Source organism: Streptomyces sp. UF-297 (assembly GCF_058245575.1).
Window position 1 is genome coordinate 1 of the sequence record NZ_JBSIBZ010000048.1, and the last position, 57,671, is coordinate 57,671.

Annotated in this window: 41 protein-coding genes (1 of these 41 running past the window's edge); 18 read left to right on the forward strand and 23 right to left on the reverse strand. The window is 73.4% G+C overall.

Features of this window, described 5'->3' with window-relative positions; genetic code table 11:
* Positions 1-51: 51 nt before the first annotated feature.
* Positions 52-408, reverse strand: coding sequence for an iron-sulfur cluster insertion protein ErpA (gene erpA / locus AC4IJH_RS24975; RefSeq protein ID WP_490854082.1), 357 nt, complete (start codon positions 406-408; stop codon positions 52-54).
* Positions 409-722: 314 nt separating this feature from the next.
* On the opposite strand from erpA, the gene nadA reads away from it, so the two are divergent.
* A complete protein-coding gene (gene nadA / locus AC4IJH_RS24980) occupies positions 723-1,910 on the forward strand; it encodes a quinolinate synthase NadA (RefSeq protein ID WP_490854083.1) in 1,188 nt (395 codons plus the stop codon).
* Positions 1,911-1,976: 66 nt separating this feature from the next.
* Here the strand turns inward: nadA and AC4IJH_RS24985 are convergent, their stop codons facing one another.
* Positions 1,977-2,456: a MarR family winged helix-turn-helix transcriptional regulator gene (locus AC4IJH_RS24985; RefSeq protein ID WP_490854084.1), complete on the reverse strand. Its 480-nt coding sequence runs from the start codon at positions 2,454-2,456 to the stop codon at positions 1,977-1,979.
* Positions 2,457-2,523: 67 nt separating this feature from the next.
* On the opposite strand from AC4IJH_RS24985, the gene AC4IJH_RS24990 reads away from it, so the two are divergent.
* Positions 2,524-3,771, forward strand: coding sequence for a multidrug effflux MFS transporter (locus AC4IJH_RS24990; RefSeq protein ID WP_490854085.1), 1,248 nt, complete (start codon positions 2,524-2,526; stop codon positions 3,769-3,771).
* Positions 3,772-3,855: 84 nt separating this feature from the next.
* Here the strand turns inward: AC4IJH_RS24990 and AC4IJH_RS24995 are convergent, their stop codons facing one another.
* The 5 genes from AC4IJH_RS24995 to AC4IJH_RS25015 form a co-directional block, all read right to left on the reverse strand.
* On the reverse strand, positions 3,856-7,050 hold the full coding sequence (locus tag AC4IJH_RS24995; RefSeq protein ID WP_490854086.1) for an efflux RND transporter permease subunit: 3,195 nt from the start codon (positions 7,048-7,050) through the stop codon (positions 3,856-3,858).
* A 156-nt stretch (positions 7,051-7,206) separates the two neighbouring features.
* Positions 7,207-7,941, reverse strand: a complete 735-nt coding sequence (locus AC4IJH_RS25000) for a response regulator (protein ID WP_490854128.1) — start codon at positions 7,939-7,941, stop codon at positions 7,207-7,209.
* Between the two features lie 20 nt (positions 7,942-7,961).
* On the reverse strand, positions 7,962-9,212 hold the full coding sequence (locus AC4IJH_RS25005; protein WP_490854087.1) for a sensor histidine kinase: 1,251 nt from the start codon (positions 9,210-9,212) through the stop codon (positions 7,962-7,964).
* Between the two features lie 146 nt (positions 9,213-9,358).
* Positions 9,359-9,637, reverse strand: coding sequence for a PspA-associated protein PspAA (pspAA, locus tag AC4IJH_RS25010; protein ID WP_490854088.1), 279 nt, complete (start codon positions 9,635-9,637; stop codon positions 9,359-9,361).
* A gap of 73 nt (positions 9,638-9,710) precedes the next feature.
* Positions 9,711-10,514 (reverse strand): PspA/IM30 family protein, encoded by an 804-nt coding sequence (locus tag AC4IJH_RS25015; protein WP_490854089.1) that lies wholly within the window; start codon positions 10,512-10,514, stop codon positions 9,711-9,713.
* A gap of 295 nt (positions 10,515-10,809) precedes the next feature.
* Between AC4IJH_RS25015 and AC4IJH_RS25020 the strand changes: the two genes are divergently transcribed.
* The 4 genes from AC4IJH_RS25020 to AC4IJH_RS25035 all read left to right on the forward strand — a co-directional run bounded on the left by AC4IJH_RS25020 (position 10,810) and on the right by AC4IJH_RS25035 (position 15,264).
* Positions 10,810-11,406 carry a DUF3043 domain-containing protein gene (locus tag AC4IJH_RS25020; RefSeq protein ID WP_490854090.1) on the forward strand — a complete coding sequence of 199 codons (597 nt, stop codon included), beginning with the start codon at positions 10,810-10,812 and terminating at the stop codon, positions 11,404-11,406.
* A gap of 41 nt (positions 11,407-11,447) precedes the next feature.
* Positions 11,448-12,200, forward strand: coding sequence for a methyltransferase domain-containing protein (locus AC4IJH_RS25025; RefSeq protein WP_490854129.1), 753 nt, complete (start codon positions 11,448-11,450; stop codon positions 12,198-12,200).
* Positions 12,201-12,336: 136 nt separating this feature from the next.
* On the forward strand, positions 12,337-14,136 hold the full coding sequence (locus AC4IJH_RS25030) for an ABC transporter ATP-binding protein (protein ID WP_490854091.1): 1,800 nt from the start codon (positions 12,337-12,339) through the stop codon (positions 14,134-14,136).
* 27 nt (positions 14,137-14,163) lie between these two features.
* Positions 14,164-15,264: a S1C family serine protease gene (locus AC4IJH_RS25035; protein WP_490854092.1), complete on the forward strand. Its 1,101-nt coding sequence runs from the start codon at positions 14,164-14,166 to the stop codon at positions 15,262-15,264.
* Between the two features lie 26 nt (positions 15,265-15,290).
* Here AC4IJH_RS25035 and AC4IJH_RS25040 read toward each other — a convergent pair whose 3' ends face one another.
* A complete protein-coding gene (locus AC4IJH_RS25040) occupies positions 15,291-15,497 on the reverse strand; it encodes a hypothetical protein (RefSeq protein WP_490854093.1) in 207 nt (68 codons plus the stop codon).
* Positions 15,498-15,625: 128 nt separating this feature from the next.
* Here AC4IJH_RS25040 and AC4IJH_RS25045 point away from each other — a divergent pair, with 128 nt between their 5' ends.
* A complete protein-coding gene (locus AC4IJH_RS25045; RefSeq protein ID WP_490854094.1) occupies positions 15,626-16,858 on the forward strand; it encodes a bifunctional adenosylcobinamide kinase/adenosylcobinamide-phosphate guanylyltransferase in 1,233 nt (410 codons plus the stop codon).
* Between the two features lie 63 nt (positions 16,859-16,921).
* The gene (locus AC4IJH_RS25050; RefSeq protein ID WP_490854095.1) at positions 16,922-17,764 is read left to right on the forward strand and encodes a class I SAM-dependent methyltransferase; all 843 of its coding nucleotides are present in this window, start codon (positions 16,922-16,924) and stop codon (positions 17,762-17,764) included.
* 72 nt (positions 17,765-17,836) lie between these two features.
* Here the strand turns inward: AC4IJH_RS25050 and AC4IJH_RS25055 are convergent, their stop codons facing one another.
* The 7 genes from AC4IJH_RS25055 to AC4IJH_RS25085 all read right to left on the reverse strand — a co-directional run bounded on the left by AC4IJH_RS25055 (position 17,837) and on the right by AC4IJH_RS25085 (position 34,845).
* Complete coding sequence (locus tag AC4IJH_RS25055) at positions 17,837-18,919, reverse strand: class I SAM-dependent methyltransferase (RefSeq protein ID WP_490854096.1); 1,083 nt, start codon at positions 18,917-18,919, stop codon at positions 17,837-17,839.
* A 5-nt stretch (positions 18,920-18,924) separates the two neighbouring features.
* Positions 18,925-19,980: a class I SAM-dependent methyltransferase gene (locus AC4IJH_RS25060; protein WP_490854097.1), complete on the reverse strand. Its 1,056-nt coding sequence runs from the start codon at positions 19,978-19,980 to the stop codon at positions 18,925-18,927.
* A gap of 39 nt (positions 19,981-20,019) precedes the next feature.
* On the reverse strand, positions 20,020-21,189 hold the full coding sequence (locus AC4IJH_RS25065; RefSeq protein WP_490854098.1) for a glycosyltransferase: 1,170 nt from the start codon (positions 21,187-21,189) through the stop codon (positions 20,020-20,022).
* Positions 21,186-22,040, reverse strand: a complete 855-nt coding sequence (locus AC4IJH_RS25070) for an alpha/beta fold hydrolase (RefSeq protein ID WP_490854099.1) — start codon at positions 22,038-22,040, stop codon at positions 21,186-21,188. The genes AC4IJH_RS25065 and AC4IJH_RS25070 overlap by 4 nt, the downstream gene beginning before the upstream one ends.
* A gap of 3 nt (positions 22,041-22,043) precedes the next feature.
* Positions 22,044-22,334: an acyl carrier protein gene (locus AC4IJH_RS25075; RefSeq protein ID WP_490854130.1), complete on the reverse strand. Its 291-nt coding sequence runs from the start codon at positions 22,332-22,334 to the stop codon at positions 22,044-22,046.
* Between the two features lie 72 nt (positions 22,335-22,406).
* Positions 22,407-27,512, reverse strand: coding sequence for a type I polyketide synthase (locus tag AC4IJH_RS25080; protein WP_490854100.1), 5,106 nt, complete (start codon positions 27,510-27,512; stop codon positions 22,407-22,409).
* Between the two features lies 1 nt (position 27,513).
* The gene (locus tag AC4IJH_RS25085) at positions 27,514-34,845 is read right to left on the reverse strand and encodes an SDR family oxidoreductase (RefSeq protein ID WP_490854101.1); all 7,332 of its coding nucleotides are present in this window, start codon (positions 34,843-34,845) and stop codon (positions 27,514-27,516) included.
* A 296-nt stretch (positions 34,846-35,141) separates the two neighbouring features.
* On the opposite strand from AC4IJH_RS25085, the gene cobT reads away from it, so the two are divergent.
* The 3 genes from cobT (at position 35,142) to AC4IJH_RS25100 (ending at position 38,775) form a co-directional block, all read left to right on the forward strand.
* The gene (gene cobT / locus AC4IJH_RS25090; protein WP_490854102.1) at positions 35,142-36,188 is read left to right on the forward strand and encodes a nicotinate-nucleotide--dimethylbenzimidazole phosphoribosyltransferase; all 1,047 of its coding nucleotides are present in this window, start codon (positions 35,142-35,144) and stop codon (positions 36,186-36,188) included.
* Positions 36,189-36,292: 104 nt separating this feature from the next.
* Positions 36,293-38,074 carry a phosphatidylglycerol lysyltransferase domain-containing protein gene (locus AC4IJH_RS25095; protein WP_490854103.1) on the forward strand — a complete coding sequence of 594 codons (1,782 nt, stop codon included), beginning with the start codon at positions 36,293-36,295 and terminating at the stop codon, positions 38,072-38,074.
* Entirely contained in the window at positions 38,071-38,775 is a 705-nt protein-coding gene (locus AC4IJH_RS25100; protein WP_490854104.1) for a hypothetical protein, read from the forward strand. The genes AC4IJH_RS25095 and AC4IJH_RS25100 overlap by 4 nt, the downstream gene beginning before the upstream one ends.
* A gap of 9 nt (positions 38,776-38,784) precedes the next feature.
* Here the strand turns inward: AC4IJH_RS25100 and AC4IJH_RS25105 are convergent, their stop codons facing one another.
* Positions 38,785-39,522: a hypothetical protein gene (locus AC4IJH_RS25105; RefSeq protein ID WP_490854105.1), complete on the reverse strand. Its 738-nt coding sequence runs from the start codon at positions 39,520-39,522 to the stop codon at positions 38,785-38,787.
* Positions 39,523-39,609: 87 nt separating this feature from the next.
* Between AC4IJH_RS25105 and AC4IJH_RS25110 the strand changes: the two genes are divergently transcribed.
* The gene (locus AC4IJH_RS25110) at positions 39,610-40,434 is read left to right on the forward strand and encodes an adenosylcobinamide-GDP ribazoletransferase (protein WP_490854106.1); all 825 of its coding nucleotides are present in this window, start codon (positions 39,610-39,612) and stop codon (positions 40,432-40,434) included.
* 83 nt (positions 40,435-40,517) lie between these two features.
* Here the strand turns inward: AC4IJH_RS25110 and AC4IJH_RS25115 are convergent, their stop codons facing one another.
* The 6 genes from AC4IJH_RS25115 to AC4IJH_RS25140 all read right to left on the reverse strand — a co-directional run bounded on the left by AC4IJH_RS25115 (position 40,518) and on the right by AC4IJH_RS25140 (position 47,006).
* Positions 40,518-41,279 (reverse strand): GNAT family N-acetyltransferase, encoded by a 762-nt coding sequence (locus AC4IJH_RS25115; RefSeq protein ID WP_490854107.1) that lies wholly within the window; start codon positions 41,277-41,279, stop codon positions 40,518-40,520.
* 185 nt (positions 41,280-41,464) lie between these two features.
* Positions 41,465-42,376 (reverse strand): endo alpha-1,4 polygalactosaminidase, encoded by a 912-nt coding sequence (locus AC4IJH_RS25120; RefSeq protein WP_490854131.1) that lies wholly within the window; start codon positions 42,374-42,376, stop codon positions 41,465-41,467.
* 164 nt (positions 42,377-42,540) lie between these two features.
* The gene (locus AC4IJH_RS25125) at positions 42,541-43,203 is read right to left on the reverse strand and encodes a spherulation-specific family 4 protein (RefSeq protein WP_490854108.1); all 663 of its coding nucleotides are present in this window, start codon (positions 43,201-43,203) and stop codon (positions 42,541-42,543) included.
* A gap of 62 nt (positions 43,204-43,265) precedes the next feature.
* Positions 43,266-44,726 (reverse strand): hypothetical protein, encoded by a 1,461-nt coding sequence (locus AC4IJH_RS25130; protein ID WP_490854109.1) that lies wholly within the window; start codon positions 44,724-44,726, stop codon positions 43,266-43,268.
* On the reverse strand, positions 44,723-46,327 hold the full coding sequence (gene pelF, locus AC4IJH_RS25135; protein ID WP_490854110.1) for a GT4 family glycosyltransferase PelF: 1,605 nt from the start codon (positions 46,325-46,327) through the stop codon (positions 44,723-44,725). Before pelF ends, AC4IJH_RS25130 begins: the two co-directional genes overlap by 4 nt.
* Before the next feature lie 268 nt (positions 46,328-46,595).
* Complete coding sequence (locus tag AC4IJH_RS25140; protein WP_490854111.1) at positions 46,596-47,006, reverse strand: hypothetical protein; 411 nt, start codon at positions 47,004-47,006, stop codon at positions 46,596-46,598.
* Positions 47,007-47,497: 491 nt separating this feature from the next.
* Here AC4IJH_RS25140 and AC4IJH_RS25145 point away from each other — a divergent pair, with 491 nt between their 5' ends.
* The 3 genes from AC4IJH_RS25145 to sucB all read left to right on the forward strand — a co-directional run bounded on the left by AC4IJH_RS25145 (position 47,498) and on the right by sucB (position 52,623).
* Positions 47,498-49,063, forward strand: a complete 1,566-nt coding sequence (locus AC4IJH_RS25145; RefSeq protein WP_490854112.1) for a leucyl aminopeptidase — start codon at positions 47,498-47,500, stop codon at positions 49,061-49,063.
* 369 nt (positions 49,064-49,432) lie between these two features.
* Entirely contained in the window at positions 49,433-50,821 is a 1,389-nt protein-coding gene (gene lpdA, locus AC4IJH_RS25150) for a dihydrolipoyl dehydrogenase (protein ID WP_490854113.1), read from the forward strand.
* Positions 50,822-50,874: 53 nt separating this feature from the next.
* Positions 50,875-52,623, forward strand: a complete 1,749-nt coding sequence (sucB, locus tag AC4IJH_RS25155; RefSeq protein WP_490854114.1) for a 2-oxoglutarate dehydrogenase, E2 component, dihydrolipoamide succinyltransferase — start codon at positions 50,875-50,877, stop codon at positions 52,621-52,623.
* Positions 52,624-52,701: 78 nt separating this feature from the next.
* Here the strand turns inward: sucB and AC4IJH_RS25160 are convergent, their stop codons facing one another.
* Positions 52,702-53,460 carry a hypothetical protein gene (locus AC4IJH_RS25160; RefSeq protein ID WP_490854115.1) on the reverse strand — a complete coding sequence of 253 codons (759 nt, stop codon included), beginning with the start codon at positions 53,458-53,460 and terminating at the stop codon, positions 52,702-52,704.
* Positions 53,461-53,663: 203 nt separating this feature from the next.
* Here AC4IJH_RS25160 and AC4IJH_RS25165 point away from each other — a divergent pair, with 203 nt between their 5' ends.
* The 3 genes from AC4IJH_RS25165 to AC4IJH_RS25175 all read left to right on the forward strand — a co-directional run.
* On the forward strand, positions 53,664-54,287 hold the full coding sequence (locus AC4IJH_RS25165) for a GntR family transcriptional regulator (protein ID WP_490854116.1): 624 nt from the start codon (positions 53,664-53,666) through the stop codon (positions 54,285-54,287).
* A 240-nt stretch (positions 54,288-54,527) separates the two neighbouring features.
* Positions 54,528-57,188, forward strand: coding sequence for a pyruvate dehydrogenase (acetyl-transferring), homodimeric type (aceE, locus tag AC4IJH_RS25170; RefSeq protein WP_490854117.1), 2,661 nt, complete (start codon positions 54,528-54,530; stop codon positions 57,186-57,188).
* A gap of 317 nt (positions 57,189-57,505) precedes the next feature.
* Positions 57,506-57,671: the start of a helix-turn-helix transcriptional regulator gene (locus AC4IJH_RS25175; RefSeq protein WP_490854118.1), read on the forward strand. Its footprint extends 806 nt past the window's final position; only the first 166 of its 972 coding nucleotides appear in the window; it begins with the start codon at positions 57,506-57,508; its stop codon lies off the right edge, out of view.

Sequence of the window (57,671 nt, forward strand, 5' to 3'; positions counted from 1 at the left end):
GCGCCACCCCGAGGCCGGGGTGGCGCCGCCTCCGTATGCGCTGGTTCCTTCTCAGCTGAAGGAGTCGCCGCAGGCGCAGGAGCCGGTGGCGTTGGGGTTGTCGATCGTGAAGCCCTGCTTCTCGATGGTGTCGACGAAGTCGATGGAGGCGCCGCCCAGGTAGGGGGCGCTCATCCGGTCGGTGACGACCTTGACGCCGTCGAAGTCCTTGACGACGTCGCCGTCCAGCGAGCGCTCGTCGAAGAAGAGCTGGTAGCGCAGTCCGGAGCAGCCGCCGGGCTGGACGGCCACCCGCAGTGCGAGGTCGTCACGGCCCTCCTGCTCCAGCAGGCTCTTGACCTTCGACGCGGCCGCGTCGGACAGGATGATGCCGTCGCTGACGGTGGTCTGCTCGTCCTGAACGCTCATCTACATCTCTCCCGGGTTGTACGGACCGCTTGCCCTCGGCTGCAACCGACGGGGCCCCGGATTCATTCCGGGTGGGCTCAAGTTAGTGGGGAAGTCGTGTGAATCCTTCCGAGTTCATGCTCGCACACCCGCGAGGGGGCGGGCGCGGGCCTCCCGGGCGCTCGCTCCGGGAATGTGTCACATCGACGCTATCGCCATCGTCAAAGTGACGTGAAGCAGTTATGATAGATAACGTCAAATCGACGAAAAGGCTCCCGGTGCTGAGCACCGGCCCCACGGGTGCGGCTGTGCCGCGCTCATGACGAATAGAGAGGGTGCGTGACGTGACCACCGCCCAGCCCCTGGACGTCCAGCCGACGCCGCTGGCTCTGCTCCTGCTCGGCCGCGAGGCCGACCCCAAGAGCGAGCGCGGCGTGGAGTGTCCCGGCGACCTGCCGGCTCCGTCCGACCCCGACCTCGTCGAGCGCGCCCGCGCGGCCAAGGCGAAGCTCGGCGAGAAGGTCTTCGTCCTGGGGCACCACTACCAGCGCGACGAGGTCATCGAGTTCGCGGATGTGACCGGTGACTCCTTCAAGCTCGCGCGGGACGCGGCGGCCCGGCCCGACGCGCAGTACATCGTCTTCTGCGGTGTGCACTTCATGGCCGAGTCCGCGGACATCCTGACCACCGACGACCAGCAGGTGATCCTGCCGGACCTGGCCGCGGGCTGCTCGATGGCCGACATGGCCACCGCCGAGCAGGTCGCGGAGTGCTGGGACGTACTGACCGAGGCCGGGGTGGCCGAGGCGACGGTGCCGGTGTCGTACATGAACTCCTCCGCCGACATCAAGGCCTTCACCGGCAAGCACGGCGGCACGATCTGCACCTCCTCCAACGCCAAGAAGGCACTGGACTGGGCCTTCGAGCAAGGCGAGAAGGTGCTGTTCCTGCCCGACCAGCACCTGGGGCGCAACACCGCGGTGCGGGACATGGGGATGTCGCTGAAGGACTGCGTCGTCTACAACCCGCACAAGCCGGGCGGCGGGCTGAGCGCGCAGCAGCTGCGCGACGCGAAGATGATCCTGTGGCGCGGGCACTGCTCGGTGCACGGTCGGTTCTCGCTCGAGTCCGTCGAGGACGTACGCGCCCGGATACCGGGGGTGAACGTGCTGGTGCACCCGGAGTGCAAGCACGAGGTGGTGGCCGCGGCCGACTACGTCGGGTCGACGGAGTTCATCATCAAGGCGCTGGAGGCCGCGCCCGCCGGGTCGAAGTGGGCCATCGGCACCGAGCTGAACCTCGTACGGCGGCTGGCGAACCGGTTCGCCGACCAGGACAAGGAGATCGTCTTCCTCGACAAGACGGTCTGCTTCTGCTCGACGATGAACCGCATCGACCTGCCGCACCTGGTGTGGACGCTGGAGTCGCTGGCCGAGGGCAAGGTCGTCAACCGCATCGAGGTCGACAAGGAGACCGAGAGCTTCGCCAAGCTCGCGCTGGAGCGGATGCTGGCGCTGCCGTAGCGCCCGCGCCGCATCCGGCGCCCCCTCCCTGTGTGTTTTCCGGCGCCCGTCCCTTGCGGCGGGTGGCTATCCCTTGCGGCGGGCCCGCAGTGCCGCTCCCAGGGACTCCAGCCCCGGTACGGCCGCGGCCAGCGCCGAGCGCTCCTCGGGGGTGAGCGTGGCCAGGGCCTCGGCGAAGATGTCGGCCCAGGCGTTCTCGAGCAGGGCCATGCCGTGCTGGGCCTTGGCGGTGGGGTGCAGGCGGGTCACCCGGCGGTCGTTGGGGTCCGGCTCGCGCTGGAGCAGCCCGAGGTCGACCAGTCTGCGGACCGTGGTGCTCACATTGCTGGCGTGCAGGCCCAGTTCGCGGGCGAGGATGCCGACCGTGACGCCCGGCTCGAACTGGACGTAGCGCATCAGCTCCAGCTCCGAGGGCGGCAGCCGCCACAGGCCCGCTTCGTCCATGCCCTCGAAGCGCAGCACCCGGGACAGCACATAGAGCGCCGGGGTCAACTCCCTTGCCTGGGTCCGCAGTTCGTCACTGGTCAGCTCTGTCATGTGTTTCATCGACTCCGCCACCCTCCCATGCTACCTTTACCTATAGATATATAAGCATCTACGAGGGGGACCCGCCATGCCTGTACTGACCGCCGTACTGGCGCTGCTGTCGTTCGTGGTGCCACTGGCGACGGACATGTACCTGCCGGCCCTGCCGCGTATGGCTCAGGAGCTGCACACCGACGCCTCCGGAATCCAGCTCACGCTCACCGCCTTCCTGATCGGCATGGCGCTGGGGCAGCTGGTGTTCGGGCCGCTCTCGGACCGGCTCGGGCGGCGCGGGCCGATCCTGATAGGCGCCGCGGCGTGCACCGTCGCCACCGCGCTGTGCGCCCTGTCCCCCTCGCTGGGCTGGCTGGTCGCCTTCCGCTTCGTCCAGGGCTTCAGCGGCGCGGCGGGCGTGGTGATCGGCCGGGCCGTGATCACCGATGTGGCCCAAGGGGCAAGGGCGGCGCGGCTGTTCGGCATCCTGATGACGCTGGGCGGCATCGCGCCGATCCTCGCCCCGCTGGTGGGCGGCGTGATCGTGGAGGCGAGCAGCTGGCGGATGGTGTTCTGGGTGCTGACCGCCGCGTCGGTGGTGATGTTCCTGGGCGCGCTGTTCGGGATCAAGGAGAGCCTGCCCAAGGAGAAGCGGCGGGCCGGCGGGCTGCCCACGACGCTGCGCGCGGCGCGCTCGGTGCTGTCGGACCGTACGTTCCTCGGCTACACCCTGGCCTTCACCTTCGCCTTCGGGATGCTCTTCGCCTGGATCGCGGGCTCGCCCTTCGTCCTGCAGAACGCGCTCGGCCTGAGCGTCGGAATCTCCTCGGCCGTCTTCTCCGCCTGTGCGCTGGTCGCCACCATCTCCAGCGCCGTCGGAGCACGCCTGGTGGGGCGGTACGGCGCGGCGGCGCTGCTGCGGGTGGGCCTGGTGACCACCCTGGCGGGCAACGTGGTGCTGGCCGTGGGCGCGGTGGCCGGGCTGCTGACGGCCGTGCTGACCGTGGCCGTCCTGATCGTGGTCTGCGCCGGCCTCGGCCTGATCATCGCCAACGCCGCGGCGCTGGCGCTGGAGCGGGTGCCCGGCGCCTCCGGCACCGGCTCGGCGGTCATGGGCACGCTGCAGAGCGCCCTGGGCGCGGCGGTGGCCCCGCTGGTGGGCCTCGGCGGGGAGCACACCGCCGTACCGACGTTCGTGGCCATGGCGTTGCTGACGGCGCTGGCCCTGTTCTCCCTGGCGCTCACCCGCGGCGGGCGGCCGGTGGCCGGGGAGGCGGCCGGGCAGGAGACGCCGGTGGCGGTACGCGCCGAGGCGGCGGAGCTGACCTGCAAGACCCCGTGAGGTGCGGGCCCCGCCAAGGGCCCGCGGCATGACGAAGGCGCCCCGGACCTGGTCAGGTCCGGGGCGCCTGGTGCGTCAGCGGTGTCAGACGCCCGCCGGCTCCGGGGTGCGGTCGCCGCCGTCACCGGCCGGGGTGTCCCCGTCCCGCGGCTCCGGGCCCGCCTTCTTGTCCCGCTTGGCGGCCTTCTTCGCGGCCCGGCGCTCCTTGCGCAGCTCGATCATCGCGTACAGCGTCGGTACGAGCAGGAGCGTGAGCAGGGTGGAGGTGACCAGGCCGCCGATGACGACCACCGCCAGCGGCTGGGAGATGAAGCCGCCGTCGCCGGTGATGGACAGCGCCATCGGCAGCAGCGCCATGATCGTGGCCAGCGCCGTCATCAGGATGGGCCGCAGCCGGTGCCGGCCGCCCTCGATGACCGCCTCGACGACGCCGTAACCCTGCGCGCGGTACTGGTTGATGAGGTCGATCAGCACGATGGCGTTGGTGACCACGATGCCGATGAGCATCAGCATGCCGATCATCGCCGGGACGCCCATCGGGGTGCCGGTGGCCAGCAGCAGGCCGATCGCACCGGTCGCCGCGAAGGGGATGGAGACCAGCAGGATCAGCGGCTGGATCAGCGAGCGGAAGGTCGCCACCAGCAGCATGAACACGATCGCGATGGCCGCCAGCATGGCCAGGCCCAGCGAGGAGAACGCGTCGTCCTGGTCCTGGGAGAGGCCGCCGATCTCCGCACTCGCGCCGCCGGGGAGCTTCAGCTCCTTGATCTTCGCCTGGAGGTCGGCGTTGACCGCGCCGGTGTTGTCCTCGGTCGGCTTGGCCGTGATGGTGGCGGCCCGCGCGCCGTCGATCCGGGTCATCTGCACCGGGCCCGGCACGGTCTCGACCGTGGCGATCTCGCCGAGCTCGACCGTGCCGCCGGGGGTGGCGACGGGCAGGGTCTTCAACTCGGCCTCGGTGGTGGCCGGGTGGGCGGAGCGTACGACGATGTCGCGCTCGGTGTCGTCCAGTACGGCCGTGCCGCTGGTGGTACCGCGCACCGCCTGGGCGACCGCCTGGCCGAGCGTGGCCTGGGTGTAACCGGCGGCCGCCGCCTTGGAGTTGGCGCGCACCGAGATCCGCGGCACGCTCTGGGCCAGGTCGCTCTGCACGTCGGTGACGTGGTCCAGGCCCGCGACAGCGCTGCGCACCTGCTCGGAGGCCTTCTTGAGCACCTCGGCGTCGGCGGCCTTGACCACCACGCTCAGGTCCTGGCTGCCGAAGCCGCCGCCCGCGGTCACGGTGGTCTCGCCGATGCCCTTGCCCAGCTTGTCCAGCCCGGACCGGATCTCCTCGGAGACCTTCTCGGAGTCGGCCTTGTCGGCCAGCTTGACCTGGTAGGAGGCCTGGTTGGTGCCGGTGCCGCCGCCGAAGGCCGCCATGAAGCCGGAGGAGCCGACGGTGACCTGGTAGTCCTTGACCTCGTCCAGGCCGGACAGCAGCTTCTCGACCTTCTTGGCCTGCGCGTCGGTCGCGGCCAGGCTCGTACCGGGCTTGAGCTTCTGCTTGATGCTCAGGGTGTCCTGGCTGCCCTGGTCGATGAAGTTGGTCTTCAGCAGCGGCGCCATGCCGAAGGTGGCGAGCAGCACGACCACCGCGATGACCAGGCTGGTGACCCGGCGGCGGGTGGCGAAGCGCAGCACGGGGACGTACAGGCGCTGCAGCGGGCTCGCGGCCTCCTTCTCCTCGGCCTCGCGGCGCAGCTGCTCCGGGTCGGCGCCCGCCGGGATCTTGGGGGCGCGCAGGAACCAGTACGAGAGCACCGGTACGACCGTCAAGGACACCAGCAGGGAGGCGAGCAGGGCGACGGTGACGGTGATCGAGAAGTCGCCGAACAGGGCGCCCACCATGCCGCCGACCACGCCGATGGGCAGGAAGACCGCGACGGTGGTCAGGGTGGAGGAGGTGATCGCGCCGGAGACCTCGCGAACGGCCGTGATGATGGCCTTCTGCCGCTCCTCGCCGTAGCCCAGATGCCGTTTGATGTTCTCCAGGACGACGATGGAGTCGTCCACCACGCGGCCGATGGCGATGGTCAGCGCGCCGAGCGTGAGCATGTTCAGCGACAGGTCGCCGGTCCACAGCACGATCAGGGTGATGACGACCGAGAGCGGGATGGAGACCGCGGTCACCAGGGTGGAGCGCAGGCTCAGCAGGAAGACCAGGATCACGATCACGGCCATGACCAGGCCGAGCAGGCCCTCGGTGGTCAGGGAGTCGATCGACTTGGAGACCGCGGGGCCCTGGTCGGAGGCGACGGTGACCTCGGTGCCGGCGCCGAGGTCCTTGCGGATCTGGGGCAGCTTGTCCTTGACGTCCCGGGAGATGGCCACCGCGCTGCCGTCGCGGTCCATGGTCACCATGACGGCCAGGCTCGGCGCGCCGTTGGTGCGGGTCAGCGAGGTCGGTGCGGCCTGCTCCTCCTTGACGGTGGCGATGTCGCCGACGCGTACGGGCCCCGCGCCCTTCGCGCCGCCCGCGCCGCCGGGCGCGGGGGTGGGGGCGACGGTGAGGTCCTTGATCTGCTGGACGGAGGTGAAGCCGGAGCCGACCTGGACGGTCCTGCTCTGCCCGCCCTCGGCGAACGCGCCGGCCGGTACGGACGCGCCGCCCGCCTGGAGCGCCTGGCCCAGGGCCGCGGGGGTCAGCCCGGCGGCGGCCAGCTTCTTGTCGTCGGGGGTGACGGCGACGATCCGGTCCCGTACGCCCTCCACGCTGACCCGGCCGACGCCGTCGATGTTCTTCAGGCCCGGCACGACGCTGCGGTCGAGCTGGTCGGCGAGGGTCTGCTCGTCCTTGCCGGAGGAGGAGACGGCCAGGACGACGGTGGGCATGTCGTCGGTAGAGCCGGCCACGACCTGCGGGTCGACGTCCTTGGGCAGCTTGGCGCGGGCGCGGTTGACGGCCTGCTGGACATCGGCGACCAGGCGCTTGGAGTCGTTGCCGTAGTCGAACTGGGCCATGATCACGGCCGAGCCCTCATTGGCCGTGGAGGTGACGCCCTTGATGCCGTCGACCGCCTGGATGCCGTTCTCCAGCGGCTCGACGACCTGCTTCTCGACGGCGTCGGGCGAGGCACCGGGATACGGCGCCATCACGGACACCATGGGCAGGTCGATGGAGGGCAGGAGCTGCTGTTTGAGCTGCGGGATCGCGATGGCGCCGAAAGCGATCGCCACGATCGATATCAGCGCTACCAGGCCCCGTTGTACGAGGCTGAGTCGGGACAGCCAGGACATGGGTGGGGTCTCTCTTCTGGAATCTGAGAACTGCTCGGCACACGGGCGTACTGGCCCACCTACACGATCGGCCACCCCATGGCCGGTTTCCCTCGCTCGCAGGTCGGTTTCGGTCTTGTGGGACATACCGCGTTCGTAGTACGTCCCTCTCCACCCCTACTGCACCCGTGGGCGTACGAGTCCCGACTCGTACGCGATGACCACCAGCTGTGCCCGGTCGCGGGCGCCCAGCTTGGCCATCGCACGGTTGACGTGCGTCTTCACGGTGAGCGGGCTGACCTCCAGCCGCTCGGCGATCTCGTCGTTGGACAGTCCGGCGGCGACCAGGACGAGCACCTCGCGCTCGCGGCCGGTCAAGGAGCGCAGCCGCTCCGCCGCGTGCGTACCGCCCTCCCCTGCTCCCTCCTGCCCCGAACTGCCGCCCTGGGCGAGGAACTTGGCGATCAGCCCCTTGGTGGCCACCGGTGAGAGCAGCGCCTCGCCGGCCGCCGCCACCCGGATGGCGTTCAGCAGTTCGTCGGGCTCGGCGCCCTTGCCGAGGAAGCCGCTGGCGCCGGCGCGCAGCGCCTGGACGACGTACTCGTCGACCTCGAACGTGGTCAGGATGACCACGCGGACCCCGGCCAGCTCCGGGTCCTGGCTGATCATGCGGGTGGCGGCCAGGCCGTCCACCCCCGGCATCCGGATGTCCATCAGCACGACATCGGCGCCCGCCGCGCGGGTGAGCTCATAGGCCTGCGCGCCGTCGGAGGCCTCCCCCACCACCTCCATGTCCGGCTCGGAGTCGACCAGGATGCGAAACGCGCTGCGCAGCAGGGCCTGGTCGTCGGCGAGCAGGACCTTGATCGTGGTCGTGGTGCCGGAAGGTATCGCGGCGGTGGCGGTGGTCATGTCGGGGGTCCTGTCCGTCGTCATGCCGTCTCTCCCGTACGGACCGGCTGGAGCGGGAGGTGGACGTGCACCTCGAAGCCGCCGTCGGGGCGCGGTCCGGTACGCGCGGTGCCGCGCAGGGCGGCGACGCGCTCGCGCATCCCGATCAGGCCGTGGCCGCCGCCCGCTCCCCCGTCGCCCTCGCCGCCCGCGCCGTCGTCCAGCACGGTCACCGTCAGCGAGCCGTCGGCGCGCAGGATGCGGACCGTGGCGCGCGCGTCGGGGCCCGCGTGCTTGTGCACATTGGTCAGTGCCTCCTGGACCACCCGGTAGGCGGTGAGGTCGACGGAGGCCGGCAGGTCCGCGCAGTGCTCGGGGATCTCCAGGTCGACGCGCAGGCCGGTGCGGGTGAAGCCGTCCACGAGCTGGTCCAGGACGCCGAGGCCCGGCGCGGGCTCGGTGGGCGCCTTGGGGTCGTCGCTCTGGCGCAGCAGGCCGACGGTGGCGCGCAGCTCGTCCAGGGCGGAGCGGGACGCCTCCCGGACGTGCGCGAGGGCCTGTTTGGCCTGGTCGGGGCGGTTGTCCATGACGTGCGAGGCGACCCCGGCCTGGACGTTGACCAGCGCGATGTGGTGGGCGACCACGTCGTGCAGCTCGCGGGCGATACGCATGCGCTCCTCGGCCACCCGGCGTCTGGCCTCCTCCTCGCGGGTCCGCTCGGCGCGCTCGGCCCGCTCCCTTATGGCGTCGACGTAGGCGCGGCGGCTGCGTACGGCGTCGCCGACGGCCGCGGCCATCCCGGTCCAGGCGAAGAGCGCGAGGTTCTCCTGCGCGTACCAGGGGCGGGCGCCGAAGAGCATCGCGGCGGCGGTGAGCCCGACGGCGGTCACGGCGCCCACACGCCAGGTGGTGGGCCGGTCGGTGCGCGAGGCCAGGGTGTAGAGCGCGATGACCGCGGCGGCCGCGACGGGGGCGCGCGGTTCATTCGTCTCGGCGACCAGCTCGATGAGGGTCAGCACGCCCGTACAGGCGAGGACGGTGCGCGGGCGGTGACGGCGCAGCACCAGCGCGGCGCAGCTCAGGACGGCCAGGATCACCGTGCCGGCCTGGAGCTCGCGCTCGCCGAAGCGGGGGCCGTTGGGGCCGTGCGGCTCGGCGACCGAGCCGATCAGGATCACCGCGAAGACGGCCACCGCCAGGGCGGCGTCCAGCGCGAGGGGGTGCGCGCGGGGCCAGGCGACGCGGGCTGGGCCGGAGCGGGGGGCCGCCTGGCCGGGGGCGAGGGGAGTCACGAGAAGAAACGGTAGCGCCCCGGCTCCCGTACTCCCCCTGTCCGTGACAAAGGGACCCGGCGCCGGGGCGCTCACCTGCGCTGGAGTGGGGCGGACGGCCAGGTCCGCCGTGGGCCTCGGGCGGGCGCGACGGCGCCCGAGGCGGTTCAGCCCGGAATCAGGCCGTCGTCGCTGAGCATCTGGCGGACCTCGTCGAGCGTGGCGTCCTCGGCCGGCAGGATCAGCTCCGAAGGCTCCAGGGCGTCGTCCGGCAGCGGCGAGCCCAGGCGGCGCACCGCGTCCAGCAGAGCGCCCAGGGTGCGCCGGAAGCCGGCCTCGTCGCCGCTCTCCATCTCTTCGAGCAGCTCGTCATCGAGCTTGTTCAGCTCGATGAAGTGGGCGTCGTCCAGTTTCACCTGGCCCTCGCCCATGATCCGTACGATCACGACGGTCTCCCTTGGTCCCGAGCGGCGGTCGCTGCCGAGCGACGATCTCGACAAAGCTAACCGCCGACGGCCGTCACTGCTTGTCGAAGCGCGGCGTGCCCTGCTGGTTGTGCTGCGGCTGTGCGCCCTGGCCGGCCGCACCGCCCTCGATGGCCTGCTGGCCCGCGGCCGGGCCGCCCGCCAGTTCCGCCTTCATGCGCTGCAGCTCCAGCTCGACGTCGCTGCCGCCGGAGAGCCGGTCCAGCTCGGCGGTGATGTCGTCCTTGGCCATGCCGGTGGGGTCGTCCAGCGCGCCCGAGGCGAGCAGTTCGTCGATGGCCCCGGCCCTGGCCTGCATCTGCGCGGTCTTGTCCTCCGCGCGCTGGATGGCCATGCCGACGTCGCCCATCTCCTCGGAGATGCCGGAGAAGGCCTCGCCGATGCGGGTCTGGGCCTGGGCGGCGGTGTAGGTGGCCTTGATGGTCTCCTTCTTCGTACGGAAGGCGTCGACCTTGGCCTGCAGGCGCTGGGCGGCGAGGGTGAGCTTCTCCTCCTCGCCCTGCAGCGTCTGGTGCTGCGCCTCCAGGTCGCTGACCTGCTGCTGGAGGGCGGCGCGGCGGGAGAGCGCCTCGCGGGCGAGGTCCTCCCTGCCCAGCGCCAGCGCCTTGCGGCCCTGGTCCTCCAGCTTGGAGGTCTGGCCCTGGAGCGTGTTGAGCTGCAGCTCCAGCCGCTTGCGGGAGGTCGCCACGTCGGCGACGCCGCGGCGCACCTTCTGCAGCAGTTCCAGCTGCTTCTGGTACGAGTAGTCGAGGGTTTCGCGCGGGTCCTCGGCCCGGTCCAGGGCCTTGTTGGCCTTCGCGCGGAAGATCATCCCCATCCGCTTCATGACACCGCTCATGGGCCTCGCGCGCCCCCTTCTGACCGAGTTACATCGGGCTTAGGCTCCAGCACATCTACAGACCCCACAGTACGGGCCCTGGTTCCATTACCGCACTGTTCGGGCCGTGATGCGCTCCTCCTGCAGGACGATCAGGGCAGCCTTTTCCTCCCGCGCAGGGAGTAGGTGAAGCCCAGGGGGCACTGCGCCAGGTCCGCTTGGTCCCGGTACGGAACCGGTCGGGCGCCGGGCCGTTGCCGGATCGTTCCCCATGGGACTGTGGCCTACACCGCGGCACCCCGTACCCTTGGGTGTTGTGTTCCGAAGCCGTTCCAAGGATGAGCAGGCCGCGACCGCCAAGGTGACCGCGTCCGAGCCGCAGCAGCCCCGCGACCCGCAGGCCCCCAAGGGCCGCCCGACGCCCAAGCGCAGCGACGCCCAGTCGCAGCGCCGCACGCGCGCGCAGACGCCGACCAACCGCAAGGATGCGGCGAAGGCGTCCCGCGAGGCGCGGCGGGCCGACATGGCCAAGCAGCGGGAGGCACTGGCCAATGGCGACGAGCGGTTCCTGCCGCTGCGCGACAAGGGGCCGGTGCGGCGTTTCGCCCGTGACGTGGTCGACTCGCGCTGGTCGGTCGCGGAGTTCTTCCTGCCGATGGCGGTGATCATCCTCGTCCTGACGATGATCCGGGTCCCGCAGATCCAGAACATCGCGCTGCTGCTGTGGCTCTTCATCATCCTGCTGATCGTGCTGGACTCGGTGGGCCTGGCCATCCGCCTCAAGAAGCGGCTGCGCGAGCGCTTCCCCAACGAGAACCTCAAGGGCGCGGTGCCCTACGCCTTGATGCGTACGCTCCAGATGCGCCGACTGCGCCTGCCCAAGCCGCAGGTCAAGCGCGGAGAGCGGCCCTGAGCAGCACTCCGGCCGGCTTCTCGGGGGGTGCCCCGAGCTGGCTGAGCAAGCAGGGCGGCCTGCGGAACACCGTCCGGCAGGAGCTCATCGCCCGCCAGGTCGAGGAGCAGATCACCGCGCGCTTCCCCGTGGGGCAGCGGCTGCGGGTGCTCGATGTCGGCCTCGGCCAGGGCACCCAGGCGCTGCGGCTGGCCCGGGCCGGCCACCAGGTCACCGGCCTGGAGCCGGACCCGGTGATGATGGAGGCGGCCCGCAAGGCGCTGGCCGGCGAGCCCGCCGGGATCCAGGAGCGGGTGCGCCTGATCGAGGGGGACGGCCGGGAGACCGGCGTGCACTTCCTGCCGGGCACCTTCGACGTGGTGCTCTGCCACGGCGTGCTGATGTACGTCGCCGAGCCCGACCCGATGCTGGCGGGGCTGGCGCGGGTGCTGGCGCCCGGCGGCCTGCTGTCGCTGGTGGTGCGCAACGCCGACGCGCTGGCGATGCGGCCGGGCCTGGTGGGCGACTGGGACACCGCGATCGCCGCCTTCGACTCCCCCGCCTACACCAACCGCCTGGGCCTGTCGGTGCGTGCCGACCGGCTGGAGGCGCTGACCGCGACGCTCGCCGGGAGCGGGGCGCCGCTGCACGCCTGGTACGGCGTGCGGGTCTTCACCGACCAGGTCACCGACGACGAGATCCTGCCGCCCGCCGCCGAGCTGGAGCGCCTGCTGGCCGCGGAGGACCGGGCCGGGCGCACGGACCCCTACCGGGCGGTGGCGGCGCTGCTGCATCTGTGCGGCGTCAGGGGCTAGTTCGCACGCTGTGGTGAGGGCCGGCCGGTGTGCCGCCCGGCCCCCGCCGTCGTGGCCGTGCGCCGTGGCGGCGGGATTTTTTCGCCGGGTGCGGCGATCGGCCAGGCGTTCGGCCGCTTCATGCGTCCTGGTCTGTGTGAGCACTCATCGCGCACAGCCCAAAAGACCCGACGCCGCGTCCAAGCTCTCCGCCCGGGAGACCTGGCGGATCCTGTACGGGCACATACGGCCGCACCGCGCGGTCATCGCGCTGGGCGGTCTGCTCACCCTGGTCGGAGCCGCGGCCGCGCTCGCCCAGCCGCTGGCCGCCAAGTCCCTGGTCGACCGGCTCGGCGCGGACGGGTCCGTCGCGACGCTGCTGGTGCTGCTGACCGTCCTGGTGGTGGCGGGCACCGTCGTGGAGTCGGTGGGCGCCTATGTGCTCAACCGCACCGCGGAGTCCGTGGTGCTCGCCGCGCGCCGTCAACTGGTCGTGCGCCTGCTGAGGTTGCGGCTGCCGGAGATGGAGCGCTCCCAGCCCGGCGACCTGATGTCTCGGGTCACCGCGGACACCACTCTGCTGCGCGTGGTCACCACCCAGTCCCTGGTCGGCGCGGCCACCGGCGGTCTCAGCTTCCTGACCACCGTCGTGGTGATGGGGCTGCTGGACCCGGTGCTGCTGGGCGTCACGCTCGCGGTGATCGTGGTGATCGGCGGCTCCATGGGGCTGGTCATGCCCAAGATCGCCAAGGCGACGAAGCAGGCCCAGGAGTCGGTGGGGGCGATCTCCGCGGTGCTGGAGCGGGCCTTCGGGGCGTTCCGTACGGTCAAGGCCTCCGGTGCCGAGCGGCGGGAGGCCGCGGTGATCGAGGAGACCGCGCGCACGGCCTGGCGGCACGGGCTGCAGGCCGCCAAGTGGCAGGCGGTGGCCTGGTCCTCGGTGGGGCTGGCGGTGCAGGTGTCCTTCCTGGCGGTGCTGGGGGTGGGCGGCGCGCGGGTCGCCTCGGGCACCGTCGACATCGGCACGCTGATCGCCTTCCTGCTCTATCTCTTCTACTTGATCGACCCCGTCTCGCGGCTGGTGGAGGCGGTCTCGGAGTACCAGGTCGGCTCGGCGGCGGTGGCCCGTATCGCGGAGGCCGAGCGGCTGGAGACCGAGCCGGAGCACGGCGAGCCGCGGCGGCGAGGGGGGCCGCCGGCCACCGTGGAGTTCCAGGACGTGACCTTCCGCTACCGCGCGGAGCTGGCGCCGGTGCACCACGGGGTGAGCTTCGCGGTGCCGGCCGGCGGGACGACCGCCTTCGTCGGGCCGTCCGGGGCGGGCAAGACCACCGTCTTCGGTCTGATCGAGCGGTTCTACGAGGTCGAGGCGGCGGGCGGCGGCCGGGTGCTGGTGGACGGCAAGGACGTACGGGACTGGCCGCTGGAGGAGCTGCGGGCGGCCATCGGCTATGTCGAGCAGGACGCGCCCGTACTGGCCGGGACGCTGCGCGAGAATCTCCTCTTCGCGGCGCCGGGGGCCACCGACGCGCAGATCGCCGAGGTGCTCGTGCAGACCCGGCTGGACGGGCTGGTGGCGCGGCTGCCCGAGGGGCTGGAGACGGTGGTGGGGCACCGCGGCAGCAAGCTGTCGGGCGGCGAGCGCCAGCGGGTGGCGATCGCCAGGGCGCTGCTGCGCGGGCCGCGGCTGCTCCTGCTGGACGAGGCGACCTCGCAGCTGGACGCGGTCAACGAGCTCGCGCTGCGCGAGACGGTGGCGCAGGCCGCCAAAAGGACCACGGTGCTGGTGGTGGCGCACCGTCTGTCGACGGTGACGCTGGCCGACCGGATCGTGGTGATGGAGGCGGGGCGGGTGCGGGCGGTGGGCACGCACGCGCAGCTGGTGGCGTCCGATCCGCTGTACGGGGAACTGGCGGCCACGCAATTTCTTGCCACAGCGCCCGATGTACGGGCCTAGCGGGCCACCTAACGGGACACTTCGGGCATGACGCCTTCACTGACAACCCGTCGCCGGGTGGCGGCCGCCACGGCCGCCGCCCTGTGCGCGGCCGCCCTCGCGGCCGGCTGTTCCGGCTCCGACTCCGGATCCGCGTCGAAGTCCCCCGGTCCTTCGGCGCCTGTCTCCGCCTCGCCCAACGGCAAGCAGCAGGCCCCCGGCGCCGCCAACGATCTGCAGAACGACTACCAGCGGGTCGTCAAGGACGTGCTGCCCTCCGTCGTCCAGATCACCACCGACTCCGGGCTGGGCTCCGGCGTGGTCTACGACGACCGGGGCCATGTCGTCACCAACGCCCACGTCGTGGACAAGGCACAGTCCTTCCAGGTCACCACCGCCAGCGGCAGCGACGCCCTGAAGGCGGAGCTGGTCTCCTCCTACCCGCAGCAGGACCTGGCCGTCATCAAGATCAGCAAGGTGCCCAAGGGCCTCAAGCCCGCGGTCCTGGGCGACTCCGGCAAGGTCGCGATCGGGCAGATCGTGCTCGCCATGGGCAGCCCGCTGGGCCTGTCGGGGTCCGTGACCCAGGGCATCGTCTCGGCGACCGGACGTACCGTCAGCGAGGGGCGCAGGGGCGGCGGTACGGGCGCGACCATCGCCAACATGGTGCAGACCTCCGCCGCGATCAACCCCGGCAACAGCGGCGGCGCGCTGGTGAACCTTTCCGGCCAGGTCATCGGCATCCCGACGCTGGCGGCCACCGACCCGCAGATGGGCGAGGGCGCGGCGCCCGGCATCGGCTTCGCGATCCCGGCCTCCACGGTCAAGAACATCGCCGACCAGATCATCAAGAGCGGCCGGGTCACCGACTCGGGCCGGGCCGCGCTGGGCATCAGCGGGCGCACCCTGCTCGGGCCCGACTTCGAGCCGGCCGGGGTGGTGGTGGCCGAGGTGACCCCGGGCGGCGGCGCGCAGAAGGCGGGCATCGAACGGGGCGATGTCATCGTCAAGTTCGGCAACGCGCCCATCGCCACGATGCAGCAGCTGGCCGAGGCGCTGGCCGGGGCGAAGCCGGGCGACACGGTGCAGGTGACCGTCGACCGGGACGGCACGGACAAGACCGTGCCGGTGACGCTCGGGCAGATCTGATCCGCGCGGCGGCCCGTGTCCGCTGCTCAGCCCGCGTCGGCGTGCAGGCTCATCGCGTAGATCTCACTGCCGTCCTCGAAGAGCGTCACCCGGTCCGCGCCGCCCTCCAGCAGGTCCTTCCACACCTCGCCGATCCAGGACTCCGCGTCCCCTTGCGTGCTGAACTCCTCCGGTTCCACCGCGGGTGCCGTCTCGCTCCCGTCGGCCTTCTCGAACCGCCACGTCCACGCCATGTCCGCCTCCTGGATCCCACCGGTTACGTGCTGATCGCGTTGTGCTCGCGTGCTGATCCGCAGCCTAACGGCCGTGTCGAGAGGTCCCCCCGCGCGCCCGCAGGACCCGGACGCGAGAAAATCACCGGGTGGACCTGACTCTCCTCGGCACCGGAGCCCCGCTGGGGCTGCCGCGCCCCGGCTGCCCCTGTGCCGCCTGCGCCACCGCCGTCGGCGGCGAGGCGCGGGCGGCCACCGCGCTGCTCATCGACGGCGCGCTGCTGCTCGACCTCACCCCGGGGCTGGCGTTCGCCGCCGCCCGCGCGGGGCAGTCGCTCGGCGGCGTACGGCAGGTGCTGCTCTCGCACCCGCACGACGGCCCCGCCGTGGAGGTGCCGCCGGGGCTGCCGCAGCCGGGCCGGGTGGCGGACGGGCGGGAGCTGGCGCTGCTGGACGGGCACCGGGTGCGCGCGGTGGCGGTGGATGTGCCGGGCACCGGCTACGAGATCTGCGGGGCGGGCGGGGCACAGGGCGAGCGGCTGCTGTACCTGCCGCCGGGCGCCGCCCCCGCAGGGCTGGGCGAGAGCGAGCGCGGCGACCCGTACGACATGGTGCTGCTGGACGTCCTGGCGCGGCCCGACGCGCTGGCGCGGCTGCGGGCGAGCGGCGCCGTGGACGCGGCCACCGATGTGATCGCCGTGCATCTGGACCACGGCGCGCCGCCGGGGCCCGAGCTGCACCGGCGGCTGGCCGCCGCGGGCGCCAGGGCCGTGCCGGACGGCACCTCGCTGCTGGTCGGGGAGTACCACGAGGTGCCCGATCTGCCGCGCCGCACCCTGGTGCTGGGCGGGGCGCGCAGCGGCAAGTCCGCCGAGGCCGAGCGGCGGCTGGCGGCCTTTCCCGACGTGCTGTACGTGGCCACCGGCGGCACCCGGGACGGCGACGCGGAGTGGGCGGCGCGGGTCTTCGCGCACCGCGAGCGGCGCCCTTCCACCTGGCGTACCGCCGAGACCTGCGACCTGGTGCCGCTGCTGTCCGAAGAGGCCGGGCAGGGGTACGGGGAGGGGGTGCTGCTGATCGACTGTCTGGCGCTGTGGCTGACGCAGGTGATGGACGAGGTCGGGGCGTGGGACGACGAGAAGTGGGCGGCGGGCGGCGAGCGGGCGCTGCACGAGCGGGTGGCCGAGCTGGTGTCAGCCGTACGGACCACCCGGCGGCCGCTGGTCGCGGTGAGCAACGAGGTCGGTTCGGGGGTGGTGCCCGCGACCGCTTCGGGCCGCCGCTTCCGTGACGAACTCGGCCGTCTGAACGCCGCGTTCGCCGCCGAGTGCGAGCAGGTGCTGCTCGTCGTGGCCGGGCAGGCGCTTGCGCTGCGTGGATGACGGACGCCCGCGGGCACCCGTGTCCGCTTGCCTGGGCCCTTGGGGGCGGGTGGTCTTGGGAGGGTGACCGAAACTCAACCCTCAAGAGTCCGGGCCGATCTGAGCGGGGTCCCGGAAACGCTGCTGTGGACGCTCTACAACCGGGCCGCCGAAGCCGGGCACCCCGAAGCGGTCCTGAAGGACCCCAAGGCCCTGGAGCTGATGGCCTGCGTCGACTATCCCTTCGCGGACCGGCTGGGGCCGCCCGACGCGCACTTCTCGCAGATCCAGGGGCTGCGCTCGCGCTGTTTCGACGACGCGGTGCGCGCCTACGTACGCCGCCGTCCCCAGGCCACCGTCGTCGCGCTCGGCGAGGGGCTGGAGACGGGCTTCTGGCGGGTGGACAACGGCCTGCTCAACTGGCTGACCGTGGAGCTGCCCGAGGCCGCGGCGCTGCGCCGGATGCTGCTGCCGGACGGTGAGCGGCGGCGCACCCTGGCCCGCTCGGTGACCGACCACAGCTGGCTGGACGCGGTGCCGAACCCGGAGCGCGGGGTGATCGTCACGGCGCAGGGGCTGCTGATGTACCTCTCCCCGCCCGAGGTGCGCGATCTGCTCGCGGCCTGCGCCGAGCGCTTCCCCGGCGGGCGGCTGGTCTTCGACTCGGTGCCGCGGTGGATCTCGCGGCTGTCCCGGCGCGGCAGGCTCAAGGTCGGCAACCTGCGCCTGCCGCCGATGCGTTGGGGCATGGACGCCGCCGAGCGCCCCCGCATCGCCAGCGCCCACCCCGGCATCGTCGACGTACGGGAGCTGCCGCTGCCCCCGGGCCGCGGCCTGTTCCTGGGCAGCGTCGCGCCCCGGCAGCACCGCATCCCGCTGCTGCGGACGCTGTCGCCGACGATCAGCGAGGTCCGCTTCGGCGGCTGAGGCGGGATGCGGTCAGGGGGCCGCGGCCGGCCGGGCCGCCGCCCCCCCGGCGGCGCCCGCTGCCCGCACGGGTCAGTCGCGGCGGGCGACCACCCGGTAGGCGTTGGCGAAGCGGGTGCGCCGGATGAGTGGGGTGAGCACTGCCTCCGCTACGCCCGCCGCGACCAGGGCGGGCGCCGCGGCGGCCAGCAGCAGCCAGCGCGCCAGGCGCCGGCGGCGGTCCGGCGTGGCCGGCAGCCACGGCGCGTTCTCCCCCGGCAGCCAGCGGTGCAGCATCAGGGCGAGGGCGCCGCTCAGGCTCCCCTGGCCGTGCGGCTCCCGGCGGTCGGTCGCCACCACGGTGAATCCGGTGTGCGCCAAGGCGTCGCAGAGATTGCCGATCGGCACGAAGTGCAGGTGCTGCGGCTGGAGCCAGGGGACCCACCACTTGCCCAGCATCCGCCCGTAGGACTGCGGGTCGGGCACCTCGATCAGCAGGTACCCCCCGGGCCGCAGTACGGCGTGGGCCGCGCGCAGTTCGGCGCGCGGGTCGCCGGTGTGCTCCAGGTAGTGGAACATGCTCACCACGTCGAAGCGGTCCGCCAGCTTCTGGGCCAGTTCGACGAACTGGCCGCGGTGGGCGCGGGCGATCCGGCCGTGCCGCTCGGCGATCTCGACGCCGTCCGAGCAGTCCACGCCCTCGAACTCCGCCCCGGGGTGTACGCGTTGGGCGGCCCCGCAGAAGTGTCCGTGGCCGGTGCCGACGTCGAGCCAGCGGCGCGGCCGGACGTGCGGGGGCAGCGCACGGGCCCGCGCGGCGTAGAGCTTGGCCGCCCGGGCGAACATGAACTCCGAGAAGCGTTCGCCCAGCCCGTCGTACCAGTCGCGGTAGTAGAACTCCAGCCCCGCCTCGTTCAGCCGGGGGTTTTGGAAGATGTGCCCGCAGTCACGGCAGCGGTCCAGGGTGAAGACGCCGGGCTTGTGCTGCATGAGGTCGCCGGTGCGCAGCTGCTCGCGCAGCCGGGTGGAGTGGCACCAGGGGCAGTCGGTGCGCCGCGCTTCGAAGAACCGCTCCGGTCCGTGGGCGAGATCCGCCTGGTAGCGAGGGCGCAGGGCCGCGATCTGCCGGGTGCGGGAGTGCCGGGTGCGGGGGGCGGCGGAGGTTCGGGTGGTCATCGCTGTCAGTCCTTCCGGGCCACGACGCGGTAGGCGTTGGCGAAGCGGCTGCGCCGTACCAGGGGGGCCAGCAGTTGGTCGAGCCAGTAGGAGGCCATCACGGCGGGCGCGGCCACGGCCGTCAGCAGGCGGCGGGCGGCCCGCCGGGCCGCGGTGGGCGGGTGCGGGTGCCAGGGGCTGTCGTCGTGCGGCAGCAGCCGGGCCACGAACAGGCAGGCGGCGACGCACAGGTCGTTGGGGATGTGGGACTCGCGCCGCTCGGCGGTGACGACGGTGAAACCCAGCTCCGCGAGGGCCCGGCAGAGGTTGGCGGGCGGGACGAAGTGCAGGTGCTGCGGCTGGAACCACGGCATCCACCAGCGTCCCAGCACGCGGCCGTACCAGGACTCGGGGTTGGGGACCTCGATCAGCAGATGGCCGCCGGGCCGCAGCGCGGTACGGGCGGCGGCCAGCTCGGCGCGCGGGTCGGGGGTGTGTTCCAGGTAGTGGAACATGCTCACCACGTCGTACCGCTCGCTCAGCTGCGCGGCGAGTTCGGTGAACGGGCCGCGGTGGGCACGTTCGATGCGCCCTTCGCGCTCGGCCTGCGCCACGCCCTGTCCCAGGTCCAGCCCGTCGAAGGCGGTGTCGGGCAGGACCTCCTTGGCGGCGGCGGGGAAGTGCCCGCTGCCGGTGCCCACGTCCAGCCAGCGGGCGGGACGGCAGAAGGGCAGCACCGACCGGACGCTGGTGCGGTGACGCGCCTGGCTGACCGAGGCGTTGAACAGGAACTCCGCCAGCTCCTTGCCCAGGCCGTCGTAGAAGTCGCGGTAGTAGAAGTCCAGGCCGTCGGTGTTCAGCCGGGGGTTCTGGAAGCGGTGGCCGCACGAGACGCATTCGTCGACGACGAAGGTGCCGGGCTTGCGCTGGACGAGGTCACCGGTGCGCAGCCGCTCGCGGAGGGTGGGCGAGGCGCACCAGGGGCAGGTGGCCCGCTGCGGTTCGAAGAACCGGTCGAGGCCGCGGGCGATTTCGGCCTGGTAGGCGGGGCGAAGGGCGGCGACCTCTTCGGTACGTCCCATGGCGGTTCGGTCTCTTTCCGTATGCGGTATGCGGGGCGGTCAGTGGTCGAGGGCGAGCTTTTCGAGGTGGGCGGCCGCGGTGGGGGCGCCGCCCGCGGCCCGGAAGGAGTCGCCGATGCGGCGGGCCGCCAGCGCGTAGGACGGCTCGTCCAGTACCGCGTCCAGGGCGGCGCCGATCTGCCGGCGGCCGGCCCGGCCGAAGCGGACGCGCAGCCCTGCTCCGGCCGCGGTGACCTGTCCGGCGACCACGGGCTGGTCGTCGCGGATCGGGGCGACCACGAGCGGTACGCCGTGCCACAGGGACTCGGCGACGGTGTTGTGGCCCGCGTGGCTGATGACCGCGTGCAGCTGCTCCAGCAGCGGGAGCTGGGGCACCGAGGGCCGTACCAGCACGTCGGGGCCGCCGTCGTCGGGCAGGGCCCCGCCCGGGTCGCTGACCACGGCCTGGAGGCGTCCCGCCCGCTCCCGTACGGCCTGGGCGCACTCGGTGAGGAAGCGGGCGCCGACGTCGGTGTTGGCGGTGCCCAGGCTGATCAGGACCAGGCGCCGGTCCGCCTCGATCCACTCCCAGGGGAAGTCGGGGGCATTCGGCCTGCGCCGTCCCAGCGCCGGGCCGACGAAGGTCGCCCGGGGGACGCCGGGCGGGGGCGGGCCCGTCAGCTCCTCGGTGGTGAAGGCCAGGGTCAGGTACGGGGAGAAGCGCGGGTCGTGCGAGGCGGCGGCCGGGTCGCCGAAGCGGGTGCGCAGCGAGTCGATGAACTGTGCGATCCAGTCGCCGACCCTGGGGATGCCGGCGGTGGAGTCGGTGAGTTCGGCAGAGGTGGTGGCGGAGGTGGCGTACGGGATGCCCAGGCGCTCGGCGACCAGCGCTCCGGCCAGCGCCTGCTGGTCGCTGACGATCACATCGGGCTTGAACTCCCGTGCCGCGGCCTCCACTTGGGGCGCCATGGCCTCGGTGAGCGGGCCGAAGCAGTCCTCCCACAGGAAGCGCAGGGCGGCCACGCCGCGCAGACCGGCCGGGCGCCGGGTGGCCCCGTCGGGCACCGGGCAGGCGAAGACCTCGGCGTCCTCGCCCACCAGGCGCGCCAGCACCGGGGGGTGTCCGGCCCAGGCGACGCGGTGGCCGCGCGCACTCAGCTCGGCGGCGACGGCGGCGGCCGGGTTGACGTGCCCGACCAGCGGCGGGACGACGAACAGGAAACGGCTCACCGCGGTCGCACCCACTCCCCCAGGCACGGGTGCGGGGCCCGCCCGTTGCGCTGCTCGGCGACCCAGTCGATGACGATGTCGCGCATCTCGGCCGGGGTGCCGATCAGGACCGAGTGCTCGTGGCCGGGGACGGAGACCGTACGGCACCAGGGGATCAGCGACTCCAGCCAGGGAGCCTGGGCGACCAGGTCGGACTCGGCGCCGTACACCGCGAGGAGAGGGATGGACAGCTGCCGGATGCGTTCCTCGGTGACCACGTCGCCGGCCGGGATCTCGTCGGCCAGGGTGGTCTCGCGCAGCATCTTGGCGGCGGCCTTGGCCAGGCGGGAGGTGTGGCCGCCGCAGTTGGCCTCGATCCAGGCCAGCGCCATGGGGTGCTGGAGCTGGTCGCGGGAGCGGCGCAGCAGCCGGCCCATCTCGGCGGCCCATTCGGCCGTCGGCGGGGCGGACTCGACCATGACGAGGCTGGCGACCCGGCCGGGGTAGCGCAGCGCGTAGTCGAAGGCGACGGTGCCGCCGAAGGAGTTGCCGACCAGGTGGACCGGGCCGCGGACCTCCAACTCGTCCAGGAGGGCGGCCAGGTCGGCGGTGAAGTGCTGGAGGGTGTAGCCGCTGCGGGGGCGGTCGCTGCGGCCGTGGCCGCGCTGGTCGTACAGGACGACGTCGCAGCCGGCGGCGGTCAGGGCGGGGCCGACGGTGAAGTAGTAGCTGGCGAGGCTGTCGGTGCCGATGCCGTGCACGCACACGACGGTGGGGACGTTGCCGTCCGTGCGCTCGCCCGCGGGCGCGTCCAGGCGTTCGACGTTGAGCTGGAGGCCGCTGTGCACCCCGCCCACCTGCATCCGTGCCATCGCTCAGCTGCTCCGCTCGGTGGCGGGCGCGGCTGCTACCCCGGTTTCTCCGCTGGCGCGCAGGCGGCCCGCGACGTAGCGGACGAGCTGTCCGACGTTCAGCTCGATGATCTCGGGCAGCTCCATCCCGGCGAGGAATTCGGGGAAGTTGACGCGCTCGCCGTAGTGGGCGCGCAGTTCTCCGGCGAGGGTGACCAGGTCGATGCTCTCCAGGTCGAGGTCGTCGGTGAAGCGCGTGCCCATGCCGATCTCCACGTCCGCGAGGTCGTAGTCGCCCAGGACGGAGCGGAGCATCGTGGCGATCTCGGAGAGGATCTGTTCCTCGTCGGCGGCGATGGGGTTCACGTCGGTCAGGCTGGTGTCCACTTAGCCGTTCTCCTCTGGTGCGTGGGTTGCGTCCGTGGCCGCTGGTGTGTCGGTTGCGCCTGTTTCGCCGCTGGGGAGCGGGCCCGTGGTCCAGGCCACGACGTAGCTCCGCTGCGGCAGTCCCGGCGGGTTGCCGGTGCGGGTGTGGTGCACCCGGTACGTGCGGTGCGCGGGGGTGCGCACCGTCAGCTCGCGGTCCGTGGCGGCGAGCACCTCGAACTCCCGCGGGCGGCCGCCCAGTCCGGTCCCCTCGGCCTTGGCGGCGGCTTCCTTGGCGGCCCAGAAGCGGGTGAGCCAGCCGCCGTCCGCCCCGGCCGCGCCCTCAAGGGCCGTGACCAGGTCGCGTTCGGCGGCGGTCAGGGCGGTGTCGTACGTGCCGTCCGGGCGCTCGGCGATCTCCTCGATGTCGATGCCGACGCGCACGCCGGGGCCCGCGGGCCGTACGAGCGCGACGGCGGCCTCCTTGCAGTGCGCCAACGACAGCTCCAGCGGCGGCAGTTGACGGCCGTGGACGCCTTCTGGCCAAGGGCGCCCCGAGGGCTCGTTGCGCACCCGCACCTCCGCGGGGAAGATGCCGGCCGGGTCGCTCGCCCACAGGTGGCGGCGCACCGCGTCCTTGGCGGCGATCCGGCCCAACAGCCACTGCCGCTTGCCGCGCGGCGGGTGCTGGGCGTACTGCTCGCGCTCCGGGCCGCCGAGCTGGTTGCGCATCATCAGGTCGCGGGAGGCGGGGTCGGGCCAGCGCTCGAACACCAGGTGCCAGCCGCCCGGCTGGGCGTCGGAGAGCGTGTTGCGCTGCGGGTGGCGCTTGACGGCGTCGGTCTCCGGGGGCGAGTCGAAGCGCCGGTCCTGCCAGCCGAGGATCTCGGCCCAGACCGTGCCGTCGGGCAGGGTCAGCTGGACGTCGGCGGCCAGCACGGTGGCGGTCAGCTCGGTGATGCGCACCAGGCAGCCGAGCGGGGTGCCGGCCGGCGGGTGCTCGGCGTACCAGCGCAGGTCGCGCAGGCCGACGGGGAAGACCACGGTGCGGTCGGTGTGGGTGGCCATCAGCCAGTAGCCGATGAGCTGGCCCACGTTGTCCAGGAGCGCGCCGGGGGCGGGCGGGGTGACCAGGGTGCCGCGCAGGTGCCGCTCGCCGAGGGCGTCGATGGCGGCCACGCCCTGGAAGAGCGGGCCGTGGAACATCCACCGGTCCTCGTACATCTGCCGGGCGCCGACGGCGGGCGGCCGCTCCGGGCCGAGGCCGCTCCAGGGCCGCGGGCGGGAGGCGGTGGGGTACCCGGGGGCGGTGAGGACGGTGGCGCGGGCGTAGCGCCCGAAGCAGACCTCGATCCCGTCGCCGTCGGCCTCGGGGGCGGCAGCGACCTCGATGTCGAGGGGCGGCTCGGCCACCACCCACTCCAGGAACCGCGCGTCGCGCACCGCGACGGCCCGCTGCCCCGGCCGAAGGCCCTGGGCCGCGTCCGCCATGTGGCCGACGATGGTGGTGGCGGGGACCACCGGCCAGCGGTCGGCCAGTTCGGGCCAGCCCGCGCGCTGCTGGAAGAAGCAGTGGTCCAGGAGGTAGGGCATGGCCTGGACGGAGACGTGGAGAGTGGAGGGGGACAGGGGCGGTGCGGGGGGCTGATGGGCGGCGGGCTCCGGGCGGGCCGGAGCGGAGGGCTGATGGGCGGCGGGCTCCGGGCGGGCCGGTGCAGTGGGCTGATGGGCGGCGGGCTCCGGGCGGGCCGGTGCAGTGGGCTTACGGGTGGCAGGCTCCGGGCGGGCCGGAGCGGGCGTCGCGGGTACGGGGCGGGTGCGCGGGGCCGCCTCGAACAGGGCGACGGCGGTGTCGGCGGTCTCCGTCAGCAGCGCGTGCAGTTCGGCGGCGGCCGGGAACCGCGTGGCCAGATCGGCCAGTTGACCGCTTCCGGCCGTGGTGGCGCTCCTGGCGGCCGCGGGGGCGGCCTCCCGGAGCCCGGCCCGCAGCGCGTCCCGTACCGCGGGGTCCAGTGACACCAGTCCCGCTCCGAGGTCGAGGCGCACCGTGCGGCGCGAGGGCGCGGCAGGGGCGGGCGCCGCCTCGTCCGTCACCGCCGCGGCCTGTTTCACGGAGGCGTACGCGCTCGACGTCGCCGTTTCCGACCGGACCGGCACCCCGGGCGCCGGGGGCCGCGCGGATCCGTTCCGCTCGGCGGACGCCGGATCGGCGCCGACGGCGGCGGACGCCGGGCCGCTGCCGACGGGGCCGGACGCGGGACGCGCCGCCCCGGCCGATGCCCGCCGCGTCCCCGGCGCGGCCAGCGCGCCGAAGTCCGGATCCGCCCCGTACGCCCACAACCCCGCCGCCACGCGCAGCAGTTGGGGCAGACCGTCGCGGCGGGGACTGTTGGCGGTGACGGCGAGGTGCGGGCGCTCGCCGAGGGTGTCGTCGACCAGGGTGCTCAGCTGGCCCCCGCCGACCTGGACGAAGGCGCGAAAGCCCGCCGCGTACAGCGCCTCGATCAGCGGGCGGAAGCGGACCGGCTCCAGCAGGTGGCGCACGAACAGCTCGCGCACCGCGGCGGGTTCGTCGGGGAAGGGCGCGGCCGTGGTGCCCGACCAGACCGGGACGCTCTGGCGGTGCAAGGTGAAGCCCTCGCTCGCGCGCTGGATGGGGCCGAGGTAGGGGGCGAGCATCGGGGTGTGGAAGCCGGAGCGGAACGGCAGCACCTGGCCGAGGACGCCGTCCGCGCGCCGGCTGGCCACGAAGTCCTCGACGGGTGCCGCCGGGCCGCAGACGATGGACTGCCGGGGCGCGTTGTCGTGCGAGAGGACGATCCCGGACCACTCGGGGCGGCGGGCCAGGCAGGCGCGGATCTCGTCGGCGGGGGCGCCGAGCGCGGCGAAGGCCAGGCCCGGGACGTCGAGGACGGCGGGGTCGAAGGCGTCGAGGAAGGTGTCCACCTCGTCGTCGGCGAAGATGCCGCCGGCCACCATCGCGGTCCACTCCCCCACGCTGTGCCCGGCCACCGCGTCCGGTACGACGCCGATGCGGTGCAGTGCGGCGGCCAGCAGGCGGCCGACGGCGACCACGGCCGCGCCGTGTGCGCCGATCTCGCCCACGCTGACGTCCTTGCGGCCGGTCCTGGGCAGCCCGAAGTGGTCGGCGATGTCGTCGGTGCGGGGCGCGAACTCGGCCTCCAGGCCGGGGAAGACGAAGGCGGTACGCCCGTCGGCCAGCGGCCGGTCCGGCGCGTACCAGACGTCGCCGCGCCCGCCCCAGGGCCGCTCGCGCGCGGCCGCCTTGCGGGCGAGCCCCAGGCGCTTGGCGGTCGGCCCGACCAGCGCGAGCCTGCTGGGGCCCCCGGGGCCGTACGCCTGTCCGTCACCGCCGGGCAGCGCCGCGGCCCGCAGGACGGCGTCCTCGGCGTCCAGCAGCGCGGCCAGCGCCCCGGGGCCGGGGGCGGCGAGGCGCAACACGGCTTCGGGCTCGGCCACTTGGGCGCGCGCGGCAGCGGCCGGTTCGGCGGCGGCCGGTTCGGGAGTGGGCAGGGCAACGGTGGCCGGTGCGGCGGCGACCGGCGCGGGAGTGGGCAGGGCGACGGCGGCCGGTGCGGGTGTGGACAGGGCGACGGCGGCCGGTGCGGCGGGCAGCGCGACGCCCGCCGGTGCGGCGGCGGGCAGCGCGACGCCTGCCGGGTCTCCGGTGCCGGGCGCCTCTTCCAGGACGACATGCGCGTTGATGCCGCCGAAGCCGAAGGCGTTGACGGCGGCGCGGCGCGGGGCGCCACCGGGGCGGGCGTCCCAGGGGCGGGGGGTGGCCAGGGGGCGGAAGCGGGTGGCGGCCAGGGCGGGGTGGGGGTCCTCGCAGTGCAGGGTGGGCAGCAGGACGCGGCGGTGGACGGCGAGGGCGGCCTTGATCAGGCCCGCGATGCCGGCGGCCGGCATGGTGTGGCCGATCATCGATTTGACCGACCCGATGACAGGGGCACCGGAGGCGTCACCGGCCACAGCCGGGCCGAACACCGCAGCCAGCGTGGCGAGTTCGGCCGCGTCACCGCTGGGCGTACCGGTGCCGTGCGCCTCCAGCAGGCCCACCGAGCCGGGCGCCGCGGGGTCCAGGCCCGCGGCGCGCCAGGCGAGCCGCACGGCCCGCTCCTGCCCGCCGGGGTCAGGGTTGACCAGGCTGGCGGCCCGCCCGTCACTGGCGATGCCGGTGCCGCGGATGACGGCGTAGACGCGGTCCCCGTCGCGCTCGGCGTCCGCCAGCCGCTTGAGGGCCACCACGCCGGTGCCCTCGCCCATCAGCACGCCGTCGGCGCCGCGGTGGAAGGGGCGGATGCGCTGGGAGGGGGAGAGCGCGCGCAGCTGCGAGAAGACGCTCCACAGGGTGATGTCGTGGCAGTGGTGCACGCCGCCCGCCAGCATCATGTCGCAGCGCCCCTGGGCCAGTTCGGCCACCGCGTGGTCGACGGCGATCAGCGAGGAGGCGCAGGCGGCGTCGACGGTGTAGGCGGGCCCGCGCAGGTCGAGGCGGTTGGCGACGCGGGAGGCGGCGAAGTTGGGCACCAGCCCGATGACGGACTCGGGGCTGTGCGGGCCCAGTGCCTGGGTGAAGGCGCCGCGGACCGCGGCGATCCGCTCGTCACTCAGCTCCGGCATCAACTCCCTCAGCGTACGGGCGAGTTGGGAGGCGGTACGCACCCGCTGGTCCAGCCGGGCCAGGCCGGAGGTGAGATAGCCGCCGCGGCCCAGGATCACCCCGATACGGGAGCGGTCGGCGGGCAGCTTGCCCGTGCCGCCCGCGTCCGCGACGGCGTCGGCGGCCACCCGCAGCGCGATCAGCTGGTCGGGTTCGGTGGCGGCCACCGAGCCGGGCATGATGCCGAAGGCCGCGGGGTCGATCTCGGCGTGCCCGTCGACGAAGCCGCCGCGCCGGCAGTAGATCGCCTCGGGTCCCTCGCCGTCCAGGGGGTAGTGGTCGGGGCCCCAGCGGTCTGCGGGCACGTCCGTGATGGAGTCCACGCCGTCGAGAAGGTTGTGCCAGTACGCGTCCAGGCTGCCCGCGCCGGGCAGTACGGCCGCCATCCCGACGATGGCGACCGGCTGCCCCGGCGCTGCGCCCGCGGTGGTCGTGGTGCTCATCTCACCAGCCCGACGCCGTACGCAGCACCTCGTCGGCGCCCGCCTCGCCCCAGGCCAGCTCGCGCAGCAGCGCCAGCACGCCCTCCTCGGGGTCGATCAGCCCGATGCCGCGCCGCGCGTACTCGCGGCCCAGCTCCGGGGTGACCATGCCGGTGTGCGGGCCTTCGGCGGGCGCCCACGGGCCCCAGTGCACGGTCAGCGCCCGGCTCCCGGTGCGCGCCGCCCACTGCCGTCCCAGGGTGGCCAGGGCGTCGTTGGCGGCCGCGTAGTCGCCCTGCCCGCGGTTGCCCAGCGCCCCGGCGATGGAGCCGAACAGGACGGCGAAGCGCGGCGGCGCGGCCAGTTCGGCGAGGGTGCCCAGCAGATGGCGGGCGCCGTCCACCTTGGTGCCGTACACCCGCCGGAAGGAGTCGGGGTCCTTCTCGGCGAGCAGCCGGTCCTCGATGACGCCCGCCGCGTGGACGGCGCCGTCGATGCGCCCGTACTGGGCGTGGATGGCCTTGACGGTCTGCTGTACGGCCTCGGCGTCGCGCAGGTCCACGGCCCGGTAGCCCGCCAGCCCGCCGAGCGAGCGGATCTCGGCCAGGGTGGCGGCCACCTCGCGCTGGGCGAGGATGCGGCCCGCCTCGCGGTCGATCTCGGCGGGGGCGAGGCCGCCGCGGGCTGCGAGGGCGGTGCGCAGCGCGGTGCGGTCGGCGGCGGATGCGGTGTCCGGGGCCTCGGCGGTCTCGGGCAGCGGCGTGCGGCCCAGGAGTTCGATGCGGCAGCGGGCCGCCGCGGCGAGCGCGAGGGCGAAGCGGGCGGTGATGCCGCGGGCGCCGCCGGCCAGTACGACCACGGAGTCCGGCCCCAGGCCCAGGGCCGCGGCCTCGGCGGCGCCGTCGCCCGCGGGCCCGGCCCCCGTGGTCCCCAGGAGCCCCAGCTCGGCCTCCACCGGCTCGATTCCGTGCCGCTGCCCGGGGCCGCCGGTGCGCAGCACGACCGGGGTGGCGTCGGGGGCGAGGAGTTCGCCGATCAGGATGTCGGCGAGGGCCACGGGGGGTGCGGCGGTGTCGAGTTCGACCAGGCGGGCGACGGTGTCGGGGTACTCGCGGGCGACCGTACGGAAGAAGCCGCGCAGCCCGGCGGTGTGCTCGGCGCCGGGGCCCTCGGCGGGGCGGGCGCACAGCAGCCGCTCGGGGCCGTGCGCGAGCGCCGCCTTGAACACCGGGAAGGCGGCGGGCAGTACGGGCTCGCGGGCGGTGAGCGCACCGAGGTGGACGATGCCGTCCAGGCGCCCGGCGTCCGGCTGCGGCAGGCGGTCGTCCGCGTGGCGTACGGCCTCGGCGCCGTGCTCGGCGAGGCGGGCGGCCAGCGCCTGGGCGACGGGGGTGCCCTCGCCGAGGACCGCGTACCGCTTGCCCGCCAGGGCGGTCGCGCCGGGCCCGGCGTCGGGGGCCGGGGGCAGCGGGACGGGCCGCAGGAGGTAGCGCTTGGGGGCGCCGACGGTGGGCTCGGCGGCGGGGGCGGACTCGGTCACCGGGCCGGATCCGGTGGCCGGGCCGGATCCGGTGGCCACAGGTGCCGGGGCGGCGGGCTCGGGGGGCGCCTCCCGCTGCGCCGGGCCGCCACCGACCCGCGCCGCCAGCCACGCCGCGATCGAGGACGCCGTACGCGCCCGCGTCAACTCCTCCAACTCCGCATCCGGCAACGACCGCAGATCGATCCCACCACCCGCCAGCCGACGCCCCAACTCCCCCGCAATCTCCGTCCGCTTGATCGAATCCACACTCAGATCCGCTTCCAGATCGAGACCCGGCTCGATCATCTCCACCGGATACCCCGTACGCTCCGCGATCACCGCAAGCACCGTCCGCACAATCTCCGCCTCGGACAGAGCCGGAGAGGGGGCGGGAGACGGGGCGGCGGGCTCGGGGGGCGCCTCCCGCCGCGCCGGGCCGCCACCGACCCGCGCCGCCAGCCACGCCGCGATCGAGGACGCCGTACGCGCCCGCGTCAACTCCTCCAACTCCGCATCCGGCAACGACCGCAGATCGATCCCACCACCCGCCAGCCGACGCCCCAACTCCCCCGCAATCTCCGTCCGCTTGATCGAATCCACACTCAGATCCGCTTCCAGATCGAGACCCGGCTCGATCATCTCCACCGGATACCCCGTACGCTCCGCGATCACCGCAAGCACCGTCCGCACAATCTCCGCCTCCGACAGAGCCGGAGCCGGTTCCTGGGCCGCTGCCTGGGCGGGCGTCGCCTCGGCCTCGTACGACGGCAGGGCCGCGGGAGCCATCGGGGCCGTCACCGCCGCCTCCGGCGCCAGCGGCGCGACGCCCCCCGCGCTCCCGAAGTACGCCATCAGCACGTCCCGCTGTGCGGCCACCATCTCGCGGCTGCTGCGCAGGAATTCGTTGATCAGGGCGTCCCTGTCGTCCTGTCCACCGGCAACGGGGCCCTGGATTCCGCTGGGCTGGTTCACGGTCGTCTCCTGGAGGCGTTGGCTGGGGGAGGTGAGCCGGATGCGCCGGGCCGGGCGCAGGGCTCCGGGGAGCGGTTCGCCCGCGGCGGTCCGTACGAGCTGGCCGTCGACGGTCCAGCCGGGGCGGGGCGGCAGCGCGTCGGGGTCGGCGGGCACCGCGTCGCGGCCGTGCAGCAGGCTGGTGGCCGCGACCGGTACGCCGCCCACCGCGAGCCGGGCCAGGGCGTCCAGGAAGCCGGGGAGCCCGGCGTCCGGGCGCGGTTCGCAGGCGACGGCCAGGTGCGGGCGGTCGCCGAGCACCCGGCCGACCAGGGTGGTCAGGACCGTGCCGGGGCCCGCCTCGACGAAGGTGCGCACCCCGGCCTCGTACATGGCCTCGATCTGCTCGGCGAAGCGGACCGGGGAGCCGATCTGGTCGGCGAGGTGGGCACGTACGGCCTCGGGGTCGGCGGGGTAGCGGGCCGCGGTGAGGTTGGCCCAGACGGGAAATTCGGGGGCGCGGACCTGCCGGCGGCGCAGCGCGTGGGCGAAGCGCTCGCCCGCGCCGTCGAGCAGCGGGCTGTGGAAGGCGCAGGCGACGGGGAGGCGGCGGGCGCTCAGGCCGGTGGCCGCGAGGCGGGTGACGGCCTCCTCGACGGCGGCGGTGGGGCCCGAGATGACGGTCTGGTCGGGGGCGTTGCGGTTGGCGGCGACGACGGTGCCCGCCAGTCCGGCCTCCCGCAGGGCCTGCTCGACGGCCTCGGCACCCGCCCCTACGGCGGCCATCGCGCCGGGGTCGCTGCCCACCGAGGCCAGGATCGCCTCGGCGCGCTCGGCGCTCAGGCCGGGGAGTTCGGCGGGGTCCAGGGCGCCTGCCGCGCAGAGCGCGACCAGTTCGCCGTAGCTGTGCCCGGCGGCGGCGTCGGGGCGCACCCCGGCGGCCAGCAGCAGGTCGTGCACGGCCAACGAGGTGATGCCCAGGGCGGGTTGGGCGATGCGGGTGTCGGTGAGGCGGGCCCGCTGTGCCTGGCGTTCGGCGTCGTCGAAGGCGGCGGGCGGGTACAGGGCGGCCGCCGCCGCTCCGCCGGCCCGCAAGTGGCGCTGTGTCTCGGGGAAGGCGGTGAGCAGTTCGGCCAGCATGCCGGGGCGCTGGCTGCCCTGGCCGGGGAAGAGGAAGGCGGTCCTGGCCGGCGCCGCGGCGTCCGTCTCGGCCGGCGGGTGGTCCTCGGCCCAGTGCACGCCCGGCGCCTGCTGCCCGTCGCGTACGGTCCGCAGCAGGCCGGCGAGTTCGTCCAGGTCCGTGGCGACGAAGGCCGCGCGGACCGGTCCGGTGCCGGACCCGGCGCGGCGGGCCGCGGTGAGCGCGAGGTCCCGCAGCCGCCAGGGGGCGTCTCCTTCGCGCGCCGTCTCCACCAGCGCCAGCAGGGCCTGTGCCGCGGGCCGCACGGCGTCCCGGTCGGCGCCGCGGAAGGTGAACAGCTCGGCGGGCCAGGCGTCCAGGCCCTGGCGCGGCGGTACCCCGGCGCCGTCTGCCCCCTCATCTACGTATGCCCGCATCACCACATGGAAGTTGGTGCCGCCGAAGCCGAAGGCGCTGACGCCCGCGACCCGGCGCGCGGGTGGTTCGGCCCAGGGCAGCGCGCGGTCGTGGAAGGCGAACGGGCTGTTCTCGGCGTCCCAGGCGGGGTTGGGGCGCTTCATGTGCAGGGTCGGCGGCCGTACGCCGGTGTGCAGGGCGAGCGCCGACTTGATCAGCCCGGCCAGGCCCGCCGCGCACTTGGTGTGCCCGATCTGGGACTTGACGGAGCCCACCACGCAGGAGCCGCGCTCGGCGCCCGCGGCCTGGAACACCGTTGCCAGCGTGGCGAGTTCGGTGCGGTCGCCGACGACGGTGCCGGTGCCGTGCGCCTCGACCAGGCCGACCTCGGCGGGGGAGATCCGGGCGTTGCGGTAGGCGCGCTCGACGGCGGCCCGCTGGCCCTCGGGCCGGGGCGCGGTCAGCCCCAGGGAGCGGCCGTCGCTGGCGCTGCCCACGCCCTGGATCACGGCGTAGATCCGGTCCCCGTCCCGCTCGGCGTCCGCCCGCCGCTTGAGCACCACGCACGCCACGCCCTCGCCGAGCGCGATGCCGTCGGCGTCCGCGTCGAAGGGGCGGCAGCGGCCGGTGGGCGAGAGCGCGTGCACGGAGGAGAAGAGCAGGTAGTCGTTGATGCCGTTGTGCAGGTCGGCGCCGCCGCACAGCGCGACGTCGGCGGTGCCGGCCACCAGTTCCTTGCACGCCACGTCCACGGCGGTCAGCGAGGAGGCGCAGGCCGCGTCGACGGTGTAGTTGGCGCCGCCCAGGTCCAGGCGGTTGGCGATGCGCCCGGAGATGACGTTGGCGAGCATCCCGGGGAAGGAGTCCTCGGTGAGGGTGGGCAGCTGTTCCTCCAGTTCCTCGGGGAGGCTGCCGAGGAAGGAGGGGAGCAGGGTGCGCAGGGTGGTGGCGTTGGCGGCGTCGCTGCCCGCCTCGGCGCCGAAGACGACGCAGGTGCGCTCCCGGGGGAAGGCGCGGTCCTCGTACCCGGCGTCCGCCAGCGCCCTCCTGGCCGCTTCCAGGGCGAGCAGCTGTACGGGCTCGATGCTGGCCAGGGCGTTGGGCGGGATGCCGTAGCGCAGCGGGTCGAAGGGGATCTCGGGCAGGAAGCCGCCCCACTTGGAGGCGGAGACATCGCCGCCGGTGGCGTCCTCGCCGTAGTAGACGCCCGTGTCCCAGCGGTGGCCGGGCACCTCGGTGACGGCGTCCACACCGCCCAGCACATTGGCCCAGAAGGTGGGCAGGTCGGGCGCCTGGGGGAACATGCAGGCCATGCCGACGACGGCGATGTCCAGGGGTTCGGGCGCCGGTTCGGGCCCGGCTTCGGTCTGCGGGGCGGGGACGAGGGTGCGTACGGCGGCGGCCCGCTGCTCGTAGCGCTCGGCGGCGCCGGGGCCCACGGCGTGGTGCAGGGCATCGATGGTGGTGGTCGCGCTGCGCAGCACCGCGACCTCCCCGGCCATGAACATGCCCTCGGCCAGCTGCCGTTCCTCGTCCACGTCCAGCAGTTCGTCGCCGTCGCGCTCGATGCCCTTGCTGGCGATGCGCAGCCGTCCGATGTTGAGCCGCTCCAGCTCCTCCCAGGCCTGCCGCTCGGGCACTCCCTGCGCGCGCAGTTCTTCCTTGCGGGCCCGGTAGCTCTCGGAGAAGGGGCTGGGGACGCAGCGGGTGGCGTGGCCGGGCGCGGTCTGCAGCAGGGCGGTGGCGCGGGCCTGGATGACCTGGCGCTGGAACAGCGGCTGGATGGCGCCGCGCCCCACGGCCTCTTCGGTGAAGAGGTAGGCGGTGCCCATCAGGACGCCCGCGCACACGCCGCGCGCGGTCAGCGGGGCGGCCAGGGCGGCGACCATGGCGCCGGAGCGCTCGTCGTGCACTCCCCCGGCGAAGAGCACCTCGACGGTGCGCGGGTCGATGCGGTCCCGCTCCTCGTCGAGGAAGTCCGCGAGCACCGCCAGCTGGGCCTCCCACAGCGGGAAGCTGTTGCGCGGCCCGACGTGCCCGCCGCACTCGGCGCCCTCGAAGACGAAGCGGCGCGCGCCCGCCCGCAGGAACTGCCCCAGCAGGCCCGGCGAGGGCACGTGCAGGAAGGTCTTGATGCCCTCCTCCTCCAGCGCGGCGGCCTGCGAGGGGCGGCCGCCGGCGATGATGGCGTGCGAGGGCCGCAGCTCGCGCACCACCGCCATCTGCGCGGTGCGCACCTCTTCGGGCGCGAAGCCCAGCACGCCCACGCCCCAGGGCCGCTCGCCGAGCGCGGCCCGGGTCTGCTCCAGTACGGTCCGGGTCTGCGCTGACCCGGACAGCGCGAGGGCGATGAAGGGCAGCCCGCCGCCGTCGGCCACCGCCGCGGCGAACCGCGCCTGGTCGCTGACCCGGGTCATCGGGCCCTGGGCGATGGGCAGCCGGGTGCCGAGCGCCTGGGCCATGGGCGAGTCGGCCCGCAGGGTGTCGGCGGGGGTCCCCGCGGCGCTCCCGCCGTCCTGCGGCGCGTGGGGCGCCGCCACCGCCCGGGTGACCGCCTCGCGCACCGCGCGTACGGCCGCGCCCGCCGTGCCGTACGTCCGCTCGAAGCGGGCGGCCAGGAAGCCGTCCTGGCCGATGGGCAGCAGCCGGTCGCGCAGCGCCTCGGGGGCGCCGGGGCGGCGGCGGTCCAGGACGCGGCGCCCGCCCACGACGACGGTCTCCGAGCCGTCCATGGTGCGCAGGACCCCGGCCACCGCCTCCGGGAGTTCGGCCTCGGCCAGCAGCGCGAGCTGGATGTCCAGGACGACGCCCGCCGCGCCGCCGATGACGGCGGCCGCCGCGGTGTGCGGCCCGATGCCGCCCGCCATCCAGACCGGTACGTCGCCCGCGGTGTCGGCCAGGATCTGCTGGAGCAGGACGTAGCCGCTCAACTCGCCGATGGGGCCGCCGCATTCGCTGCCGCGCACGATCAGCCCGGTGGCTCCCGCGCGCAGCGCGGCGCGCGCCTGTTCGCCGCCGGTGACCTCGCACAGCACCTCGCGGCCGGGGAAGTCGGCGGGGGCGCAGGGGGCGTCGGCGGCGAGCAGGACGGTGTGCGGGCCGCCGCGGTCGGGCAGTTCCAGGTCCGCCGGGCCCAGGGCGCAGCCCTCGGGCACGCGGACGCCGAAGCGGCCCGGCGCCCACTGGGCGGCGAGTTCGAGGGCTTCGCGGGCGCGCCGCCCGCCGCGGCCGAGGTCCAGGACGCCCAGCCCGCCGGCGCGGCTGACGGCGGCGGTGAGCCGTGCGTTGGGCTCGCCGAGGGGATTGACGCCGATGACGGTCCGGGGCAGACACCATCGAGACACGGGGATCGCTCTCTGTGTGGTCAGTCAGGGACGGTGAGCGGGCGGCGGTCCGGCCGCGGGCCGCGTACGAAGCGCGCGGGGCGTGCACCCCACCCGGCCCGTACGAGCCCTGGACGGCCGGTATGACAATCCGACGCAGACCCGAACGTAAGGGGATTGATCAAGCCCCGCAATCACTGTGGGTCCCAAGTGCGTCACATGGCGTAAAGAATCCGTGCGAGGTGACGGGGTGTGAACTGTGCCGGAGGGTCGGCCGCTTGAAGACCGGGTGCGCGCCAGCCGGTAATCTGCGCCCAATGAGCGCCCTGAACCTCGATGACTTCGCAAGCCGGATCGACCGCCCCGACGGCGGCGTGCGCCGGGACGCCGAGGAGCGGCGGGAGCGCCTGGCCGTACCGCCCGGATCGCTCGGCCGCCTCGGCGAGCTGGGCGAGTGGCTGGCCGCGGTCCAGGAGCGGGTGCCCGCCCGTCCGATCGAGCGCCCGCGCGCGGTGCTGTTCGCCGCCGACCACGGCGTGGCCGAGCTGGGCGTCTCCGCGCGCCCCGCCAAGGGCGCCAAGGATCTCGTACGGGCCGCGCTGGACGGCGCGAGCCCGGCGGCGGTGCTGGCGCGGCAGTTCGGCGCGCAGCTGCGCGTGGTGGACATGGCGCTGGACTGCGACGCCGAGGAGCTGCCCGAGGAGGTCACCCGCCATCGCGTACGGCGCGGCAGCGGGCGGATCGACATCGAGGACGCGCTCACCGCCGAAGAGGCAGAGAGAGCATTCCTCGCGGGCGTGGCCGTCGCCGACGAGGAGGCGGACGCCGGGACGGACCTGATCGCGCTGGGCGATGTGAGCGTGGGCGGCACCACCGCCGCCGGGGCCCTGATCGGCGCGCTGTGCGGCACCGACGCCTCCGTGGTCACCGGCCGCGGCGGCGCGCGCATCGACGACCTGGCGTGGATGCGCAAGTGCGCGGCGATCCGCGACGCGCTGCGCCGGGCCCGGCCCGTACTGGGCGACCAGCTGGAGCTGCTGGCGGCCACCGGCGGGGCGGACCTGACCGCGATGACCGGCTTCCTGCTGCAGTGCGCGGTACGCCGTACGCCCGTGATCCTGGACGGCGTGGTCTCGGCGGCCTGCGCGCTGGTGGCACAGCGGGTGGCCTTCCGGGCGCCGGACTGGTGGCTGGCCGGGCAGGCCAGCGGCGAGCCCGCCCAGGCCAAGGCGCTGGACCGGCTCGCGCTCAACCCTCTGCTCGACCACGGCGTCACTGCTGGTGAGGGGACGGGGGCGCTGCTGGCCCTGCCGTTGGTGCAGGCGGCCGCGGCCCTGTCGGCGGAACTGCCCGTACGCGACTGACGCTCGATCGGACGGCCCCGGCCCACAGGCGGCCGGGGCCCGTCCGTGACGGTCGGGATCACCCGAATCCTGGATAAAAGCGGCGCCCCATAAGATCAATCTTCATGGGAGAAGTCCGTTTGAGCCCGGATGAGAACCTGCGTCAGGGCCGTGTGCGTGGTCCCTGGCCGCAGCGCGGTGCCGCCTTCGCGGTCTGGTACCTGCGTGCCGTCACCTTCGTCAATTTCCTCAGCGCGGTGTGGGTGTCCTTCGGCAACGACATCCGCCGGCACAACGTCGCGGAGTTCTACACCCCCTATCTGCTGACCGCCGGCTTCGCCTCCGGGCTCTTCTCCCTGCTCTTCGCCGTCACCATGCGCCGGCGCAAGCGCGCCGCCTGGATCCTCAACCTCGTGCTGTCCGGGCTCTTCCTGGCGCTGCTGGGCCTCGTGATGGCGGTGGCGCCCGCCTTGCGCGGGCATGTGCACAACTGGGTCTCCTTCGCGCTGACCGCGCTCTTCGTGGCCTCGCTGATCGTGGGCCGCAAGGAGTTCTACGCCAAGGGCGACCGCTCCAACCCCAAGCTCGCCGCTGTCACCGCCGCGCTCGGCCTGCTGATCGGCTCGCTGCTGGCGGCCCTGCTGGTCACGGCCACCAACACCGCCGACGACGGCTACCGCTCCACCTTCTTCGACCGCTGGCGCTACGGCGTGATGCGGCTGGTCTCGGTGGCCGCCAACGACGACGCCTACCGCGGCATCACCACCCCCAACTGGGCCAACGTCACCATCAACGTGATGAGCATGCTGGTGCTGCTGCTCGTCCTGTGGGCGGCCTTCCGCTCCGTACGCACCACCGACCCCCTCACCACCGAGGACGAGGAGCGCCTGCGCGCCCTGCTGGAGCGGCACGGCGAGCGCGACTCGCTGGGCTACTTCGCGCTGCGCCGCGACAAGAGCGCCGTCTTCTCCCCCAGCGGCAAGGCCGCCGTCACCTACAAGGTGGTGGGCGGGGTCTCGCTGGCCTCCGCCGACCCCATCGGTGACCCCGAGGCCTGGCCCGGCGCCATCGACCGCTGGCTGGCCGAGGCCCGCGAGCACGGCTGGACACCGGCCGTCATGGGCGCGAGCCAGGAGGGCGGCACGATCTACGCGCGCCACGGCCTGGACGCCCTGGAACTGGGTGACGAGGCCATCGTGGACACCGACGCCTTCACCCTCCAGGGGCGCGCCATGCGCACCGTCCGCCAGGCCTACAACCGCGTCCAGCGGGCCGGTTACACCGTCCGTATCCGCCGCCACGAGGACATCCCCGAGCAGGAGATGCAGCAGCTGCTGCGGCTGGCCGACGCCTGGCGCGAGGGCGCCACCGAGCGCGGCTTTTCCATGGCGCTGGGCCGGCTGGGCGATCCGTCCGACGGGCGCTGCGTGATGCTGGAGTGCTTCGACGCCGAGGGCGCGCCGCGGGCACTGCTGAGCTTCGCGCCGTGGGGCGACAAGGGCCTGTCGCTGGATCTGATGCGCCGTGACCGGGACAGCGAGAACGGCCTGATGGAGTTCATGGTCCTGGAGCTGATCCAGCGCGCCAAGGAGGTCGGGGTCACCCGCGTCTCGCTGAACTTCGCGATGTTCCGCTCCGTCTTCGAACGCGGCTCGCGGCTGGGCGCGGGGCCCGTACTGCGGCTGTGGCACGGGCTGCTGAGCTTCTTCTCCCGCTGGTGGCAGATCGAATCCCTCTATCGCGCCAATGCCAAATACCGGCCGATGTGGGAACCCCGGTACATCCTGTTCGAAAAGAGCACCGATCTTCCGCGGATCGGCCTCGCCAGTGCCCGTGCCGAGGGCTTCCTGGAGATCCCCGGCCTGCCGAAGTGGCTGCACCGCAAGCACTTGGAGAGCAAGAGATGACCGAGCCGGCCCCGCGTCGCGCCGTGCGTCGCGCCGTACGCGCCGAGTGGGGCCCGCTGGCGATGGCCGTCTGGTCCGGCCTGCGCGCAAAGAAGCTCCGCGCGATCCCCATGACGCTCACGGCGATAGCGCTGACCTCCCTCTTCCAGTTCGTGCAGAACCAGCCCTGGGGCTATCAGGCGATCCAGAACATCGGTTCCGTACGCGCCGAGGAGCCGCTGTGGCTGGCGCTGCTGCGCACCCCGCTCTCGCTGTTCGTGCCCGCGCTGGATCTGCCGGTGTGGGGCGCGCTGGCGCAGATCCTGCTCGTCTTCGGGATCGCCGAGATCTGCATCGGCTGGTGGCGCACCCTGGTGGTGGCGTACGTCGCCACGCTGGCCGGGACGCTGTACGCGCGCCTGGGCATCTGGATCGGCCCCGACAGCCCCATCGGGCTGCCCGCCAGTGACGCCCATGTGATCGACACCGGGCCCTCGGCGGCCGTGGTGGGGCTGGCGGTCTTCGTGTGCTGGCGCTTCAGGGCGTGGCTGACCTGCGCGCTGGTGGTGGCCGCGATGGTCTACGAGGTGCTGTTCATCAAGAACAACCTGGCGGGCAAGGAGCACATCGCCGCGGTCCTGGGGGCGCTGGTGCTGTGCGGGCTGTGGGAGGTGCGCCACCGGCGCCGCAAGCCGGGCAGCGACCGGATGACGAGCGGATGACGAGCGGCGTCACCGGCTGGGGGCGCCGCCGATGACGTGATGGATCCGGCGGCGCAGCCCCGACCAGCGCACGTCGTGGCGGTAGGCGCGCACCTTGGCCCGGGCCCTGGCCTTGGGGCGCCTGCGGTAGAAGTGCCTGGCCCACAGCGAGTTGGGCCGGGCCAGCCGGATCGCGGCGAACATCGCCACGAACGGCACGAAGATCCCGATCACGGCCAGCCGGCCCTTCCCCTTGAACAGCGCGATCAGCGCGAAGAGGAAGTTGACGCCCACCGTCCGCATGACGCGGAATCTGCTGTGCATCTCGTCGGGCCCCAGCTCATTGACGCCGAAGGGCAAGAAGCCCGCCAGCACCAGGGCCACCAGCGCGACCGTGACGATCACGATCTCCACGCTCTTGGTGCCCTCCTCGCTCCAGTACACGTCGTCCAGGTGCAGCAGCAGTGCGAACTCGTCCAGCACCAGCCCCACCCCGATGCCGAAGAGCACCGCCGCCAGCGCCGTACCGAAGCCGCGCCGGCCGCCCGCGATGGCGGTGAACCCGCCGATCACCATCAGCACCACACCCGGGACGACGTGGTGGACGTGCAGCCCGCCGGGCGTGATGTTGCGGAAGGGGCCCTTGCCCGCCCGGATCAGCCGGGTGATGATCCGGGTCACCACGAAGGTCAGGACGAAGGAGGCCAGGGCGAGCAGCAGGGGCAGCTTGCCCGGCTCGATAATGTTGCGGAACCACCAGTGACCCATCCAACACCTTCCGGCCATTCCCGGTTTCAGCCCGTATGGGCAATTTAACGCCGCGGTGGGCCGTCCGACCCGGGATAGCCTTCCGCGGTGACCGACTCCCCCGCTCCCTCTCCCGCCCCGCCCTCCCCGTCCGGCTCGGTCCGCCCCCGCGACGCCCTGCGCTTCGCCTTCGGGACGCTCACCGTCATCCCCGTACGCGTAACGCGCTGGGACCGGGCGGCGGCACGCGGCGGAATGCTGTGCGCCCCCCTGGCCGGACTGGTGGTCGGGCTGTGCGCGGCGGGACTGGGCGGGCTGGTGCTCCTGCTGGACGACGGCCCGTTGCTCGCCGCGGTCGCCACGGCCGCGGTCCCCGCAGCGCTGACCCGCGGCCTGCACCTGGACGGCCTCGCGGACACCGCCGACGGACTGGGCAGCGGGAAACCGGCCGAGGACGCGCTGCGCATCATGAAGCAGTCCGACATCGGGCCGTTCGGCGTCATCGTGCTGCTGTTCGCGCTGCTGGCGCAGATCGCCGCCCTGTACGAGCTGTACGCGGCCGGGTGGGCGCAGGGCGCACTGGCCACGGCCGTCGCCGCGACCGCCTCCCGCTGCGCGCTGACGCTCGCCTCCCGCCGCGGCGTCCCGGCGGCCCGCCCCGAGGGCCTGGGCGCGGCGGTCGCGGGCACGGTCCCGCCGGCCGCGGCACTGGCGTGCGCGGCGGCGGTCATCGCCGCCTGTGCGGGCGCGGGCGCCCTCTTCGGCCCGTACGGCGCCCTGCACACGGGCCTGGCGGCGCTGCTCGCGCTGGCCGCCGCCGAACTCCTGCTGCGCCACTGCCGGCGCCGCCTGGACGGTGTGACCGGCGACGTCTTCGGCGCCCTCGCGGAGACCGGCGCCCTGACCGCCGTGGTGGTCCTGGCGCTCGGCTGAGCGCCGTCAGGACACCGCGGGCCGGTCGCGCCCACGCGGCGAAGCCGCAGACCGGCTCGGCCCCGCGCCCCTTGCGGAAGCGCTCAGGCGGCGATCCGCGCCGCCACGCAGGGGTCCTCGTTGCGGTAGCCGAGGCGCGTGTAGAGGCGTTCGGCGGGGGCGTTGTCGGCGAGCTGCCACAGGGTGCAAAAGCCGTGCCGGCGCACCGCGTAACGGGTCAGCCAGGACGTCAGCGCCGCGCCCAGGCCCTGGCCGCGCAGGCGCGCGTCGGTGGCGACGGACGCCATCAGCGGGGCGCCGCTGTCCCGCAGCGTGCTCAGGGCACCGCAGGCCACCAGCCGCCCGTCCGCCGCGTCGCGTATCCCGGCCCACAGGCGCACATCGGCGCTGCCGGGCCCGGTGGAGTGGTCGGGGCTGTGCTCGCCGAGGAAGGCCTGCAGCTCCTCGTGGTGGGAGGCATCGAGCTCGACGACCCGCTCCTCGCCGTCGTGGACGGGCGGTTCCTCCAGCGTCCAGCGGAAGACCCACTCGACGACGTCGGTCACCGTCAGATGGCGCCCGACCAGGGCGTCGGTGCCGCGCGGCCCGGTGAACTCCCGTACGCGGTCGGGGAGGTCCTGCGCGCCGCGCAGCACCAGTCCGGCGGCGGCGTCGGGCGCGCCGACGCTCCACACATGGCCGCGCGCGGCGTCCAGCCAGGCGGCGGCGCCGTCGCCGGACCAGCTGATCCGGTCGCTCCCGCGCTCCCGCGCGGCGCCGAAGCGCAGCAGGGCGGCGCCGGTCTGGTGTTCCAGGCCCTGGTCGAACAGGTCCGCGGTCCGGGGGACAAGGGTCGTTGCCTGCATCGCTCTCTGGGGAAGGACGTAGCCGTACGGGGAGGCGGGCAGCCCGGATACGCGCGGGGCGTGGCCGGAGCCGTCCGTGTGAAGTGTGGGGGGATACCCGGCAGCGGCTGCGCACGCGGCGCGCCCGTCCTGCCGGGTCGGCCCACTCTGACATACCGCCCCGGGCCCGGGGCAAATCCCCGCCCTCAGCAGGAGCGGCGCCAGGCGTCCAGGTGCAGCCGCTTCTGCAGCGAGCTGAGCTTCAGATCGCGCGCCTGGTCGCAGAAGCGGGCGGCGGGCAGCTCGTACTCCACGTGGAAGACGGCCTTTTGGGCCTCGATGAACGGGGTGAGGGTGTCGCACTCCTCGTACTGGGCGCACTGCTCGTTGACCGCGAAGTCGAAGTCACCCACCAGCTGCGGGATCTGCTCCAGGTCGTTCTTGAGGCCGACGGCCAGGCCCCGCTCGTGGGCGAGGGCGGCGATCATCCGGTTGAAGGCGAGCTGGTGCTCGGCGGTGAGCGGGAAGCCCGTCTCGTTGAGATAGCCGTCGACGTTGTCCGGCTCGACCGCGTCGAAGCCCTTGTCCCTGCACATGTCGAAGCGCTTGGCCATCAGGGGCTTGAGGACGTCGAGCCTGCGGATGTCCAGCCAGCGCTCGCCCTCCCAGCCGTTGCCGCGCCCCAGCACCTGTTTGGGGAACCTGCCCGCGTCGGGCCGGAAGTCCTCCCAGGCCCCGACGCTGACGTAGCAGATGACCTTGCGGCCCCTGCGGTGCAGATCGGCGACGGTGGACGCGGGGTGGTTGAAGCCGTCGATGTCGTAGACCGGTGCGTCCACGGTCACATCGAGCGTGCCGGTGAGCTGCCACTGCCAGGCGAGGCCGGGCTTGGGCTTCCAGCGCGGGCCCGAGGGGGTGGGGGTGGGCGAGGGCGTGGGCGAGCCGGAGGGGGACGGAGTGGCGGAGGGGCCGGGAGAGGCGGGGCGGCCGGTGCCGGGGGAGGACGCGGACGAGGACGGGCGCGACGGGGACGGGCCGGGGCTGTCGTCGTCGCCCGAGGACTGCGAGCAGGAGGCGAGCAGGGCCGTGGCGGCCAACGCGGCCGGCACGAGCGGCAGTCGACGCCTGGCCGGACGCTTCGGAGCCTGCGGAGTTTTCCGGTCCTGAGGATCCTGAGGAATCTGCGGAGCCTGCGGATGCTGCGGAGCCGGCGGATACTGCGGGGCGTTCGGGGTCTGCGGCGTCATCACATGTCTCGGGGTCATCGGGCGTAACGGGAGCATCAGGTTCTCACCAGGGAGAGCGGAAGGGTGTCCCACGGGTGCGGTCCGCCGCCGGGCACCGCGCAGTGGACGGCCGCGCCGCGCAGCCGTGACAGCTCGGCGACCTCGTCGTGGCGGCCCTCGGGCACGGAGTGCACCAAGTGGCAGAAGCGCTCGGGCGGTTGGCCCAGGGCCCATGGGGGGATCCGGGCGTGCTCGTAGGCGTCCCAGGTGTCCTCGAAGGTGACCAGGAGGTCGGCGACGTCGAGGTAGCCGGGGTGCGGGTGGACCCCGTGGTTGAGCACCACGCAGGCGGCGCCCGCGGCGCGGGCCGCGACGGCCAGCCTGCCGTAGTGGGGCAGCAGTTCGGGCCCGGACGCCGCCTGGTCGAAGAAGGCGCCGTCGGCCGCGTACCAGTCGCGGTGGCGCAGCAGGTCCTGGACCACGGCGGCGTGCGGGCGCCGCCCGTAGTCGGTGTCGGTGTAGCCCAGTACGCGCACACCGGCGGCCCGCAGCCGGGCCGAGACACCGGCGAACGCCGGGTCGGGGGCCTCGCCCGGCCCGTTGTACGGATTGAGCACGACGCTGTGGACCTCGGGGGCCGCGTCGATCAACGCGTCCCAGGCGTCGGGGCGTTCGGCCGGGTGCTCGTAGAGCGGGACCAGGTGCCGGCGGCGGGTCATCGCGGGGTGGTACTCCTGTCGGGATCGGAGGGTCGTTCGCGGGCCGGGTGCCCCGCCGCCGCTCACCGGTGTGCCGTGACCCGCCCCAGCAGCGCCGAGCCCAGCGCCGCCAGGACCAGGGCCGCCGCACCGCAGATGGCCAGCTGGGCCAGGGCCGGCGAGAGCGGCCCGGTGAGCAGGACGGCGGTCTGGGCGGCCGCTGCCGCGCCGCAGACCACGGCGGCGATCAGCACGGCGCCGAACGCCTGGAGCAGCAGGGCGGTCCACAGGACCGTGCCCAGGAGCAGCAGGCCCGTCAGGCGGGCGGCGTCCAGGTCGGGGCCGCCGGGCCACAGCAGCGTGCCGGCGTACGCGAGCAGGGCCAGGACGGCGAGATAGCCCAGCAGGCAGGCGGCCAGCGAGCCGGAGGTGGCGCGCCAGAAGGCGGCCGGGGTGGTGCTGGCCCGCAGACCGGCCAGCGCGCGGCTGCGGTAGCGGTACAGCAGCCACTCGGCGGGGCCCATGCTCAGCGTCAGGGCGACGGCCGAGGGAGCCGCTATGGCCGCGCCCGGCCCGTACCGCAGTACGTCGCCCAGCGCCGTGTGCAGCACCAGGACGCCGATGGCCAGGCCGAAGAGCCCGTAGGGGACGGAGGCGAAGGCGCGCGGGGCGGCGCCCTGGCGCTGCGGGCCGCGGCGGCAGCGCACCACCGTCTCGGCGGCCAGCGCCACCGCGGCGCCCAGGGACAGCACCAGCAGCAGGCTCCGTACGAGGCCGGGCAGTTCGACGGCCGCCATGGCGGCGGCGCCCGCCGCGAGGGGCAACAGGGCGCACAGCAGGGCGCGTTCGCGGCCCAGGACCAGCAGCGCGGTGGCCGCGCCGAGGTAGACGGCCTGGCCCGCGGCGAAGACGATCGCGCCGGGGGCGTCCCCGTCGATCGCGGTCACCGCCCAGGCCAGCGCCGTGCCCGCCAGCGCGCCCGCCGGCGCCCCGATCGCGAGGGAGGTGGCGGCGGCGCCGCGCTCCCCCAGCCCCAGCCAGGAGTACGCGCGGTGGGCGAGCGCCTGGTTCCACACCCAGCCGGTCAGCGCGCCGGCCAGCAGCGGGAGGGTGCCCGCCGGCAGCCCGTGCGGGTCCGGCGGCCCGGACAGCAGATGGGAGCCCACTACATAGGCCAGCCCGGGCATCGCGAAGACCAGGGCGCGCAGCAGGCACCCCAGCGCGCTGACCCGCCAGGGGTTCTCGTACGGGCCAGCGGGCTCGGGGTAGCGGCGCGGGACCCGCTCGAAGAGCTCCTCGGCCAGGGCGAAGGAGCTGTCCCTGCCGTAGGTGAGGCGGATCTGGTCGTCGCTCATGCCGTCGGACTCGATGATGGCGGCGATCTCGTCGGGGTGCACCGCGGCGGCGATCAAGTCGCCCATGCGGGCCGCGAGTTCGTCGATGGGGTCGGGCGCGGCCCATCTGGGCGCACGGGCCCGGGGCACGTGCGGCAGCCCCGCCGCGCGGTCGTGGTCCCCCGGCGTCAGCCACATCGGCCCGCTCACCAGGCGCCCCCTTCGGCCGTGAGGCCGTCGGCAGTGATCCCGTCGGCGGCCAGCGCGGACCAGGGGTCGCGCAGCTGGAGGGTCCAGTCGTCCAGCGCGGACCGGGCGGCCCGCTGCCCGCCGTCGCCCGCCAGTTCGCGGTAGATGGAGCGGAAGCCGTCCACCGACCGGCGCAGGGTGAACTGGTCGATGACGCGCTGGCGGGCCCGGCTGCCCAGCTCGGCGCGCTTCTCCCAGCCGCCCTTGAGCAGTTCGAGGGTGGCCTTGGCCATCGCCTCGGGCTCGCGGGGAGGCACCACCAGACCGGTGTCGCCGACCGCCTCGCGCACCCCGCCCACGTCCGTGGAGACGGTGGACCGGCCGCACGACATGGCCTCGATCAGGCTGAAGGGGAAGCCCTCGGAGATGCTGGAGAGCATCACCACGCTGCCCGCGGCGTACGCGCGGGCCACGTCGTCGATCCGGCCCTCCCAGGTCAGCCCGTCCGTCACGCCGAGGGAGGCGGCGAGCTTCTCGCAGCGGGTCTTGTACTCCTCCCCGCCGGCCGGGACCCCGCCGAACAGCCGCAGCCTGAGGTCCGGGATGTCCGCGCGCATCAGCGCGTAGGCGCGGATGAGGGTTTCCAGGTCCTTGATGGGGTCGATCCGGCCCGCCCAGCTCAGCGTGAGGACGTCCGGCTCGCGCTCGGCGTGCGGGAAGAGCTGCGGGTCCACGCCGTTGTAGACCGTACGGATCTTGTCACCGGGGGTGCCGCCGCGCTCCTCCCACCGGCGGTTGTACTGGTTGCAGGGGGTGATCAGATCGGCGGCCCGGTAGCTCTCGATGGTCAGCTGCCGGTAGAAGCCGAGCATCAGGGCCTTGACGGGCCAGCGCTGCGCCTCGGAGCGGTAGCCGAGATAGCGCTCGCGCAGGTAGATGCCGTGCTCGGTCAAAAGGAACGGTACGCCGTCGAAACGCTTGGCTCCCAGCGCGGGAAGGGTGGCGAGGCCGTTGCTGACCGCGTGCGCGACGCTGTCCTCGGGGACGCGTACGGACAGCGGGCGCAGCGCGTGTTCGAGCAGGTCGGTGGCGGTCAGCGCGTCGTGCACGGTGGGGCGGGCCTCGCGGGTGGCGATGTGCGGCAGCGTCCAGATCCACATCAGGGAGCGCACCGCCGACTCGGTGCGCAGCGCGGCGCTGAGCCGCCCCTCGCGGGCGAGCGCGGCCAGTTCGTACAGCTCGGTGCCGAAGTCGGTGCAGGACTGCGGGTCGAGCAGGGAGAGCAGGAAGCGCTCGTAGGTGTCGACGAAGCGGCGGCGCTCGCGGCCCCAGGGCTTGAGGGCCGAGCGGCGGCCGGGCGGCGCGCCCCACATCGGCACGGAGGAGTGCTGGTAGACGTTGGACGGCAGCTCCCAGGTCACCGGCTCGCGGCCGCTGCCGGTGAGTGCGATCACGTTGAAGTCGACCTCGGGCATGCCCCGTACGAGCTGGTCGCACCAGGTGGAGACGCCGCCGTGGACGTGTGGGTAGGTGCCTTCGGTGAGCATCGTGACATGACCGCCGGGCCGCGGGCCCTCGGCGTCAGGACTTCGGCTGCCTACCTCGTACAGGGTTGCGTTCATGGCAGATCCCCCCCGGGACATGGGTGTCAGAGCGGTGGTGGGTACGGAGTGTGCGAGAGGTGTGGGCGAGGCGGCATCGGTGGGTGCGATGCCGGGGGGTGTGGGAGGTGCCGGTGGCTGACCGGACGGATGAGAGCGGTTACGGCGGCAGGGGCGAGGGGCGGTTCCGGAAACGGTGTGCGGGCAGGTGGAAGTGCGCGCCGGGTGCGCGGCGTGCGGTGGTGGGGCGGCGGCGTCGATGGCGCGGCCCTTGGGCCGGCGCGCTCTCTCAGGCTGCGCCCGGACGTATCGGTGCGACGGCGGCCCCGGACGGCTCGGCCACGGCCCGCTCCGACACCCGGCCGGTGATTCTGCCGCCGAACTCGGCGGCCCCGTAGGCCAGTTGACGTCTGGTGCCCTCGGGCATCGTAGCGGGCGCGACACCCCCCGACGGAGCGGTGGCGCCGACGTCCTTGCCGATTCTGTACGCCGCCGCCTCGTGCGCGGCCAGGGGGCGCGAGCGGGGCGCGCGGCGCTGGACTTCCTGGCCGCTGGCACGTTCCGGCGCCTTGGCCGGGGGCGCGTGGCCGGTGAAATGCCCGTGGCGGGCGCCGGGAACTTTGTCCAGAACCCGATAGGCGAGGCGGCCCTCGGCGAGGGCGGGCCTGCGGAGGTGGCACGGGCGCGGATCGTTGGCCATGGCTCGTTCCGGGTCGGACGGGTCGGGCGTCGTACAGGCCCGGGCGGGCGGTCGTCCCGCAACCGGCGCAGCGGTCGCGAGCAGCGTCGACAACACCCTGACCGGCCTGTCGTTACTGCCCATCGGCGCAGTTCCTTCCCCCCGGAAGACCCCCCTGCCCCTGGAGCGACGCCAGGCAGGCTCGTGGACATGATGCGAAGAATTGCGGTGCTCCATCCTGCAGTCGCCACGACTGTGGCGCACGTCTCATTCCGTGCGCGGTGGTTGACGTGAGAGCACCTCCGGACGGGTGAGCCACAACCACCCAAACTCGAACAACTTCCCTTGCCTTTTCGCGCACTTGAACACACCTGGGGCGGAAGGGAGCGCCGTGCCGCGGCAGGCCGGCGCCGCGGCGGGCGGGGGCGGGCGCAGGCACCGAGCGTAGGCTCGGCCGCAGTAGCGCCCCTGCGCGCGAACGGACCCTCCGACGGAACAGGACCTTCATCACCGTGACTGCACTGACCCTCAGTACTTCTTCTGCCGCGACGCTGCGCGCGGACGCCGTCGTCGTCGGCGTGGCCAAGGGCGCCAAGGGCCCCGTACTGGCCCCCGGGGCCGAGGCCGTGGACAAGGCCTTCGGCGGGAAGCTGGCCGCCGTGCTGGAGACCCTCGGCGCCTCGGGTGCCGAGGGCGAGGTGACCAAGCTCCCGGCCGCCTCCGGCCTCAAGGCCCCGGTCGTGCTGGCGGTCGGCCTGGGCGAGGCGCCCGCCAAGGGCGACGGCTTCGCCCACGAGGCGCTGCGCCGCGCCGCGGGCAGCGCCGCCCGCGCGCTGACCGGTTCCAAGAAGGGCGCCTTCGCGCTGCCCGTCGAGGACGCCGAGGACGTCGCCGCCGTCGCCGAGGGTGCGCTGCTGGGCGCGTACGCCTTCACCGCGTACCGCAGCAACGGCGCCGACAAGGCTGCGGGCAAGGCCGCCAAGGGCGCCGCCAAGCAGGACGGCGCCGCGGCCAAGCAGGCCCCGCTGGCCGAGGTCGCGGTCCTGGGCGCCAAGCCGCGCGACAAGGAGCACAAGGCCGCGGCCGCGCGGGCGACCGCGCTGGCCGCCGAGGTCAACCGCGCCCGCGACCTGATCAACACCCCCTCCAACGACCTCACCCCGAAGTCCTTCGCGGCGCAGGCGCAGGCCGCCGCCAAGGAGTTCGGCCTCAAGGTCGAGGTGCTGGACGAGAAGGCGCTGGCCAAGGGCGGCTACGGCGGCCTGATGGGCGTGGGCCAGGGCTCGGACAACCCGCCGCGGCTGGTCAAGCTCGCCTACACGCACGCCAAGGCGAAGAAGACCCTGGCGCTGGTCGGCAAGGGCATCACCTACGACTCGGGCGGCATCTCCCTGAAGCCGGCCGGCCACAACGAGACCATGAAGTGCGACATGAGCGGCGCCGCCGCGGTGTTCGCCGCGGTCGTGGCCGCCGCCAAGCTGGGCCTGGAGGTCAATGTCACGGGCTGGCTGGCGCTGGCGGAGAACATGCCCTCGGGCTCGGCCACCCGCCCCGGCGACGTGCTGACCATGTACAGCGGCAAGACGGTGGAGGTGCTCAACACCGACGCCGAGGGCCGCCTGGTGCTGGCCGACGCGCTGACCCGCGCCTCGGAGGAGAAGCCGGACGCGATCGTGGACGTGGCGACCCTGACCGGCGCGATGGTGCTGGCGCTGGGCAACCGCACCTTCGGCGTGATGGCCAACGACGACGCCTTCCGCACCTCGATCTTCGAGATCTCCGACGAGGTCGGCGAGCAGTCCTGGCCGATGCCGATGCCCGCCGAGCTGCGCAAGGGCATGGACTCCCCGGTCGCCGACATCGCCAACATGGGCGAGCGGATGGGCGGCGGCCTGGTGGCGGGCCTGTTCCTGAAGGAGTTCGTGGGCGAGGGCATCGTCTGGGCGCACCTGGACATCGCGGGCCCCGCCTTCCACGAGGGCGCCCCCTACGGCTACACCCCCAAGGGCGGCACCGGCTCCTCGGTGCGCACCCTGGTCCGGCTGGCCGAGCGGACCGCCGCGGGCGACCTCGGCTGACGCCGCGGCTGCCGTGCCGGAGCGGCGAATCTCACAATCCCGGCAAAGTCGACCCGTCGGGCCTCACGGAGCTGACAGAGTCGTACCTTTTGTCCGTACGGCCCCGGGCGCACTCCCCGGGGCCGTACGAATGCGTTCGCCCTTGACGAAATCCGCACGGGCGTACGCACGAGTAACCCCCTGAGGCGGCCGATCGGCCGTCTCGGAGCCCGGCCCGCCGTCCCGCCTTCGTTCAACTAGTGCGAAGATGGGTTCTTGGCAGGACAGGGCCCCCCTTACCCAGGGCCGAAGTCAACAAGCGGCCGAACAACAGCCGCCGCCCGGTCACAGGAGACCGGCTCCGGCGTACCCATGCATGGAGGACGTGACGTGGCGAACGACGCCAGCACCGTTTTCGACCTAGTGATCCTCGGAGGCGGTAGCGGCGGTTACGCCGCTGCCCTGCGCGGGGCGCAGCTGGGCCTGGACGTCGCCCTGATCGAGAAGAGCAAGCTCGGCGGCACCTGCCTGCACAACGGCTGCATTCCCACCAAGGCTCTGCTGCACGCCGGCGAAATCGCCGACCAGGCGCGTGAGGCCGAGCAGTTCGGCGTCAAGGCCACCTTCGAGGGCATCGACATCGCGGCCGTCCACAAGTACAAGGACGACGTGATCTCGGGCCTCTACAAGGGCCTGCAGGGCCTGGTCGCCTCGCGCAAGGTGACCTACATCGAGGGCGAGGGCCGGCTCTCCTCCCCGACCTCCGTCGACGTGAACGGCCAGCGCATCCAGGGCCGCCACATCCTGCTGGCGACCGGCTCCGTGCCGAAGTCGCTGCCGGGTCTGGAGATCGACGGCAACCGCATCATCTCCTCGGACCACGCGCTGAAGCTGGACCGCGTCCCCGAGTCCGCGATCATCCTGGGCGGCGGCGTCATCGGCGTCGAGTTCGCCTCGGCGTGGAAGTCCTTCGGCACCGACGTCACCGTCATCGAGGGCCTCAAGCACCTCGTCCCGGTCGAGGACGAGAACAGCTCCAAGCTTCTTGAGCGCGCGTTCCGCAAGCGCGGCATCAAGTTCAACCTCGGCACCTTCTTCGACAAGGCCGAGTACACCGACAGCGGCGTCAAGGTCACCCTGGCCGACGGCAAGACCTTCGAGGCGGAGGTGCTGCTGGTCGCGATCGGCCGCGGCCCGGTCTCGCAGGGCCTCGGCTACGAGGAGCAGGGCGTCGCGATGGACCGCGGCTACGTCCTGGTCGACGAGTACATGCAGACCAACGTGCCGACCATCTCGGCCGTCGGTGACCTCGTCCCCACCCTCCAGCTCGCGCACGTCGGCTTCGCCGAGGGCATGCTGGTGGCGGAGCGGCTGGCCGGTCTGAAGACCGTGCCGATCGACTACGACGGCGTGCCGCGCGTGACGTACTGCCACCCCGAGGTCGCTTCGGTGGGCATCACCGAGGCCAAGGCCAAGGAGCTGTACGGCGCCGACAAGGTCGTCGCTCTGAAGTACAACCTCGCGGGCAACGGCAAGAGCAAGATCCTCAAGACCGCGGGCGAGATCAAGCTCGTCCAGGTCAAGGACGGTGCCGTGGTCGGCGTCCACATGGTCGGTGACCGTATGGGCGAGCAGGTCGGCGAGGCCCAGCTGGTCTACAACTGGGAGGCCCTGCCGGCCGAGGTTGCGCAGCTCATCCACGCGCACCCCACGCAGAACGAGGCGCTCGGCGAGGCCCACCTGGCCCTGGCCGGAAAGCCCCTCCACTCCCACGACTGACCCCAGTCCGGGCGCGACCACATCCGCACTTTCTGTAAGGAGCAAGAGAAACCATGGCGGTTTCCGTAACCCTGCCGGCGCTCGGCGAGAGCGTCACCGAGGGCACCGTCACCCGCTGGCTCAAGGCCGAGGGTGAGCGTGTAGAGGCCGACGAGCCGCTGCTCGAGGTGTCGACCGACAAGGTCGACACCGAGATCCCGGCTCCCGCCTCCGGCGTCCTGGCCTCCATCAAGGTGGCCGAGGACGAGACCGTTGAGGTCGGCGCCGAGCTGGCCATCATCGACGACGGCACCGGTGCGCCGGCTGCCGCCCCGGCTCCGGCCGCTGCCGAGGCCCCCGCCGAGCAGCCCGAGCCCACCCCGGCCCCCGCCGCCGAGGCTCCGGCCCCGGCCGCCGAGGCCCCCGCCGCCGCCCCGGCCGGCGACGCCTCCGGCACCGACGTGCTGCTGCCCGCGCTGGGCGAGTCCGTCACCGAGGGCACCGTCACCCGCTGGCTCAAGGAGGTCGGCGAGGAGGTCTCCGAGGACGAGCCGCTGCTCGAGGTCTCCACCGACAAGGTCGACACCGAGATCCCGGCCCCCGCCTCCGGCGTGCTGCTGGAGATCGTGGTCGGCGAGGACGAGACCGCCGAGGTCGGCGCCAAGCTCGCCGTGATCGGTGCCGCTGGTGCTGCCCCGGCCCCGGCCGCCGCACCCGCTGCTCCGGCCCCGGCCCCGGCCGCTCAGCCCGAGCCCACCCCGGCTCCGGCGCCCGCCCCGGCGGCGCCCGCTGCCCCGGCCGCTCCGGCCGCCCCGGCTCCGGCTCCGGCTCCGGTCCAGGCGGCTCCGGCCGCTGCCGCCCCGGCCCCGGTCACCCCGGCCGCGGGTGAGGGCGACGGCGCGTACGTCACCCCGCTGGTGCGCAAGCTGGCCCAGGAGAACGGCGTCAACCTCGCCTCGGTCAAGGGCACCGGCGTCGGTGGCCGTATCCGCAAGCAGGACGTCATCGCCGCCGCGGAGGCCGCCAAGGCCGCCGCTCCGGCCGCTGCCGCCCCCGCCGCGGCAGCGACCTCCAAGGCTCCGGCCATCGAGGCGTCGCCGCTGCGCGGCCAGACCGTCAAGATGCCGCGGATGCGCAAGGTCATCGGCGACAACATGATGAAGGCCCTGCACGGCCAGGCGCAGCTGACCTCCGTGGTCGAGGTGGACATCACCAAGATCATGAAGATGCGCAACAAGGCCAAGGAGGCGTTCGCGGCGCGCGAGGGCGTCAAGCTCTCCCCGATGCCGTTCTTCGTCAAGGCCGCTGTCCAGGCGCTGAAGGCCCACCCGGTCGTCAACGCCCGGATCAACGACGACGAGGGCACCATCTCGTACTTCGACGTCGAGAACGTCGGTATCGCGGTGGACGCGGAGAAGGGCCTGATGACCCCGGTCATCAAGGGTGCGGGCGACCTCAACATCGCCGGCATCGCCCGTAAGACCGCGGAGCTGGCGGGCAAGGCCCGCTCCAACAAGCTCACCCCGGACGACATGTTCGGCGCGACCTTCACGATCAGCAACACCGGCTCGCGCGGTGCGCTGTTCGACACGGTCATCGTGCCGCCGAACCAGGTCGGCATCCTGGGCATCGGTGCCACCGTCAAGCGCCCGGTGGTCATCAACCACCCGGAGCTGGGCGAGACCATCGCCATCCGGGACATGACCTACCTGGCCCTGTCCTACGACCACCGTCTGGTGGACGGCGCCGACGCGGCCCGTTACCTGACCACGGTCAAGCAGATCCTGGAGGCGGCGGAGTTCGAGACCGAGATCGGTCTGTGAACCGCTGACCCCTGTGGGCCGTGAAGGCCGCGCCCCCGACCGGAACTCCGGTCGGGGGCGCGGCTGTTGTGGCACCGGCTAGCGCGTCAGCCGCCGGTCCGACCACCCCACCAGCGACGCCACCCACACGTTCGGGATCTGCGCCGGGTGGGCGTAGGGCAGATTGCGGGTCCGGTAGGCCCGCAGGACGTCGTGCGTGGCGTCCAGGCAGTCCCGGGAGCCGAACTTCCCGGTCCTGGGGTCCACCCCCACCAGGAACCCGCGGGCCGCCACCTTGCGGATCATCACGCGCGCCGCGGCCACGTCACCCGTGGGCGTCGTCCGGCAGCGGTAGCGCGTGTAGGGGAACTTGGAGCGGCCCGGGTAGTGGGTGTCCCAGGCCATGTCGTGCAGCATCTGCCGGCGGCTGCCCTCAGCGTCCCAGGCGCCGATGTAGCCGCCGGGCGGCGTGTAGAGCTTGTCGCTGGGGTTCTCCACCGCCCCGTACACCCACCGGCCGGTGCCGGGGATCTTGAATCCCCATCCCACGTGCCCGAACTTCTGCGCCCCGTCCGGCTTGACGAAGACGCAGGCCGCGCCGCCGCCTCCCGCCGCCGCGGGGCCCCGCTGGACGCCCAGCGCGTCCGAGGGCGTCGTCGCTGCCGGCGCGGAGGCCCCGCCCGGCTTCTTGTCTGCCGCCTTTGCGTCCGTCTTCCCGCCGCCTGCGCCACCGCAGGCCGTCACCGTGGCGAGGGTGACCACGGCGGCCACGAGGCCGAGCCCCGCCCGCCTGCCACCGGCCGTCCTGTTGCCTGCCGTCGAGTCGTCTGCCGTCGAGTTGAGAATCGTGCCGATCATCTCTCCCCCAAACACTCCCGGGGACAGCGCCCCGGAGAATCCCCCACGCGTCTTGGCACACACCCCCACGCCCGCCCGGAGTTCCCGTACGGGTACCTCTGTGGCGACTTGGGGACACAGCAGGGACCGATCCTGTACATCCGGGATTACGGACCGCCACGGACGGCGATAATGGCCCTCGCCGCTGACCCGAGGAGCCGTTCATGACCCCGCCCGTCGTCCATTCGCTGCGCGAGCAGATCCGCGAGCACATCCTCGAGGGGATCGTCAGCGGCCGCTGGCAGCCGGGCGAGCGGATCGTGGAGCGGCGGATCGCGGTGGAGCTGGAGGTCAGCCAGACGCCCGTACGGGAAGCGCTGCGCGAGCTGGAGTCGCTGCAGCTGATCGAGTCGGCGCCGAACAAGGGCGTACGGGTACGGAATCTGACCGCGGACGATCTCAAGGAGAGCTATCCCGTACGCGCCGGGCTGGAGCAGGTGGCCGCCGAGCTGGCCGCCGCCCGGCTGGCCAAGGACGCGACGGCGCTGGAGCGCGAGGTGGCCGAGCTGTGCGAGGCCGACCGCGCGGGCGACGGCGAGGCGCAGGTGCGGCACACCGTCGCCTTCCACCGCGAGATCGTGCGGGCGGCGGGCAACTCGGTGCTGCTGCACAGCTGGGAGTCGCTGGGGATCGAGGTGTGGACGACGCTGTCCATCCGCTGGTTCAGCCCCGAGCCGCGCTCGCACGCCCGCGACCACCAGGAGATCGTGGACGCCTTCAAGCGCCGCGACCCCAAGATCGGCGAGCTGCTGAAGACCCACGTCCTCAGCTGCGCCCCGAGGGTCTGAACCTCCTCCCCCGCAGTGCGCCCCACCGGGCTTCCGGCGGGGCGCACCTGCGTTTCTGAGGCCAGGACCATCTGGCACCCCGTGCCATAAAGGCTGACACCCCGTGCCGACCTGCGGATATTTGTCAAATGCGCGTTGATCGATCATCGATCAGAGGCGTATGGTCACTGTCGGGGCGCGACACCCCTGCCTGCCAGCGAGAGCTCGCACTCCTTCCCTTCGTCCGGAAAGGGGCCACCCATGCCCGACCCCGTACGCATGCCGTACAGCCAGCTCGACCAGATCCCGGACCGTGATCCCGAGGAGACGGCCGAGTGGCGCGAGTCCCTTGAGGCCGTCACGAAGGCAGCCGGTCCGCACCGCGCCGCGTATCTGATGCGCCGCACCCTGGAGGGCACCGACGCCCCGGGCCTGGCACCCCTGACAACGGACTACGTCAACACCATCCCCACCTCCGCCGAGCCCGCCTTCCCGGGCGACGAGGCCATGGAGGCGCGGATCACCGCCTGGAACCGCTGGAACGCCGCCGCGATGGTCACCCGCGGCTCCCGCCTGGGCCTGGGCGGCCACATCGCCACCTTCGCCTCGGCGGCCTGGCTCTACGAGACCGGCTTCCAGCACTTCTTCCGCGGCAAGGAGGCCGACGGCAGCGGCGACCAGCTCTACATCCAGGGCCACGCCTCCCCCGGCATCTACGCCCGCGCCTTCCTGGAAGGCCGCCTCACCGAGGACCAGCTGGACCGCTTCCGCCAGGAGGCGGCCGGCGACGGCCTGCCCTCCTACCCCCACCCGCGGCGCCTGCCCTGGCTGTGGGAGTTCCCCACCGTCTCCATGGGCCTGGGCCCGCTCTCCGCGATCTACCAGGCGCGCTTCAACCGCTACCTGGAGCACCGCGGCATCAAGGACACCTCCCACTCCCACGTCTGGGCGTTCCTGGGCGACGGCGAGATGGACGAGCCCGAGTCGACCGCCGCACTGGCGCTGGCCGGACGCGAGGGCCTGGACAACCTCACCTTCGTCATCAACTGCAACCTGCAGCGCCTGGACGGCCCGGTCCGCCCCAACTTCAAGATCGTGCAGGAGCTGGAGGCGCAGTTCCGCGCGGCCGGCTGGAACGTGATCAAGTCGCTGTGGGGACAGGCCTGGGACGAGGTCTTCGCCCAGGACACCGACGGCGCGCTGCTGCGCCGCCTGCGCGCGACGCCCGACGCCCAGTTCCAGACGTACGCCACCCGCGACGCCGCCTACCTGCGCGACCACTTCTTCGGCGCGGAGGACTCCCTCAAGCGCATCGCGCAGGGCCTGACCGACGCCAAGCTGCTGGAGCTGTTCCAGACCTCCCGCGCGGGCCACGAGCCGCGCAAGGTGTACGCCGCGTACAAGGCCGCCACCGAGCACAAGGGCGCGCCCACCGTCATCCTGGCGCAGACCGTCAAGGGCTACACCCTCGGCGCGGGCTTCGAGTCCCGCAACGCCAACCACCAGATGAAGAAGCTGACGGGCAAGGAGTTCCGCACCATGCGCGACCTCCTCGAACTCCCCATCCCCGACAGCGCGTTGGACGCGGACGTGGTCCCCTACGCCCACCCGGGCGAGAACTCCCCCGAGATGGCCTACCTGCGCGAGCGCCGCGCGGCCCTGGGCGGCCCCGCGCCAGCCCGCAAGGTCGCCGCCAAGCCGCTGCCGATGCCCTCCGACAAGGCCTTCGACGCCCTGAAGAAGGGCTCGGGCTCGCAGGAGATCGCCACGACCATGGCGTTCGTACGGCTGGTCAAGGACCTGATGCGGGACAAGGAGACCGGCAAGCGCTGGGTCCCGGTCGTGCCCGACGAGGCCCGTACCTTCGGCATGGAGTCGCTCTTCCCCTCCGCGGGCCTCTACTCCCCCGTGGGCCAGACCTACGACCCCGTCGACCGCGACCAGCTTCTCTACTACAAGGAAGCGCGCGACGGCCAGATCCTCAACGAGGGCATCACAGAGGCCGGTTCGCTGGCCGACTTCACCGCGGCGGCGACCTCGTACGCCACCCACGGCGAGCCGATGATCCCCTTCTACATCTTCTACTCGATGTTCGGCTGGCAGCGCACCGCCGACCAGTTCTGGGCGCTGGCCGACCAGTTGGGCCGCGGCTTCGTCATCGGCGCCACGGCAGGCCGTACGACCATGACGGGCGAGGGCCTCCAGCACGCCGACGGCCACTCCCACCTGATCGCCTCCACCAACCCGGCGGCCCTCTCCTACGACCCGGCCTTCGCCTACGAGGTGTCGGTCATCGTCAAGGAGGGCCTGCGCCGGATGTACGGCCCCGACGCCGAGGACGTCTTCTACTACCTCACCGTCTACAACGAGACCAAGGTCCAGCCGGCCATGCCCGAGGGTGTCGAAGAGGGCATCCTCAAGGGCCTGTACCGCTACCGCGAGGCCAGTGGCGCGAGCGCCGAGACCCCGCGCCTGCAGCTGCTGGCCTCCGGCACCGCCGTCCACTGGGCCCTGGAGGCCCAGCGGCTGCTCACCGAGGAGTGGGGCGTGGCCGCGGACGTGTGGTCGGCCCCGTCCTGGACCGAGCTGCGCCGGGACGCCCTGGCGTGCGACGCGGCCCGCCTGGAGGGCGAGGACCGCATTCCGTACGTGACCCGCGCCCTGGCCGGTGCCCCCGGCCCGGTCGTCGCGGTCAGCGACTGGATGCGCGCCGTACCGGACCAGATCGCCCCGTGGGTCGAGCAGGACTGGGTCTCCATCGGCACCGACGGCTTCGGCCTCTCCGACACCCGCGAGGCGGCCCGCCGCCACTTCGGCGTCGACCCGCAGTCGGTGGTCGTCCAGGCCCTGGCCGCGCTCGCCCGCCGCGGCGAGGTCAAGCCGGAGACCGTCAAGGAGGCCAAGGTCCGCTACGGCCTGTAGCCCCCGAGCCGTGGGCCGGGCACCGGTTGCCCCCGGCACCCGCCCCACGGCCCCCAACTCCCGTGCGGAGGCCCACCATCCGCGCCCGGGGCCTTCGCACGGGAACCTTCACGGCGTGCCGGACCGGCGTTCCGGGGGCCTGAACAGGCGTTTGCCGCCTGCGGCTGGGTCGGGCTTCACAGCTGGGCGGGTTTCACATCTGCCCCGTTTTCGCCTCAACCCTTCTTTTTCCCCTCCGCCCACCCCCCTTCGGGGGGTGGGCGGGTGTAGGGACCAGGGTCCGTTCGATTGTCAGTGCCGCCCGGCATCATGGCCTCATGCGTGCTGCCCGGCTGATCAAGATGGTGCTGCTGCTCCAGTCCCGGCCGTCGATGACGGGGGCCGAGCTGGCGCGCGAGCTGGAGGTATCCGAGCGCACGGTCGCGCGGGACGTGCTGTCCCTGTCCGAGGCCGGGGTGCCCGTGTACGCCGACCGCGGCCGTA

Bases quoted from the DNA above. Each gene is read 5' to 3' on its own strand.
- AC4IJH_RS25000 (WP_490854128.1), bottom strand. From the start codon at position 7,941: ATGACCACCGCCACCGCCGCGATACCTTCCGGCACCACGACCACGATC.
- AC4IJH_RS25160 (WP_490854115.1), bottom strand. From the start codon at position 53,460: ATGATCGGCACGATTCTCAACTCGACGGCAGACGACTCGACGGCAGGC.
- AC4IJH_RS25080 (WP_490854100.1), bottom strand. From the start codon at position 27,512: ATGAGCACCACGACCACCGCGGGCGCAGCGCCGGGGCAGCCGGTCGCC.
- AC4IJH_RS25115 (WP_490854107.1), bottom strand. From the start codon at position 41,279: ATGCAGGCAACGACCCTTGTCCCCCGGACCGCGGACCTGTTCGACCAG.
- AC4IJH_RS25035 (WP_490854092.1), top strand. From the start codon at position 14,164: ATGACGCCTTCACTGACAACCCGTCGCCGGGTGGCGGCCGCCACGGCC.
- pelF (WP_490854110.1), bottom strand. From the start codon at position 46,327: ATGAACGCAACCCTGTACGAGGTAGGCAGCCGAAGTCCTGACGCCGAG.
- aceE (WP_490854117.1), top strand. From the start codon at position 54,528: ATGCCCGACCCCGTACGCATGCCGTACAGCCAGCTCGACCAGATCCCG.
- AC4IJH_RS25095 (WP_490854103.1), top strand. From the start codon at position 36,293: ATGGGAGAAGTCCGTTTGAGCCCGGATGAGAACCTGCGTCAGGGCCGT.
- AC4IJH_RS25015 (WP_490854089.1), bottom strand. From the start codon at position 10,514: ATGAGCGGTGTCATGAAGCGGATGGGGATGATCTTCCGCGCGAAGGCC.
- AC4IJH_RS25140 (WP_490854111.1), bottom strand. From the start codon at position 47,006: ATGGCCAACGATCCGCGCCCGTGCCACCTCCGCAGGCCCGCCCTCGCC.
- AC4IJH_RS25060 (WP_490854097.1), bottom strand. From the start codon at position 19,980: ATGGGACGTACCGAAGAGGTCGCCGCCCTTCGCCCCGCCTACCAGGCC.
- AC4IJH_RS24990 (WP_490854085.1), top strand. From the start codon at position 2,524: ATGCCTGTACTGACCGCCGTACTGGCGCTGCTGTCGTTCGTGGTGCCA.
- sucB (WP_490854114.1), top strand. From the start codon at position 50,875: ATGGCGGTTTCCGTAACCCTGCCGGCGCTCGGCGAGAGCGTCACCGAG.
- AC4IJH_RS25055 (WP_490854096.1), bottom strand. From the start codon at position 18,919: ATGACCACCCGAACCTCCGCCGCCCCCCGCACCCGGCACTCCCGCACC.
- cobT (WP_490854102.1), top strand. From the start codon at position 35,142: ATGAGCGCCCTGAACCTCGATGACTTCGCAAGCCGGATCGACCGCCCC.
- AC4IJH_RS25105 (WP_490854105.1), bottom strand. From the start codon at position 39,522: ATGGGTCACTGGTGGTTCCGCAACATTATCGAGCCGGGCAAGCTGCCC.
- AC4IJH_RS25075 (WP_490854130.1), bottom strand. From the start codon at position 22,334: ATGCTCCGCTCCGTCCTGGGCGACTACGACCTCGCGGACGTGGAGATC.
- AC4IJH_RS25125 (WP_490854108.1), bottom strand. From the start codon at position 43,203: ATGACCCGCCGCCGGCACCTGGTCCCGCTCTACGAGCACCCGGCCGAA.
- AC4IJH_RS24985 (WP_490854084.1), bottom strand. From the start codon at position 2,456: ATGAAACACATGACAGAGCTGACCAGTGACGAACTGCGGACCCAGGCA.
- erpA (WP_490854082.1), bottom strand. From the start codon at position 408: ATGAGCGTTCAGGACGAGCAGACCACCGTCAGCGACGGCATCATCCTG.
- AC4IJH_RS25165 (WP_490854116.1), top strand. From the start codon at position 53,664: ATGACCCCGCCCGTCGTCCATTCGCTGCGCGAGCAGATCCGCGAGCAC.
- AC4IJH_RS24995 (WP_490854086.1), bottom strand. From the start codon at position 7,050: ATGTCCTGGCTGTCCCGACTCAGCCTCGTACAACGGGGCCTGGTAGCG.
- AC4IJH_RS25040 (WP_490854093.1), bottom strand. From the start codon at position 15,497: ATGGCGTGGACGTGGCGGTTCGAGAAGGCCGACGGGAGCGAGACGGCA.
- AC4IJH_RS25100 (WP_490854104.1), top strand. From the start codon at position 38,071: ATGACCGAGCCGGCCCCGCGTCGCGCCGTGCGTCGCGCCGTACGCGCC.
- AC4IJH_RS25070 (WP_490854099.1), bottom strand. From the start codon at position 22,040: ATGGCACGGATGCAGGTGGGCGGGGTGCACAGCGGCCTCCAGCTCAAC.